The sequence below is a fragment of the Thermococcus onnurineus NA1 genome (assembly GCF_000018365.1).
GTDB classification, from domain to species: domain Archaea; phylum Methanobacteriota_B; class Thermococci; order Thermococcales; family Thermococcaceae; genus Thermococcus; species Thermococcus onnurineus.
In genome coordinates, this window is record NC_011529.1 from 553,195 (window position 1) to 609,700 (window position 56,506).

Genomic DNA, 56,506 nt, shown 5'->3' on the forward strand with positions numbered 1-56,506 from the left:
TTGCCTTTCCGTCCGGAGTGGCTGTAACGCCCCAGTGCTCCACCTTGAGGCTGACGAGATCCTTAACGCCGAGGTAATCGCAGTAAAGCCTTGCCGCAATCCAGCCGCCTCTGGCAAGACCAACTATAACGTCCGGTCTCCAGCCGTCTTCAAGAACCTTCCATGCGCCCTCCTTTGCCCACTTTTCTATATCGTCCCAAGAAGCGAGATAAGCCGGAAACTTCTTCATTGGATTTCCCTTAACGGAGCAAAGGAAAGGTTATATTTAAGCCTTACGCTCAGCGTTTTGACTGGAAGGTGGCAAAAAGAGGCAGAAAAAATCAAACACTAATCCTCTTCCATATTGTTCCTTGTGGCGTGTCCTCAAGCTGTATGCCCAGAGCCTTGAGCTCGTCTCTGATTTTATCCGCCAGAGTGAAGTTGCGCTGCTTCCTGAGCTCCGCCCTTACTGAGACAAGGAGCTCTATGAGTGCCTCCTCATCACCGGCTTTCTGCTCCTTGAAGTAGTCCTCGAAGAGACCGAAGACCTCGCTTACTATCTTGAAGAACTCCAGCGCCTTCCTGAGAACGCTTTCCTTGGGCTTTTCGACCTTCGTGAGGTAGCGGTTAACCGCGTTGGAGACCTCAAAGACGGCCTTGAGGGCCTCGGCCGTGTTGAAGTCGTCGTCCATGGCATCGTAGAACTTCTTTCTTGCTTCCCTGACGGTCTCGTAGAGCTCGAACTCCTCTTCGTCCCATCTGAATGCAACATCGGCCTTCTCCATCGCCACGCGGATGTTTTCGAGGGTGTTGTAGAGCCTCTCAAGGTTGTTCTTGGCGTGCTGGATGCCCTCCTCTGTGTAGTCGAGCGGCGAGCGGTAGTGCTTCTGGAGGACAAAGAAGCGTATGACCTCCGGGCTGTACTTCTGGAGGAGCTCCCTTATCGTCACGAAGTTACCGAGGCTCTTACTCATCTTTTCTCCGGAAACCATCACGAAGCCTGTATGGAGCCAGTACCTGACCCACTCATGGCCGGTGCACGCCTCGCTCTGGGCAATTTCGTTCTCGTGGTGCGGAAAGATGAGGTCGTTCCCGCCACCATGGATGTCAAAGCTCTCGCCGAGATACTTTGTGCTCATCGTGGAGCACTCGATGTGCCAGCCGGGCCTGCCTTCGCCCCAGGGGCTTTCCCATTTAGGTTCTCCGGGCTTGGCCTTCTTCCAGAGGGCGAAGTCTTCAGGATTCTTCTTGCCTTCGCCAGGCTCAACCCTCGCCCCCTTAACTAGCTCTTCAAGCTTTATTCCGCTCAGCTTACCATAGTCCTTGAACTTCCTGACCTCGAAGTATACCCCATCGTTCCCCTCGTAGGCGTAGCCCTTTTCCTGGAGCTTTCTCACGAAGTCTATAATGTCCTGAATGTGCTCCGTAACGCGCGGATAGATATCGGCCGGTTTGACCTTCAAAGCTTTCATATCCTCGAGGAAGTAGCGAAGGAACTTCTCAGCGAGCTCCTTAGGGTCTTCGCCGGTCTCGTTGGCGCGCCTGATAATCTTGTCGTCTATGTCAGTGAAGTTCATGACCATGAGAACGGTATAACCTCTGTGCTCGAGGTAGCGCCTGATGACGTCGAAGGCTATGTAGGTTCTGGCGTGACCGAGGTGGGTGTAATCGTAAACCGTGGGACCGCAGACGTACATCCTGACCTCCCCTTCTCTCAGGGGCCTGAACTCCTCCTTCTGCTTCGTCAAGGTGTTGTACACTCTAATGGCCATCTTTCTCACCACCGGGTGAACTTTGCCGAGGCGTTTTATTAGGTTATCGCCCGGTGGGAAAGCTTAAAAACCAACTCCCTTAATCGGGGTAGGAGCACGAAAAGGAGGTAATGCTCATGGTCAAGGTTCAGAAGGGAGACGTCATAAGGCTTCACTACACCGGTAAGGTCAAAGAAACCGGGGAGATTTTTGACACCACCTATGAGGAGGTTGCCAAAAAGGCCGGTATCTACAACGAGAAGGGCATCTACGGCCCTGTCCCGATAGCGGTCGGAGCTGGCCACGTGCTTAAGGGCCTTGACGAGCAGCTTGAGGGGTTAGAAGTCGGCAAGAAGTACGAGATAATTATCCCGCCCGAGAAAGGCTTTGGAAAGCGCGACCCCAAGCTCATCAAGACATTCACCCTCGGCCAGTTCAGGAGGCAGGGCATCTTCCCGTTCCCCGGAATGCCGGTTGAGATAGAGACCGAGAGCGGCAGGAAGCTCAAGGGCAAGGTCCTCACCGTCAGCGGCGGCAGGGTGAGGGTTGACTTCAACCACCCCTATGCCGGCAAGCACCTCGTCTATGAGGTCGAGGTCGTCGAGAAGATAGAGGACCCGATAGAGAAGGTCAAGGCCCTCATAGAGCTCCGCATGCCAATGGTCAAGCCGGAGGAGGTCATCATCGAGGTCGGTGAGAAAGACGTCAGCGTTGACTTTAGCAATGTCGAGATAGACAGAAACACCCTCGTTCTCGGCGAGATACTCCTTGAGAGCGACCTCAAGTTCATAGGCTACGAGGAAGTCAAGTTCAAGCCAAGCGTCGACGAGCTTCTCAAGCCACCGGAAAAGGAGGAGCAGACCACAGAGCTCGAGGAAGAGGTCAGCGAGCCGCTCATCGAGAAGGCCGAGGAAGAGAAGCCTGCTGAAGAGACCACCGAAACTGAGGGAGTGAAGGCCGAGGAAAGCGAGGAGAAGAAGGAAGAGACTCCCAGGGCTGAGGAGGTCAAGGAGGAGCCAGAGACTAGGAAAGAAGAGCAGGCTGAGGAGAAACCGAAGAAGAAGTCCACCAAGAAGTCCAAAACCACCAGAAAGAGGAGCACCTCAGCCAAGAAGAGGAAAACTACCAAAAAGAAGACCGAGAAGCCAGCCGAGAGTGCCGAGGAGAAGAAGGAAGAGACTGGGTGAGGCCAAAACTTTTATCTTCTTTTCCTAACTTTTCTCCATGGAACTGAAGCGGAACTCCTGGCTTCTCTATGCGCTCTCCCTTGTGTTCATTCTCCTTGTTTGGGGTAGGGGAGACAATGTTTTCGGGTGGGCGGCTTACAACGCGGCTTTTTACGTCGTTCTGCCGTTGGCCGTTGGTTACCTTCTCGGTTTTAAGCCAAGAGAACTCGGCTTTCAACTTGGAAATCGAGAGGGTTACAAGTGGTTTGCCGTTCTATTTTTGCTCTCGATCCCGATAAGCCTGTATGGGACGAGGGTTCCAGAAATGAAAAACTACTATCCAATATTCGCTTACTCCAACTGGATCGACTTTCTCCTCAAGGAGCTTGCTGTTGGTGCGATAATGTTCGCCCACGAGGCCTTCTATCGGGGGATATTGCTCTTCCCGCTGGCGAAGAAAAATGAATGGCTCGCTATACTGGCCCAGGATGTTCCCTACACCTTAGTTCACATCGGAAAGCCCGGTATCGAAATCCTCTACGCATTCTTTGCGGGAATAGTCTTTGCAAAAATGGATTTGAAGGGTAAGAGCTTCCTTCCGAGCTTTCTCCTCCACTGGTTCGGCTCGGTCCTCTTCGACGTCATGTGCATTCTCCTTTGAGCAAGCCTTTTTAAATCCGTCTCGAAGGAATGTTTATGCTCGGAGCCGAGGTGTACTCTCGCGGACGCTTCTGGGAGGTTGACTTCCTCAGGGGGATAGGCATCACTATGATGGTCCTCTCCAACTTCGTCACGGATTTACAGCTCTTCCTGAACTATTCAGGACATCCCTTCTTCTGGAAGGCTTTCGCCTATGCAACGGCATCGATATTCGTCTTCGTCTCCGGCCTCTCCTTCTGGATAAGCTACTCCCGGACGATCAAGAAGAACCCCCGTCCCTACGCCAAGTACTTCAGGAGATTCCTTAAGCTCTTCGGCCTGGGCATGCTGATAACGGTCGTCACGTACCTTTTCCTCGACGGCATGACAATTTACTTTGGGATTCTCCACTTCCTCGGCGTCGCAACGCTCTTAGCGATTCCCTTCTACCGCTTTGGGAAGCTTAATCTCTTGTGGGCGGCCTTCTTCATCTTCGGCTCCCTCTGGGTGAGAAACCTAATCGGCCCTGCGTGGCTTCTTCCCCTCGGAATAACCTTCAAAGGATTTTCTTCCCCGGACTATTTCCCGGTATTTCCCTGGTTTGGGGTTTACCTCCTCGGTCTCACAGCAGGCAGCGTCTTCTATCCGGAGGGAATGAGGAAAAAGGAGTTGAGAATCCCCGCAAACCCTCTCGTTTTAGCCCTCTGCGTGGCCGGCAGGCACACTCTCGGCATATATCTCGTCCATCAGCCCCTGCTGGTTGGTCTCCTCATGCTGATTTACGGCCCTCTTCCCGGGATTTCCCTTTAGCCTCAACCCTTGCCGTTCCGTAGCCGACGAAGAGCACCTTATCCGGGTCCAGAGCCTTCAGCACCTCTGGCCTGTGGGTGATTATGAGGGCGGTGATGCCGGCCTCCCTGATAATCTCGGCCACCTTTTTGGCCACTCTCATGGCCGTGAGCGTATCGAGATGAGCTGCAAACTCGTCCATGAGGAGGAGATTTGGCTTCTCAGCGAGGAGTGAAGCTATCTTTGCCCTTTCCTTCTGACCTGTAGAGAGCTCACCAAACTTTGCGCGGTAGAGAACTGCGTCGCTCAGTCCAGCCCTGTTGAGCACCTCCACAGCCGCGTTGAGGTCTCTAATCTTTCTGTACACATGCTCCAATATGCTCTCGGAGCCAAAGGAAGGCTCGAATTCTCCGGGTATAAGCACGGAAACCTTGACGTTCTCCGGGACGCTGATTTCTCCTTCACTCGGTCTGTACTTTTCCTCCCAGTAGCCCCTCGCCGCTCCGAGGATGAGCCTCAGCAGGGTCGTCTTTCCAGCTCCGCTCGCACCGACTACCGCTATCAGCTCTCCAGGCTTTATCTCAAAGTTAAGGTTCCTCAAAACTGGACGCTGTATAACCCTGTGCCTGACTCCAAAGGCTTTCAGCAGTTCTTGGATCTCCTCAGGTAATCCTTTAACGTCGAGCTCGCTCTCGAAGACCTTGCTGACGTTCTTAAAGACTATCGGGCCGCTCAGAGGCTCGACCTTACCGTAGCTCGGCCTCCACAGGCGACCGTCCTCTGGTACGTAGGGGTCTTTGTGAAGGAAGCGCTCGATGTATTCTTTGGCCTCTTCAGTAAGTGGATAGAAGAGGACAGGCCTTCCGCTTGCCGTCTCCCAGAGGAACTTGAAGCCGACCTTCTCGAAGAAGGGGTTGTAGCGGGCCATCTGCGCTATAGTCTCTACTATGTGTTTCCTCTTTCTCATCTCCGGGACCCTGCGCTCGGCTATCCACTCAAGGGCAGCCCTAACACCCAGCTGGCCCAAGCCATCGGAACGGTAGTCCGGATGAACCACAACACGCGCAATTCTAGCGCCAGCGGTGTTGGTTTCTTTCAAAGCTCTCCACTTAGCCTCTTCCCATAGGAGGGAACGCGCTACCTTTCTTCCGTGATTCCTTTTGAGCTCCTCGTAGAGTTCTTTCATGATCTTCTCTGGCCAGAATGCCGGATGGAACCAGTCCTCGGGAAAGACTTTCTCACGGATGTTCCTTTCAATTTCACCGTTGGGCAACCGTCTGTGCATCAGCGGAATCGGCGGATCAATTCTTACGTAGGCTAAAATCCTGGGCTCGTACTCCTCCCTCTCGACGAGTTCAAGGAGCAGGAAGCGAGAAGCTGGAGTAGAGCCTTTAATCTCGAGAATATGGCTTTCAGTGCCGCAGACTGGGCACTTCTGCTTGGTGTTTGCCTCGAAGATGTGGCCGTTCTCACAGCGCCACAATGCCACCGTTTCCTTCTGGCTGGCGTAGTGATATTGCTCCAGCTCGGCTATGGCTTCGAAGTCGCTCTCGTATTTGGCTTCTCTCGCTCTCAGCTTGTACGTGTAGAGGAGCTCCCCCGTGAGTGGGGAGAAGCGCTTGGCCTCTACCTCCTTCTCCCAGAGGGGCCAGGCCTTTATCTTGTCGCCAGAGTAGAACTTATAGAGCTCATAGTCGTCGAAGTTGAGGACTTTAACGCCGTTCTCCTCTTGTGGCTTTTCCTTTACCTTTATCTCCACTTCATCGCCCGTCAGGAACCACTGGGCAACGTTGCCCGTCATGTAGAGTCTGAACTTTCCTTCCTCAGTTTCAACCTCAAGAATCCCAAACCATCGATGCTTGAAGCGCGGGATTTCGCTCCCGACAACCCGACCCCGAAGAATCATCAGCTATCACCATCGATAATTGGAGAAATGAAATTAATAACTGTTCTCCTTCACCATTAATCCCTTCGTGGCACCACGAGCCATTCTGATCACTGCTCATCTACTGAAGGAAACTCCCTTGTAAGAAGCTTCCACTCCCGATCCTTCCAGACTTCACGGGACATTACTATGAGTATTATCGAATCGGTCACCAAGGCATAATCTTTGAGATTCAAAACCTAAAAACCTGCTGAAAGCTGTTCTTGATAGCGAGATACTCTATGCAGTCTATCAGAACGACCTCGGGTGTTTCGTTTTCTTTGATCTTAACATCCTCTGGTTCTTCGCACCTGTTGTAGAAGGAAACAGTGGTGACACTTAGGAACTATAAACTTTTACAATTGGATCGTGCTAACCTACAAATTTGCCAACTACTTACGAATGATTTTTGTCATTTCTACAGACTGGCAAATGTTGCAATGATGTTAGTACAGAAATTAAAAAATAAAAAACTACAAACTATATCACAGCTTTTTCATCAAGTTCGCCATCTCCAAAGCTGCCATCGCATACTCAAACCCTTTATTGCTCTTTATTCCAGCCCTGTTCAATCCTTGAAGCTCGTCCTCAACGGCTATGACACCGAAGATAACTGGAACACCAGTGATCAGGCCAGCTTGGGCGACCCCCTTGGATACTTCGTTGGCAACGAGATCGAAGTGCTTAGTCTCACCTCTAACAACAACACCTAAAGCCAAAATGGCATCGTATTTTCCACTCTCGGCGAGCTTTTTGGCTATAATTGGGATCTCAAAGGATCCTGGAACCTTGAAGACGTCCACTCTTTCCACACCGTGCCTCTCGAAGCAGTCTATGGCTCCGCTCAGTAGTTCATCCGTCAAGAGGTCGTTGAACCTGGCAACAACTATCGCCATGCTGAGGCCATCTCCCTTAAATTCGCCCTCAAACACCCTAACCTCCAATACCATCACCTCCGTTTGTTACTTCGGTAATTGCATAATGACGTGATTACATGATCCTGAATTAATCAAACTTCAAAAGGAAGCTTGTGGCCAAGCTTCTCGGCTTTGATCCTTAGGTAGGGTCTGTTGTGCTCGGTAACCTCACCCGGGGCGGGAATCATTTCAACTACCTCAATTCCGAGCTCCTCCAGCGCTCTTGCTTTAGTAGGGTTGTTGGTTATGAGTCTCACCTTCGAGACGCCTAATGCTCTAAGCATCTGGAAGGCCGCCTCGTAAGTCCTCTCGTCCCCCTTATGCCCCAAAGCTTCGTTGGCTTGGACTGTATCGAGTCCCTTATCCTGAAGCTCATAGGCCTTTATTTTCTCCTTTAACCCTATACCACGCCCCTCTTGATCCATGTAAAGCAGAATTCCCCCTTCTTGGGCTATCATCCGCAGGACGTTGCTCAGCTGGCTCCCACAGTCACATTTGAGCGACGCCAATGTGTCGCCGGTTAGACACTTGGAATGTATCCTCACGAGTGGCACTTCACTATAGGGTTCCTTAACTATTGCCACGTGTTCCTTGAAATCTAGCTCGTTTTCAAAGCTTATTATTCTGAACTCCCCATAGCGCGTCGGCAGTCTCGCGTTGGCATAAACACTCACCAGTTGCTTTCTCCTGACAAACTCCCTCCAGACGTCGTCCGTCGTGAGGACAGGAAGATCATGCTCCTTAGCGAACTTCAGTACGTAATCATGGTCGTGACTGTCTCCTTCTCCGTTGAGAATCTCCACTATTAGGGCATAGCGTTTGAAGCCGAGTATCTCCATCAGCTCCAATGAGCTCTCCGTGTGGCCTCTTCTCCAGTTAAGACCTACTCCCCCTAAGAGATGCAGGTGGCCGGGATAGCGGAAGTGCTCGACTTCCAGTCCCTCCGCTATCTTTCTAGCCGTTAAAGCCCTCTCCTCGGCTGTTATACCAGTGAACGTCTCCTCGTAGTCAACTGGAATCAGGAAGTTCGTCTCTCCTCCCTTGCTCGGTAGTGGAAAGAAGCCCCTTTTTAAGGCCTGTTCCAGATCTATCGTCAGACAGAGAAGACCTTTCATAGAAAGCATGAAGTTCACAACCTCTGAATTAGCTAATTCTGCTGGATAAACTAAATCAGCTTCAAACTCCCTCCTATTGTCTACAAGGACAGCGGGTTTTCCATCAATGATTGCCCTCCTGATGCTTTCCCAGTCCGGTTTCATCCTTTCACCTCCTGGATTCTCCTCACGTATCTAGCTAGAACATCTATCTCATAGTTGACTTCATCACCTGGCCTCAGCGAGCCGAGATTGGTTTTCTTCAGCGTGTAGGGTATCACCTGAACCCAGAAACGTGTAGGCTCAACCTTAGCAACCGTCAGGGAGACACCGTTAATGGCTATGCTCCCCTTCTCAGCCACTCCCCACCGCTCGGGGGGCATCTCGAAGGCCATCCATGCCGTGTTTTTGCTTTTCCTCGATGCCAGAAATCTCAGCGTGCCGTCCACGTGGCCAGTAACTATGTGTCCATTAAGCCTTTCGCCCACCTTCATAGCCCGCTCAAGGTTCACAAACTTTGCCCTAGTCAGATTGGTTCTCTTCCGAGTTTCTTCGCCGACGTCGAAGGTGGCTATCCTTCCGTCAAAGCTTATGACCGTCAGGCAGGCCCCATTTACTGCCACACTAGCTCCCGGCGTAACCTTGAAAGGGACTTCGACATGGAGCCTTCCAGCAGAGTATCTCGCCTTGCCTATGGCCTCAATAATGCCGCTGAACACCACAATCACCCGGGTAAGCTGTAACAAGGAGGCTCTCACCGAGCTTCTCGATTGATTCTATCTCTAACACCGGTGCCTCGTTGGCTTCTTTCACGCTGAGGCACTCGAAAGGCTTTATTCCCCTCCCAAAGAGCTTTGGCCCATAGAAGATGTAGAACTTGTCGGCATAGCTCAAGAACTGGCAGGCTATTCTTCCACCTTCAATCAAGACGCTGTCTATCCCCATCTCGCCGAGCTTTCTAAGAATTCTTTCAGGATCGGTTTCCTCGACAATAGTGGCGTTTACTTCTCCAAACGCTTCCGGATTTTCTGTGAAGATTATTACGTTTCCATCATTGAAGAGACGGAAACGTCTACCGCCGCTCAGCTCCTCACCGATAAGGCCGTGTCTGTCGAGGATAACCTTGTATTTTGGGGGACATTCAGGAAGGCGACAGTTGAGCTTCGGGTTGTCCCTAAGAATCGTTCCGGCTCCAACCATGATTGCCATGTGCCTTCTCCTGAGCTCCTGAACCTTTTGCCTCGCCTTATCTCCTGTTATCCACTGAGAAGAGAAGCTTTCTGTAGCAATAAAACCGTCGAGAGTTAGGGCGAGCTTTATTGAAACGAATGGTATCTTGGTAGTTATATATTTGATGAAAATCTCATTCAGCTTTTTCGCCTCTTCCTCAAGGATGCCGACATCAACTTCTATGCCTGCTCTCTGCATCTTTTCAATGCCCCTGCCCGCGACAAGTGAGTGAGGATCCTTCATTGCCACGACCACTCGTTTAAAGCCTTCAGCGATTATTCTATCGGCACATGGTGGCTGCTTTCCCCAGTGAGAGCACGGTTCGAGCGTTACATACAATGTTGCTCCCCTAGTGTCGTGTCCCCGATCCTTGGCGTCCTCGATAGCGTTAATTTCGGCATGCTTTTCCCCAAACTTCCTGTGCCATCCAACACCTATTACCTCACCATCTTTGACTATGACTGCCCCAACCATTGGATTAGGGTTTACCCAGCCCTCTCCGCGCTTTGCCAGCTCCAGCGCGAGATGCATAAACTTCTTGTCTTCGTCCATCATGTTTCAGAAAATTGTTCCATAATTTTTAAGAATTTGTTCCAAAATTGGAATAACAGAATCTTTTTATTGTCTCATTCATAGCGTTAAAGCGGTGATTTCCATGGATGACCCTTACATGTGGATGGAGGACCTCCAGGACGAGCGTGTTCTCAAGCTGGTTGAGGAAGAGAACAAACGCTTTAGGGAGTTTATTGGAGAGCTGAGCGACGAACTGTTTCCGGAGGTCTGGGAGTACTACTCGATGCCAACCCTCTACGGGGCGAAGCTAACCGAAAAGGGCATCATAGTGATGTTCAAGGAGAGGGACAGGCAGATAATTAAGTGGCTCGGCGGAAAAATTCTAGTTGACTCCAAGAGGCTTGAGGAGGAGCTTGGCGACGAGGTTCTCCTTCAGGGGTTCACAGCAGACGATGCTGGGAAACGCCTCGCCTACAGCTTTTCCATCGGAGGCGCCGACGAGGGGATAACAAGGATCATAGACCTTGAAACTGGAGAGCTCATCGACGAGATGAAGCCCTCGGTCTGGAACGTTGCTTTCCTGGAAAACGGCTACTACTTCGGCAGGTTCTACCGCCACGACGAGACACCCGATGGCGTTAAGGCTCCAGCCGTGAGGCTCTTCTGGAAGGATGAGGGCGGAGAGAAGATGGTCTTCGGCGAGGGGCTTAGCTCCGGCTACTTCATCGGGCTGAGGGAGAGCACCGACGGAAAGTGGGCGATGGTAGTTGTGACCTTTGGCTGGAACAAGGCTGAGATATACCTCGGCCCCATAGAGGAGCCCGAAAAGTGGGAGAAGGTCTACTCGGCCGAGGTTCCGGCACAGCCGATAGAAGTTGTCGATGGAAAGGTCTACATTCTCACGAAGGAAGGAAAGGGCCTCGGAAAGGTCATCGCAATCGAAGACGGCGAAATCGAGGAGGTTATCCCCGAGGATGAGTTCCCGCTGGAGTGGGCAGTAATAGTGGGCAACAGAATTCTAGCCGGCAGGCTCGTCCATGCCAGTCACAGACTTGAGGTCTACTCACTTGATGGCAAGAAGCTTGACGAGATTACCTTCGACCTGCCCGGAAGCCTCTATCCACTCGACGCCGATGGCAAGAAGGTTATCCTTCGATACGAGAGCTTCACCATCCCCTACAGGCTCTACGAGTTTGACGGGGAGCTGAAGCTTCTCGACGAGAGGAAGATTGAAGGAGACTTTCAGGTGAGCGAGGACTTTGCGATCTCAAAGGACGGAACGAGAATCCACTACTTCATTGTAAAAGGAGAGAAAGACGAGAAGAAGGCCTGGGTCTTTGGCTACGGCGGCTTCAACATTGCCTTAACTCCGAGGTTCTTCCCGCAGGTGATTCCGTTCATACGGCGCGGCGGAACCTTTGTGATGGCTAACCTTAGAGGAGGTAGTGAATACGGTGAAGAGTGGCACCGCGCCGGAATGAGAGAAAACAAGCAGAACGTCTTCGACGACTTCATAGCCGTTCTCGGTAAGCTTAAGGCCGAGGGCTACAAGGTTGCCGCCTGGGGCAGGAGCAATGGTGGACTGCTCGTCTCAGCGACGCTCGTCCAGCGGCCGGACGTCATGGACGCGGCTCTGATAGGCTACCCCGTCATCGACATGTTCCGCTTCCACAAGCTCTACATCGGCAGCGTTTGGGTTCCTGAGTACGGCAACCCCGACGATCCGAAGGACAGGGAGTTCCTGCTCAAATACTCGCCCTACCATAACGTTAAAGAGCAAAAATATCCACCAACGCTCCTCTACACTGGCTTATATGATGACAGGGTTCATCCAGCACACGCCCTCAAGTTTTTCATGAAGCTAAGAGCGGTCAGCGCGCCGGTTTATCTGCGCGTGGAAACTAAGAGCGGCCACATGGGTGCTTCGCCTGAGACGAGGGCAAGAGAATTGACTGACCTGCTGGCGTTTGTTGTTGAGACTCTCGAGGCTTAGTCCTCTCCCCTAATTTTCAATGTGTAACTCTCAACTAATACTCCAAGCAGAAGCCAGAATCTGCCAGAGCTCGAAAAGTTCTTATATTTCCGGGGACTAGAATATACCCGGGGCAGAAACATGGAGAGCGCAAGGATATCAACGGGCATTCCTGGTCTCGATGCGATGCTCAACGGTGGCCTAATCCCGGGAAGGACTTATCTAGTCAAGGGAGCTCCCGGAACTGGGAAAACAACGCTCGCGATGCACTTTGCTATGGCAGGCATTGCCAACGGGGAGAACGTTCTCTATGTGACCTTAGAGGAGCCAGCAGATAACCTCAGGGCGGACATGACCAAGATGGGATTTAACCTCCGCGATCCTAGGTTCACCCTGATAGACGCAACTCCTGCGGCTGAGAGATACGTTCTCGTGGACGACTTCTTTGAGTCCTTCGCTAAGAACATAGAGAGAATGACGGAGGCCATAAAGCAGCAGCTCCGCACGAGGCACTACACCCGAATAATTCTCGATCCCATAACCATGCTCAAGCTGACAGCAACGAAGGAGATAGAGTACAGGAGGGCTTTCCTGGCCTTCATAAAGACGATGATGAGGATGAAAACGACCGTTCTGCTGACATCGGAGCTCCAGAGAACGGACATCGAGGAGTACCTTGTGAGTGGCGTGATAGAGCTGGAGGCCTTCGAAATCGACGGAAGGCTCTCCAGGGGCATCAAGATAACCAAATTTAGAGGGAGCGGCTTCGACGGAACCATCAGACCGTATGAAATTACTGACAGAGGGATAGTGATCTACAACGATCGCGTGGTTTCTTTACCCTGATGCTTCTATCATCGCCATTATCTTTCTGTGCAGCTGCTTGATGAGTTCCCTTCTGTCTTCCATCAGAACGACGTCGCTGGAACCTATAACTTCGAGGTTGAAGGCGAATGGACTTGGCAGCTCGTTGTGCTCGATTACAACCCTAACTTTCCCATCGCGAACCCAGCTCAGGAACTGCTCCGCGCTCTCAACGTCCATTTTGTCCTCCATTATCTCGCGGTAGACCTCCTTCAGGAGCGGGAAGTCGGGGTAGTTCTCCTTGAGCACTTTGAGGAGAGCAACGGCCATCATCTGCTGCCTGCCGAGCCTCTTGCTCCTCCCGATATAGCGCCTTAAAATGAGCAGTCCACGGTTGGCCACGTGTCTAAACCTTCTCTTCAGCAGTTCGGTATTGTCAAGGGCCTTTTTGAGAGTCCCCCTCAAATCCCCAATCTCGAAGAGCGCCCGTATTTCTTCCTCGTTCAACCTCTTCTCCGGCGGGAGGAGAAGGGCAAAGCCGTTGTCGTTTATCGCTATTCCAACGTTGCAGTTCTTCCACTGGCTGACTATGTAGGCAAAGGCTCTGCTTAAGGCATCGTTTGCTCGCCTGCCGATGAGCGTATGGAAGAAATAGCGGTTCCTCTTCTCACCAAGGACCTCTTCAACGAGAACCGTGCTGTCGTCCGGAATCACCGAATAGCGCGCCTGCTCGCGGAAGTAGGATAAAATTGCTCTCGCGGCGCGCTCGTCTATGCCGTATTTCTTCGTGAGAAGCGACTTTGCGCTCTCCTTGTCTAGAAGGTTCTTAACTTCCCTCCTAAACCTCTGAACGTCCAGGGCAAGGTCAAAGCTCAGCGGAAGCATCTCTGAGAACCAGGCAGGTATGGTTGGCTTCGCACCCTCGCGCGGGATAACGTAGATCTTGTTGCCCCTGCTCTTGATGAACTCGTAGGTCCTTCCGGCGAGAACGAAGATGTCTCCTGGCATGAGCCTCTCGGCGAACTCCTCTTCAACCGTCCCGATGAGCTTTTTGTCCATAGTGTAAACCTTTATCTTTGCCTCGTCAGGAATTGTCCCGACGTTCATGTAGTAGATGGCCCTCGTCATCTTGCCGCGCCTGCCGAATTTTCCGTCCTCCAGCCATATCTTGGCATAGACCTTCTTCTCCTCGAGGCCGGCGTATTCTCCCGCCAGATACTTCAGCACGCTCATGAAGTCCTCGTAAGGCAGGTCGTGGAAGGGGTAAGCTCTTCTCACGAGCTTGTATGCCTCATCGACCTCCCAGACCTGGTTCAGTGCCATTCCGAGCAAATGCTGAACCAGAACATCGAGTGGATTCCTCGGAATTCTAACCCTGTTGAGCCTCCTGTTGCGGGCGTTGTGCGCCAAAACGGTAACCTCAACCAAATCGTCCCTGTCGAGGGCCAAAATGATACCTTTGCTCACGTCGTGCAACCTGTGACCGGCCCTTCCAATCCTTTGCAATGCTCTATTGACGCTCTTTGGCGAACCGATGAGGATAACCAAATCTATTGTACCGATGTCAATTCCTAACTCCAGACTCGTTGAGCTGTTTTTTGAGACGAAACCATTTACCACGTAGTTGCCCGTTTCCGAGTTTAGAATCCCGTAGGCTTCCTTTATGAACACGGGTTCTATTGATTCTATCCTATCAAAGAAAACGTCCCCTTCCGCGAGCTCCTTCAGTCTCTGAATCTCGGCGAGTACATCAGACATTTCTCGCTCCTTTGCCACCATCTCATAGAAGTCGAGCAACCTTACCAAGTTTCTCCTGCTGATTTCCCTCGTGCCAAGTTCGACTTTCATGGGGTTGTAGATCCCCATCTTCTGGAGCCGGTAGGAGCTTATGCCCAGGGTCTCTCGTATCTCTCTAAGCTTTTTGCCGAGGTTTGGGATAACATCTCTGTTTGAGTAACCTGTGGATAAACCCTTTATTTTTCTCAAGTTTGGACGCCAAGGTTCTATCAGCTCCCCGAACGTCCTAAGGTAATCCCCTCCAAGAACAGCAACCGTGTAGCTGGTGCCTTTCTTGGGTACGGTCCTTCCCCTAAAGAACTGCTCTTCATCGTAATCCTGACTGCGGAGTGAGGAAACTATCCCAAGCTGGAGTAGCAGGTTGCGTATTCCCTCGGCGAACTCCGGATTAAATGTGACGAAGCCCGCAGAATATATCCGCCCTCCCTTAACTTCGAGGTAGCCATCCCCATCAAAGTATCCTGAGAGAAACTGGATTTTATGCTTCATTGGAAGACGGTAGAGTATCTCTGGAAAAACTCCAAACTTCGATTTTTTGTTTTTGCCGACAAGCCCGCTGAAAAGGTGAAGCAAGACGTTAAAGGATAGCTCCAAAGCGTAGGTGCTCTCGTTCTGCCTTCTAATGTGTCCATCTATTCCGAATTCCTGCTTGGCGAGTTCTGCGTAGCGTTTGAGCATCTCCAGGTCGCCAGAGAACAGAGTTACCGTGCCCCCCTTCCACGAACCGTCAGCAAGCCAGAAACCGAGCAACCGCGCCATTCCCGGTGTGAACTTCTTGGATAGTTTATAGCTGTTCTTGTCGGAGGTTATCCTTTCCACGTCGTCTTCTTCTATGGTCATGTCAACTTCACTGAGAATCAGCTTTAATCTCTCCCAGCTGAAGGGGTACTCCCCCCGGAGTTGTTTCGATAAGTGACTCTCGCCCATGTTCCATCTTTTTGCGAAGGCCTTAATCGAGCCGAATTTGGCTTGAATATTCCTCTTTAGCTCCCTTAGGAATTCAGCCCGGAGATGCAGATAGGCAGAACCAGGAAGAACTTCAAAGATTGGCACTTCTTTCTCTGGACTCGGTAGTCTACGGAGAACTCCAACGTAATCACCCGGCTTGAGTTCTCCCGCCTCAACCCAAGTTAATCTTCCGTCTTTCACGGTGAGGAACTTGTGCCCGAGCGTTGCCTCGACTTCAAAGCCCAATCTCGTTCTGATTTTAACGCCCTTTGTGTTATATTCAATCTTGTGGGTTCCATCAAACCCCACAAAACGACTCCTTGTTTCTTCGACTCCCACAATAGCCGTTTTTTCTCCAAGTCTATCAATTCTCCTTGTTCCTTCAGCAGTGAAAATCTTAGAATGGCCAGGAACGCAGACAACAGCCTTTAGCTCACCCCTCTTTAGCTTCTCCTCGACGTCCAGACGAACCTCTCGCGAAAGGCTTGAGTGGTGAGCCTCTATCAGCCCCTCAAACTCAGGATAGCGCTTCTTCAGGTTGAAGGCCACTCTCTCAGCACCGCTCCTAGTGTTGGTGAAGATTAGCGTCGTCCTGTGTTCCCTTATCAGCTCGGCCAGGCGTTTATAGAGGGCGTCGCTCAGGGTTCCAGCGTCAGTGTAAATCAAATCCTCGACGACGCTCTCAACCCATATTCTGGTCTCTTTGGCGAAGCTGACGTCAACTATTAGGCCAGGTCTCGGTTTGCCCTCATCATCGAAGCCGAAAACGAACTTGGCGACCTCCTCGAGGGGGTGAATTGTAGCGCTCAAGCCTATCCTGACGAATTCACTCTCGGCGAGATTTGCCAGGCGTTCAATGCTCAATGCTAGGTGAGAACCGCGCTTGTTCTCAGCCAGAGCGTGAACCTCATCGATGATGAGGTACTTTACAGTTCTCAGCCTCTCGCGGAACTTCGGCGCGTTGAGCGCTATGGCGAGGCTTTCTGGAGTGGTTATGAGTATGTGGGGTGGTTTTCTCACCATCTTGCTCTTCTCGTAGCTCGAGGTGTCGCTCGTCCTTATGCCGACCCTTATCTCCGGCAGCTCGTAGCCGAGCTCTTTTGCCACTTCCTTTATCTCCGCCAATGGTCCCTCAAGATTGCGCTTTATGTCGTTGTTGAGTGCTCTCAGCGGCGAGACGTAAAGAACGTAGATTTTATCATCCAGCTTCCCCTCCTTCCCCAAAAGAATAAGCTCATTTATTGCCGCGAGAAAAGCAGAGAGAGTCTTTCCAGAACCGGTCGGCGATGAGATGAGAACATTCTCTCCCTTGTGGATCTCAATAACCGCATATCGCTGGGGCGGAGTGAAGGTGCCGAACTTCCGCTTAAACCACTCCCTAACCGGCTCGCTCAGTATCTCGAATATCTCCTCGTCCGCGTATTCTCTCTCGGCGTACCTTATCCTTTCCTCACTCATCGGCCGACCATTTGCTTTTGGATTTTTAAACTATTCGGTTGGCTTAACAAACTTTTTAAGTGCTTATGATGAACCCCAATTGGGTGAGAAGATGGAAGTGCTCAAAAAGGTTCTTGAGGAGTTCAACCGGCTCCACGGCAGCGAAGCCCAGGCCAGGCTCGTGGGAGTCAATGGCGATGAGGTCGTCATTGAGTTCGAGGGCTCGTTCTGCGCAACCTGCGGGCTCTACGACTACTTCGACGACATCAAGTGGGAAGCCCTCGACTTTGGGCTGGAGCTTGAGCCCGCCGAGGTCTTGGAGGCTGAAGAGGACGAATTCGAGCACGGACGGTACGTTGTGAAGTACAGGCTTGCAGGCAAAAGTTAAAAGCGCCCCCTCGATTCTTCCACCATGGACTTCCCCCTCTTGGCCCTTGCGGTAATCCTTGCTTGGGACGGCTACTTTTTCGTTAATTACATAATTAGCCTTTTCAGCAATTACAGAATTCGGGAATGGACGCCGAAGGTTAGCCTAATAATCCCTGCCTACAACGAGGGAGAAAGGATCTTGAGGGCCATAAAATCGGCTCTTGCTCAGGATTACCCGGATTTTGAGGTCATAGTTGTTGATGATGGAAGCGAGGATGACACATACGAGATTGCGAGCTCTATTAAGGATCCAAGGCTCAGAATTTACAGAAAAGAACACGGCGGGAAGGCGAAAGCCCTCAATTTCGGCCTTGCGAAGGCGAGCGGTGAGATAATAGCCACCACCGACGCCGACAGCGAGCTCGATAAAAATGCCCTGAAGGGGCTGGTGAGGCGCTTCCACTCTGATGAGATCCTCGGCGTGGGCGGCCAGGTACGGATTATGGGCTCTTCCTTTCTCGAGAGGGCTCAAGATATTGAGCACCTGAGGATTGCAATGTTCCGACGCGCTAAAGAGCTCGACGACCTGAGCCTCGCTCCCGGGCCCATAGCGGCCTTCAGGAGGGAAGCACTTGAGAGAATTGGCGGTTTTGTTGAGGACATAGTCGAGGACTATGCCACGACCAAAGCCATCAAAAAGCTCGGAAAGGTCGTCTACGCCCCAATGGCCAAGGTCTACACCGAGATGCCTAAGACTCTCTCCAAACTCTGGCGCCAGAGGAAGCGCTGGTTCCTCGGCGATCTGAAGAACCTCGGCGGCGGCTTCACCAAGGATTGGGCGTTCCTGCTGTTTTCCGACTTCGTGGCATTTCTTGATGTTATCCTTCCTCCTCTCCTCTTGGTTCTTGGTCGCTTTGAGCTCTTTGCATTTTGGTATGGCTTTGAGGTCATCACGATGCTCGTTCCGACGTTTGTTGAGGGTGGCTCGTTCTTTAATGCCCTGTTCTTCCCGTTTATAGTCTGGTTCTGGGCGCTGTTCTACCTCACACTCCACGTTTACGGCTATGTTAGACTACTCCTGGGCAGGCTTTGAGAGTGCCTGCTCTCATCCCCATGCGAAACCTTTTTAAATGCTCACTTATGTGCTACATAGACTATATAGACTATGTGTTAACCAATAGACTAAATAGGCGTGATTACGATGATGCTCATAACCGCTGCCCTTTTCATGGCCTGGGCAATAGGTGCGAACGACAGTGCAAAGGCAGTTGGGACCGCCGTGGGTTCGGGAGTTATTGGATTCAAGCGGGCCGTGCTGCTCATTGGAATATTTACGACTTTGGGTGCCCTCCTTGGTGGTTCGGGCGTTTCAGGAACGGTGAGCGGGTTAGCCGAAGGTATGGGAGCCCCGACGCTTGGTTTAGTACTCTTCAGCGCAGCGGTAGCAGTTACAATCGCGAGCCTCTGGGGAAAGCCCATCTCAACCACACAGTCCCTCATCGGAGCTTTAACAGGTGCCTCCCTTGCGCTTGGCCTGTCTGTCGACTGGGGAACGCTTGGAAGGATAACCCTCGCATGGGTTCTCTCCCCCATCCTGGCGGCCCTTACGGCCATAGTCGTCTATCGTCTCTACTCTCCGGTGTTGAAGAGGATAAAGTGCCTCAAAAACCTGGAGCTGACCCAGAGGTGGTTGATATTTACGGCGGCTTCTTTCTCAGCTTTCAACCTCGGTGCAAACGAACTCTCCAACGTGGCAGGTATACTAGAAAGCTTGGGCTTCGATGGGCCGTTCAAGGTCGTCCTTGCCCTCATGCTTGCCATTGGCGCACTGACCTTCAGCTATGAGGTCATGATGACGGTTGGAAGGGACCTCTCCCCTCTTGGACCGACTTCGGCTTTCTCATCGCAGTTGGGGGCTTCTTTAGCGGTCAGCGCCGCTAACCTGCTGGGCCTCCCGGTCAGCTCTGGTCAGGCAATAATAGGCGCCATAAGCGGGCTTAGTGCTTACAAGGGTGAGCATGTAAATGTCAGGGTTCTCCTTGGAATAGTCAGGGGGTGGATTCTCGGTCCTCTGGCTGCTGGTGGGCTGGCATACCTGCTCGTTGGCCTATTAGCTTAGGCTTTTAAACCGACCGCCGAAGGTTCTTGAGGTGTTGCGAGATGGTCGAGTTTAAGTTTGAGGTAAAGGCGAGAGACGCCGCTGGTAGGATTGGAAAGCTTGAAGTTAACGGGAAGAAGATAGAAACGCCTGCCATAATGCCAGTCATCAACCCGAAGCAGCTCACAGTGACGCCGAAGGAACTGAAGGAGATGGGCTTCGGCATAATAATCACCAACTCCTACATCATTTACAAGACACCCGAGCTTAGAGAGAAAGCCCTTGAGGTCGGCATTCACAGGCTCCTTGACTACGACGGCATCATCGAGGTCGATTCCGGCTCCTTCCAGCTCATGCGCTACGGCGGCGTTGACGTTACCAACAGGGAGATAGTCGAGTTCCAGGAGAGGATTGGTGTCGACATCGGGACTTTCCTTGACATCCCCACGCCCCCGGATGCTCCAAGGGAGAAGGCAGAGGAAGATCTCAGGATAACCCTCGAGCGCGCGAAGGAGGCCGAGGAGATAAAGGGGATAGCGATGAACGCGGCGGTTCAGGGCTCAACGTATCCGGACCTGAGAACATATGCCGCCAGAAAGCTCAGCGAGATGAACTTCGAGATTCATCCTATTGGCGCTGTCGTGCCGCTGATGGAGAGCTACCGCTACAGGGATTTGGTTGATGTGGTCATAGCCTCCAAGCAGGGCTTGAGGTCCGACAGACCGGTTCACCTCTTCGGCGCTGGCCACCCGATGATATTCGCTTTAGCTGTGGCGATGGGGATAGACCTCTTTGACTCGGCGAGCTATGCCCTCTACGCCAAGGACGACCGCTACCTGACGCCAGAAGGGACGAAGCACCTGAGTGAGCTCGAGTACTTCCCGTGCTCCTGTCCAGTGTGTAGCCGCTACACCCCTCGGGAGCTCCGCGAGATGCCGAAGGAAGAGCGCACGAGGCTTCTTGCTCTCCACAACCTCTGGGTAATCAGGGAGGAGCTCAACCGCGTGAAGCAGGCCATCAAGGAGGGCGAACTCTGGAGGTTAGTTGACGAGAGGGCGCGCTCACATCCGAAGCTCTACGCGGCCTACAAGCGCCTCCTCGAGTATCAAGACTACCTCGAAAAGAACGAGCCGATAACCAAGGCGAGCGCCTTCTTCAAGGTGAGCGAAGAATCCTTGAAGTGGCCGATAGTCCAGAGGGCCAAAGCGAGGGCAGAGCGCGTTAAGGCGAAGTTCCCTGAAACAATCAACCATCCGATATTCGGGGAGATTCCCAAGTATTTAAGCCTCAGCTACCCCTTTGCCCAGAGTGAGGGCGAGGAGGACTTTACGATAGAGAAGCCAGGGAAGCGTGAGGTCAGGAACTACGTTATGGCTGTAGCCGAGTACCAGTTCGGAGAGGGTACTAGGGAGGCCTTTAAGGACGCCTTTGTCGAGCTGTCGAGGAAGACGGGGATGCCAAGACAGATCAAGGCAAAGGGCAAGCACCTCGCAACCTTCAGAGCGGAGGATGGGCTTTTAACGCTCGGTATCGAAGGTGCTAAGAGGCTCCACGAAATCCTGCCGTTCCCGAGGATGCGCGTGGTGGTCGATGAGGACGCCGAACCCTTCGCGAGGAAGGGCAAGAACGTCTTCGCGAAGTTCGTGATTGATGCTGACGAGAACATAAGGCCATACGACGAGGTTCTTATCGTGAACAGAAACGATGAGCTCCTGGCAACCGGGCAGACACTGCTGAACGGAAGGGAGCTCAAGCTCTTCCAGAGCGGTCTGGCCGTGAAGGTCAGGAGAGGAGTTGAGAAGTAGCTTCGAAAATTTTATAACCTTCCCCCTTTTCTTTACTCTGGGCGGGCCCGTGGTCTAGATGGTTATGACGCCACCCTTACAAGGTGGAGGTCCGGGGTTCGAATCCCCGCGGGCCCACCATAAGAAACTTTTGCCAAACAAAAGTTTGATCAAAGATTCTGTTGAACTGAAAATTTTGAAAAAGCAGGGCTTATTGTTTAGTGAGACTTTCTTCTACACTTCTCGGAGGGTTAATTGCCCTTATCCCCGATAATTTGCCTGCTCAAAGTTTGATCATATCGCCTCTAAACTCAATAGTTCTTATATCAGTTTCTCTGCAATTCTGTGCTTGTTGCTGGTACTCTATAAGTGCCAAGATAAAATGAAACTTAACTGTTTAAAGAATAGTAAAAATAGAGGTTTTATAATTCTCTCTCTACCCACTGTGGAGGGAATTCGGGAACATGCGCTCCAATCATCCGTTTGAGATCATCAATTATCTGTTTTTCATATTCTATGAGAGTAGAAAGGTCTCCAGTTTCTATTGAATTATTAACTGCTTGTATAAATGCACTTGTTATACGTGGTCTCATATTGCGAGCCCCGACTAGGTTTTTGTGCTCCCTAAATATTTTGAACAACTCCAGAATGAATTCTAATGTTATAATTCCCATCTCTATATCAGTGCCAAGATTAGATATTTCCTTTCTTGCTGGAAGATTAAGAGATTCCGTCTGTAGTTTTGAACTGCTAATAATAAACACACCCTTTTTTGTTATTCTGACATTACCCAAGTTCATTTTCTGGAGATATCCTTCGAGATATTCCCACATCTTCCGTATCTCGTCTCGCTCTAGGCGTTTGTGCTGTTTAGAATCAATGACATAAGTATGGACTATTGGAGTATCCCTGTCCTCCACCCAGAGTATTAGTATCCCGTCAGGTTCAGCTTCATTATAGATATATCCTTTGGGAATGAAACTACCATAAAGATATTTCAATACAATGCCCAGGTGTTCTTCAACTTTTTCTCCTGATAGTGTATCTAACTGGTTGCTTAATAAACGATAAGATACCGTAGCTTCATTTTCTATGAGTTCTGAATAGTAATAGTCTAAATACTCCAAAGTTTTGATATAAATCTCGAACACAGCATCCTCTTTATTGTTCTCTAATAAGCTTTTGAGGACTTTATATAGATCTAGGTTGTCTAAAAATACATACGTCAATCGTTGATATCTGCTTTTTTTAGTACTTTTTGCTTGGTTGCTTAATGGAATCACGATAGTTATGAAAAATTGATAGCTTCCACCTTTTGGATAATCCCACCGTCTGACTCCCTGGAGAACTATGGACTTGTCCTCTGTTTTATACTCTATATTAAAGATTTTAAACTCCTCATTTATTCCAAAACTATTAGTGAATGAGAATGTTTTCCCTTTAACTTTGTGGAGCTCATTTTCTAGAAGTGTTCCAAATTTATCCGTTGATATCCGATAGGACTTTTTGGTTTTTGATATAATCTTCTGTTCTTTAAGCTTGTTGAGAACGATATCATCACTGGATAATTTTTCTAAGATCTTGTAATATCTTACCCTATTCTGCTTGTCAAGGATCATTTTATTAAAGTAGTACGAGACTGGAGCTTCGTAAGGACTATTTAATTTTATCCCACTTCTTTCCAGTATTCCAATGATTTTTTTCTTGTCACTCTCTGGAACATCATGCTCAAATGATATCTTTATTTCAAAGATGTATTTTCTTTGATTAGTCTTCTCGTCAAGGCCCTCTATTTTCGCTTTTGATCTCACGAGAGTCAAAGTGAACAAAATTGGAGATTCTTTTTGCCGATATTCTAAATGAACTTCTCTTAACTTCAAAATATCCTCAGGATTATGTAATAATTTGTCAATATTAAACCGGGTAATAGGTACATACATGTCACTCCATGCATTTATTTTCACAGTGTAGGGATATCCTGAAAGTTTTATTTTAGTCACATATATGCCTTCATTACTCAACTTCTCAAAGATCTCTGCGGGAGAGTTATTAAAAACCTCAGCTTCATTGATAATTTTTGTGATATCCTGTGCAAAGTGTTTATATGCTCTTGTAATTGTTCGCCTTGTCGCTGCGATTTCTACATTATTCATTTTTTGGCGTATTAAGATCAATGGATAGTATCGCCTTTCCTTGGAAACTAATGGCTGAATATATTTTCTTTCGACAGTTTCAAGAGGATAAAATATCAAGTTTTCATTTTCTTGCATGCCTTTGAGAATTATGGCATTTTGGCTTTTTTCTGTAATTTTCTTGAGAAATTCTTCAGGATTCTCTCCAGTAATTTTATACGTTTCTTTGGGAAGGGCTTCAAATTCTAGTTCAAATCGAATTCTCAATAAGGTAGAGATTATTTTTTCTTTATCATACATTTCTAAGGAAATATCTCCTACTTTATCCTTTCCATACACTAGTCTAGCCAGTTCAATTAACTTCTTTAGGAATGTTTTTTCATCATTTTCCTGTGTTAGGTTAACAAGATCTTCTTCGGCAATTCCTGTAACTGGTCTTCCAAGGTAATCCGTAAATAAAATGCTAACAATTTCCTCCCTCTTAAGAGTCTCAACACTCGTAGCCATATCTACCATAGATATCACCATGCTTAATTTAATTTTTAATAAATTTCGTAATTGAAGAATTTAAAATTTTTCATGAGGAGGCACTATATTTGATCTTCTCCGTATTTGATGTATCTGGCATCTCTAAGTCGCCCTCTTCTCTTCCTCCGGGAACTTCCAGTTCTTCGTTATTTTCGTCACGTTGCGGACGAGGGCCTTCTCCTGTAGGTTCTTCTCGACGAGCTTTTCGAGGAATGAAATCAGCTCGTCGTAGGTGCCGCGCTCGACCGGGAATGGCACCCTGTCTTTGCCACCCACGGCATAGGTGAACTTGAAGGGATCTGGCGGGTGCGTTACAGGGTCCTTCCACGACGGGTGGACGTCGTAGACGAGCTCCAGAACGAGCGATAGAGCCCTCAGCGTGCTCGGGCCGAGGCCCTTCAGGAGGAGAAGCTCTTCGTAGTTATTCACACTCAGCTCGCGGGCAAACTCAAGGGCTCTTCTGTTCAGCTCCAGCTTGCCTAGGCTTTCGTACTTCTGAATAAGGGTCTTCTCATCCACATCGCGGGGCTTGTAATAAACCAGCGGTCGGTAGCCCCTCGCTATGGCCTTGAGGCTCTCAAGCTCGCGCTCTATCTTCACGGGCTTTTCCTGGATGATATCGAGGAGCGTCTTCTGATATTTCCTGGCCTCGTTCGAGACAGTGTTCAGCGCAAACTCCCTCTTTAAACCTGCAATCCCCTTGTGGGGGTCGAGTGTGAAAACCTCTGCATCAAACCAGTGGAAGCGCCTCGCCATCCTCTCGGCCTCGTTCATACCCTGCTGTATCACTGCCCAGTTGCCCTCTTCGTCCAGGAAGAAGACGTGGTGGTACAGCTGATAGCCAGTCTGGAGGGCAACGGTGTCGACCTTTGCCACAAGCCTGGACGTTCTGACGTATGGAGTCGGGTCGAGGTCGTAGATCTCGGCTATGGTTTTCAGTTCCTCCGGTGTTGCCCTGCTCTTCTTGCCCTTTCCGCCAGCGGCCTTAACGCCCAGCTCCTCCCGCCAGAGGGCGTCCTTTATCATCCCAGCCGTTACCGTAGTACTCCCAGATGAGTCCCAGTCCATGCCGATGACGTTGTTGAAGGCCTGAAACCACACCGGGTCTGAGAGCCTCTCCAAGAGACCTTTAGTCCCGTACTCCTCGACGGCGAGAATCAGGACTAAGCGCGTCAGCTTCCTCATCCTCTGGGCGAGCCATGGCGGAACGTGGCCGCCGTGGAGGGGTAAATCAGCGACGTTCCTCATCAGGGTTATATCATCACTCAAGGTTTTAACCCTTGTTCCGGAAAATCCTCATGTGAGGGCCAGGTGAGATGCATAATCATCGGTTTAACCTGACAGTAAAACAAGGAAAGCCTTTTTACCCTCTACTTCGATTTTCGTCTGCAGGTTTAATACTGAAGGAGGTCGCGGTAATGGGAGTTGAAAAGGTTCCGAAGTACGACATCCCCACGATTAAGGTCGATTACGTTTTTATTGAGCTCGACAAGATGAAGCCCCACGAGCAGCTCGTCCAGAAGGAGCTCGAGGCATTCATCGAGAGCGTTACCGGCTCCGGCCTCTTCTGGAAGCCAATGCTCCTCGCGAAGGTCCCGGGCGAGGACATGTACCTCATCGTTGACGGCCACCACCGCTGGGCCGGCCTTCAGAAGCTCGGCGCCAAGCGCGCCCCGTCGGTCATCCTCGACTACTTCAGCGACGATGTGAAGGTCTACACCTGGTACCCTGCCTTCAAGGGCAGTCTTGAGGAGGTTCTCGAGAGGCTCAAGGCCGAGGGTCTTGAAGTCATCGAGGACCCAGAGGCCGAGGAGAAGGCTGAGAAGGGCGAGATAGCATTCGCCCTCGTCGGCGAAAAGAGCTTTGCCATCCCCGGCGGCCTTGATGAGCAGAAGAAGGTCAGTAAGGTTCTCGACGAGATGAGCGTTGAGGGCAAGATTGAGCTCATCTACTACGGTCTCAAGGAAGACGCCAGAGAGGACATGGCAAAGGGCGAGATTGACTACGTCTTCATCAGGAAGGCTCCGAGCAAGGAAGAGGTCATGGAGCTCGTCAAGCGCGGCGAGGTCTACTCCCCGAAGACCACCAGGCACGTCCTTCCGTTCAACCCGGACAAGATAGACGTCAAGCTCGAGGAGCTGTTCTGAAACCTTTTAACCTCTTTTTCCTACTCCCTTTGCCGATGAAGAAGGATCAACCGGCTGAGACCGCGCTTCGCGGTAAAGTGATGAACAGTCCAGGAGGCTGAGGCATGCTTAAGGGGATAATCTTCGACGTGGATGAGACCCTCGTCTACTATGAGGGCTACGATCACCGCGGATGGTACGAGAACTGGGTGATGCCCGCTTTAAGAAAGCATAGCATCGAACTGGATTATGGGACTTACAAAAAGACCGTAACAGGCGAGCTGCCGAGGAGCTACATCGAGCGCTTCGGCATCAACCACGTCGAGTTCTGGCGGATTGTTGACAAGGTAAACCTTGAATACCGCAAAAGAATGGCGGAACTCGGGCGAATAAAGCCCTTCCCTGACGTTGATGCTCTGGGAGAGCTGAGGAAGATGGGTCTGAAGCTTGCTGCAGTGAGCAACGCCTCCCAAGACTGCACCGAGTTCGTTCTGAACCTCTTCGACCTGAGGAAGTACTTCGACGTCGTCTACGGCAAGGACTACTCCAATCTCGATGGGGTTAAGCCGAATCCCTACCTCGTGGAGAAAGCCCTCAGAGCGCTCAGTCTCAAGCCAGAAGGGGCCCTGATGGTCGGCGATAGTGCTCATGATGTTCTGGCCGGTCATCGTGCGGGAATGAGGGTGGCCAACGTTACCCGTCTCGGAAAGGTTGATGGGGCGGATTACTACGTGAAGGATCTCTGGGAGTTGGTCGAACTTGTAAAGAAGCTTAGGTAATCGTTGATCTGTGTGCTGGATAACCCACTGGGCCTAATAACACTACTTTGCCTGTGAAACACACAGCCCTAGGGTTTACTGCTCTGTGCACTTTTAGTTTTTGAAGTCGTAACCGAAAACAGTTTAGAGTCTGGGTGCGGCATGCTTAAATACGGAGAAATCCATTTAATACAGAGAGTGGTGCACTATGAACGGCTTTAAATGTGAGAGGTGCGGTGCGCCTCTCGAGGTCTCTCCTGAAACGATAGTCGCTATCTGCCCCTACTGCGGCCATCCAAATCACATAAGCGGCAACCTGAAGACTGAGCACATCTACATCGTTCCTTCTCTGGACAAAAACGCCATAGCCAAAGCCTTCTGGGAGCGTGTTGGGAAAGACTTCGACTTAAAGCGCATCAAGGACGAGATAGAAATCGTGGGGATAGAAGGCCACTACGCCCCCTACTGGGAGGGTAAGGTTCACGTAGAGGGCACCGTCGAGTACATAAAGAAGGAGACAAAATGTCACACCGATTCTCAGGGGAGGACGCACTGTCGCACGGTAGAACGCCGCTATCGAGAGAGGGTGGACGAAACCCTACGCCTTCTCGGTTCTGCAAGGAGGCAGGTAAGGAGTTTTGGCGTTGATGACCTAATAACCCACTACTCCAAGACCCGACCCTCCGGAAAAAGACTTCTTGACCTTGAAGAGGACGAGTGGGGGCGGATAAAGCTTGAAATCCTGAACACCGAGATGGACGAGCACCATGCAGAACTCATGATGCACGAAGATGCAATAGACATTATTAGAGACAGATTTGCCAAAAAGTCCGACAGAATACTTCGCTTTGATGTTACTGCTGGGGAACCTGAAAACGTTAGGCTTCTCCTCCTGCCCATGTGGACTGTATATTACCGCTACGGCAACTCCATCTTCCAGACAGTCTTTGCCGGCTGGGATGGAAAGGACGTCGCGGCTACGGAGCCCATGAGCACGGTTAGGCGTGCCCAATACCTTGCGGGGGTCGGCATTGGGACCTTCATTGCAGCCTTCGGTGCCGGGGCAATTGCGGAGTCACTGGTCTTTGCAGTCCTGGCCATAGTCGGCGGCGCCGCCTTGAGCTGGTTCGCTGGAAGCAAAGTCCTTGAGGGCCAGAGAATTGAGAGGGAGAGCTCCAGCCTCCTGGGGGTGTGATGATGGAGGTTACCTGTCCTACGTGTTCCGCCACGTTTAAGGTTCCAGATACGGTCTCAGTGGCTACCTGCCCCTACTGCGGGACAACCTTTAGGGTAAAGACGAGTGAAGAGCTCATCGAGCACTTCTTCTTCCCACCCATGAAGGAGGATCCAGCCGGAAAGCTTCTCAAGTTTCTTTCGAGGCAGTACGGTGCGCCAGCAGACATAACGGGGGCGAAGGTCACGAAAAAAGAGCTACACTGGATTCCGGTTTACTTTTTCTACCTCCACGGGAAGAGCGGCTCAAAGGAAACCGTTGAAGAAGTCTGCTTCCTCGGAATTCCTGCTGGTTCTCCCCTTAAAGTCCTCCTGCATAACTATCCCTTTCCAGTCAGGGGAAAGAGGTTCTTTGAGGAGAGTGTAGTAAAGAAGGGAAAGTACTACGAGCCGGAAATGACGAAGGAGCAGGCAGAGGCCATAGCACGCTCCAACCTCGAAACTGCCCTTAAGTGGGAGGCCAAGGGGGAAGGGAGCAGGATAGGCGACCTTGAGCTTGAAGTGAAGTTCCTTGGTCTCGTCCACTATCCCGTCTGGGAGGTGCACTACGAGTACGGAGGGCAGACCTTTAGGAACTACGTTGACGGTACTGACGGGCGGGTTGTGAGGGGAGAGTACCCCCTCATGAGCGAAGCGAGGAAAAAAGCCACGATCCTGGGCTTTGGAGTTATCGGGGGCAGTATTCTCATCGGTTTAATCGCCACCGCAGCAACCGGCAATGGGATTGGACTTTTGGGTGCTTTTGTCGCCGGTGTTGCCGGTGCCGCGGGGATATTCTCCAAAGGCTCCGTCAGCAAAAGGGTGGTAAGTGAAGTCATGAGGGTGGACAAAGAGAATGCTTATTTCCGCACAGTTTAGGGGGTGTTGGAATGGGGAAAGAGACTTCGATATGGGAAAAGCTTGAGCTGGTCATACCCGGTTTTCATGGGTACAAGAAGAAGGAGCTCCTGAGGGAAGACGAGAGGCTTGTCAGGGAAAAGGTGGCCGAAATACTAGCGGGAGCGAGAAGAGAGCTCGAAAGGGCCCTTCAGAGATGTGCGATGGTGAACTGCGGCCAGCTAGTGGCGATAGATAACCTGCGCAAGAGACTGGTAATGCTTGAGGGTAAGGTCAGGCACGCTGAAGCGGGGTATGCGGGCTTTTTTGACAGGGTAAAGGTGAAGGAGCCGGAGCTTGAAAAGCTCATCCAGTATGACGCAAGGATGGTGGAGCTCGCTGAGGAGATCGCCAAGATGGCTGGGGTTATAAGGGGTGCAGTTTCTGACCCCGCAAGGCTCGGCGTGGAAGTCCTGAATCTCGATGACAAGATTAGAGAGTTTGAGGACACAGTTGAGGGCAGAAGCATGATTCTGAGAGGTGAGTGAAATGGTGCAGGTCATAGAGTGGGTCAACCCCGGTGAAGACGAGATAATCTGGCGCTACCCCAACGAGGTCATCAAGTGGGGTGCCCAGCTGATAGTCCACGAGTATGAAGTGGCAGTCTTCATGCGCGACGGCAAAATATACGACGTTCTCGGCCCTGGGAGGCACACGCTGACGACCCAAAACCTTCCGCTCCTCTACAAGCTCGTTGGCGGTTCAAACAGCCCGTTTAAGGCGACGGTAATCTTCGTCAGCATGAAGGAGTTCCAGGGACGCTATGGGGGAGAGACGCAGACAAGGGAGCTTGCTCCGATAAAGTACTACGGTGTCTACTGGTTTAAGGTGGCCGATCCCGTGCTTTTCATCACCGAGGTCGTCGGCGGTCAGAGCCTCTACGACGCTAATGATGTCACCAGATTCATCAGGGCCTACTTCAACGAGGGCATGATGAAGCACCTCTCGGCTTACTCAATCGTCGACCTTTTCCAGAACCTTGATATGGTCAGCACACAGGTCAAGGTCAAGCTCATAGAGGACTTCAGGCGGCTTGGCCTTGAGCTGGTTGACGTCAAGATTGAGGGGGTAAACACGACCGACGAGTGGCGCCAGAGGCTCTTCTGGATTATGCAGACAGGAAACGCTCAATACGTCATGCAGATGGACACCACCAAGCAAGTTGCAGCGGAGCTCGGAAAGAGCTCTGGAGCGGCTATGGGCACAGGAATGGTGCTCATCCCGCAGTTGATGCAGCCTCCCGCACAGCCGGCTCAACCCTATGCCGGAGCTGGAGTTCCGCCCGCTCAGCCGCAGCAGCCAGCTGCTCCAGCAGCACAGCAACAGGAGATATGTCCCTACTGCGGCAAGCCCCTCCCCCCAGGAGCACGCTTCTGCCCCTACTGCGGACACCAGATCCACCGCTGTCCAAATGGGCATATAGTTCCTGAGGGAGCGAAGTTCTGCCCTGTTTGTGGGGCTAAGATTGAGTGAGAGCCTATCATTTCTTTTCTAATTTTACATGCTATAGTGAAATTTATCCGTTTTCACTGGATCCAAATAAATCATCAATTTTATCGGCAATATCTGAAGTAATATTTTTCAATGCCACAGTCTCATTTTTAACGAGATTTATAAAAGACTCTGAGAATTTTTCAAGCTGCTCGCGATCACTGGTATTGGATATGAGGGAATAAACCATTGAAGGGTTGTTTCCAAATTCATCAAGGTACTTGTTTATCAAGCCTCTAAACTCCCAGTGGGTAACACTCATTGCAACTTTCAGAGCAGTGACACCTCCATACCTATATATTACGTGGAACAACCGAGTCTTCCAGAAAAGTTTGCCAACAACTTTATAGGATACTTTATACGTTAGATTCTCCTTAATGAAGACTATTTTAAGCACCACAATGAATAAGCGCATGTAAAACTCCGTATATGTATCTCTTTTTCCTAGCTCTACTTTTCTCGCAGACTCTATAAGCCCATTATAATCGTTGATAAGACCACACGCCATAATCATGTTCTCAACACTTGAAGGTTCCACTTTTCCTATGAATTCATCGATCTCCTTATCGTTCAAATAGGGAAGTTGTACTTCGTACTGTTTTAAGATGCCTTCTGCGAGGTTTTTGTACTCATGAAGAAGAACGTTCAAATTGGAAACATTATCGTGGTATCCCATAAGATCCCCGTATTCCGAGATATTGTCACATTCTGGAAGCTTAGATAGATTTCCAATTTGCATTGCCAACACTACAGTTAAATTGTCATAACCATATTTGGAGACACTCTTATTTAGACTCTCAGTGAAATTTTGGACCCATTCCCTAAGGTTTGCTTCTTCTTGAGCAGTTAGGTTCAAATGGATGGAACTATCTTCTTGGAAAACAGTATTCTCTGTATCATCTGACAGTTCCAAAGGAAAAGGATCAGAGGAGCTTTTCTTGGATGTTGTATTACAATGTTCAAATTCTGATGTTATTGGAGAAGTTAATGTTGATCTAGGAATGCTGTCTCTCTGTATACATCCTCCCATGGCAGTTGCTCCAAAAAGCAGAAGTATAATGACCACTGAGGCCCACTTTTTCATTAGATCCGTCACCAGAAGCAAAATTGGGTCGCTCAAGTATAAAAATTTTCTTTTAACATAGTCATATGTAACGAACAAGTTGGTAATACACTCATTAAAGGTTCTAGATAAATTGGGAAGAAATAGAAGTACATTCATTCAAGGCGGTATTTACTCTCAATGTATGCCCTCACCAGATCCTTCGTCGCCTTAAGCCCCTTGACGTGAGTCCTCTCCATGCCGTGGCTGGCATGAACTCCCGGCCCGATGAGTGCAACCCTGACGTCCCAGCCCGCCCTTAAGGCCGCTGAACCGTCGGAGCCGTAGTAGGGGAAGACGTCGATGACGTGGGGGATTTCATGCTTCTCGGCCAGCTCGATAAGCTTCGTCGTCATGCCGTAGTCGTAGGGGCCGCTTGAATCCTTAGCCGCTATTGAAACGGCAGTCTCTTTGCCAGCAACGCCCTCGCCAACGACGCCCATGTCCACGACTAAAAGTTCCTTCATGCTCGGCGGATAACCCGCCGAACCACCGTGGCCGACCTCCTCGTAGGGCGAGAAGAAGAACGCCACGGGGAGCTTTTCGAGGGTTTCCGCTCCAAGGTCAAGCATGAGGTCCATCATAACCGCAACGCTGGCCTTGTCGTCGAGGAAGTGGGCCTTGACGAAGCCGTTGACGTACTCAAACTTCGGATCGAAGGCTATGAAGTCCCCGGGCCTTATCCCGAGCTTCTCGGTGTCTTCCTTCTTCTCGACGAGTTCATCAAGGCGGATGTACATGTTCTCCTCTTTGCGTTCCTTCTTTCCTGCCTCCTTATTCACGTGAACACTCGGGTTCCTAAGGAGTAGCGTTCCGCGGTAGCGCTTGCCCGAGCGGGTGATTATTGTGCAGTACTCCCCTTCAAACGTCGGGAGGAGAAGGCCGCCGATTCTGGTGAAGCTCAGATGCCCGTTGGGAAGTATTCCCCTCACCATCGCCCCGAGGGTGTCAACATGGGCCGCTATCACAAGCTCCGGCTCCGAGTGATTGCCAGCTATCAGAGCCCCTTTGTTGGTGTAGTACGTCTTTACGCCGTTCTCGTTCAGGAGCTTCTCAATGTGGGCTAAAACCTCCTGAGTGTATCCTGTCGGGGAAGGTATCTCCAGAATCTCCTTGAGTATCCTAACGACTCTCTCCATATTAATCACCGCTGGAGATTCATCGCTGAGATTTAAAACCCCACTGGAGGTCCTCAGACCCCGAGTGCCCTAAGAACCATGAAGAGCCCGATAGCTGTCAATGTCAGTACAAAAGTCACGCTTATTGCCTCCTCCGCTTTGAGCTTATACTGTGCCAGAATAGCGTTGGCCGCTATTGCTGGCGGCATCGAGGCTTCGACAAGAACAGAGTAGAAGATGTCTTTACTAGCAAAGTGCAGAGTAAGGAACACGAACAGGAAGGGCACAACTATTCTGAACGTTCCAACTTCCAAGAGCTTCCTCACCTCAAAGCGGCTGAAGGTAATCCTCGATCCGAAGTAGATGAGAAGCAACGGGATGCTCCACCAGCCAATGGTTTTTATCGGTTCAAGGATGACATCAGGAACTCTCACTCCTGCTATCACAAGCCCCAGGGCGAGCAGGTTTGCCATAGTCGGGGGGAACTTAAGGGCCTTTAGAAAGCTCTTCTTCACCGAGGCTCCGCCGCTGGAGTAGTGGGCGGCTATGAAGGTAACGATTGGAAGCACTATCATAGAGTTGGTGGTGGAGTATAGTATCGCCGGCGTTATGTCGTCAAGGAAAAGGCTCGCTATGGGGAAGCCAAGGGCAGCGGTGTTCGGATAGATGGAAAGCACCATCAGCGCACCTGCCCACAGCTCGTCGCTTTTCAAGAAGAGGCGGCCGTAGAGATAGGAGAGACTCAGACTGAGACCAACGATAATGAACACGTACATAAAAACTGTCTTTATGCTGAGGAGATAGGCTAGATCCTTGCTTGCCACGTTGCCGAAGATAAAGAGGGCCAGGAGAAAGTCATTTACAAGGATTCTAAGGTAGTTGAAGGGCTTCTCATCCTTGAGGACGAGCTTAAGGACGTAGCCGATGATTATGAGCGCGAGCATCTGGACGATGTTCATGGAGACGATTTAGATTTGAGCGTTAAAACGTTTTTGGCATATTGAATCGATAAATTTTTATATACTAAACGAACTAGCTAAGTACAGAGAATTGTACTACAAAAATCTGTACCTGGTGGTAGCATGGAAGACCTGAGAACCCAGCTCGAGGAGCTGAAGAAGAGGTTGGAGGCGCTCGAGGAGAGCATCGACCCCGTAGACGAGGTCATGCTCTCCATCAAGATGCGCCTCAAAAAGAAGCTCGAGAGCCTTCCAGAGCTCGACGAGGAAAAGGCAGCAAGGACGCTGAAGGCTTTGGCAAACCCTGATAGGATTAGAATCCTCAAGATGCTCTCCGAGAGGCCAATGGGCTTCAAGGAGATAAAGGAAGCGCTGGGTGTGGAGAGCCCCACCGTTTCACACCATCTCAAGCTTCTCGTCAAAACGAGGATGGTCAGGAAAGGTGACAAGTACGAGATATCGCCCGACGGTCGTTTGTTTTTGCGTTTGCTAGAGATAATTACTGCCCTTGAGGAGGTGGAAGAATGAGTTATGTGTTTGGAACTTGGTCCTTTGAGGAGGATAGTCTGAGGTTTAAGATTGCCGATTTACTCAAAAAGCTGACGGCAGTGTTGCTCATAGTGTGGCTCTTTAAGGGGCCGCTTAAGCTTGAGGCCTACAACGAATACATAGTCTGGGGAATAATAGCTTTGATATTCGCCTTTGAGTTAATGAGCGTCGGCAAGTGGTTCGGAGTAACCGTTACAGGGCTCATCTTTGCTCTCTCCAAGGCATTCTTCTGGACGGCGCTGTTCCTGTTCTTCGGCAAGTGGCTCGGTCTGCCGGAGACATTTCAGGGTGACGAGGCCATATTAACCGCCAGTACGGCCTTTGCCTACGCGGTAGTGCTCGGTATAGCTGGCCTGCTCGTCGGGAAGACTGGTTTTGGAAAGATGAAGTCCAAGAGGTGGTTCAAGGTCGAAAAAAAGGCCTATGAATTCGGCGGAGTAGACCTTGGCGACGTTAAGGTTGACGGAACGGGAAAGGCCTACCCTGTCCTGGTGGGCAAGAAGAGGGTCGGCTGGGTCATTGATGGAGAGGTGGAGGTAGAAGCAGAGACCCCAATAGGTAAAGTGCGTAAGATTCTTCACTCGCCCGTTGTGGTCTGGACTTCTCAAAAACTCGCGGAGACAAAGGTGGAAGCCGACCCAAGCTTTGTCGAGCGCGTACAGGCCCTCCTCAACCCGGACAAGCTCTACAAGAACAAGGAGAGCGCTAAGGTCGTTGACCTCGGGATCATCAAGGTCTACGAGGGGGACGGCTTCCAGTACGTCAAGTTGCCGTTTATAGAGGTCATTGAGACCCCCCACGGCGAGCGCGTGAAGGTCGGTCCAATCCGCGTCCATGAGGGCAGCGTCGTGTCTCCTCTTGAGGACATGGTCACCATCAGGGAGCTTGGCAACGGCTTCCAGCTGACGAAGGCGGGAGACAGACTCGCTATCCAGACGGACGAGTACACCATCGAGGTCGCTGGGAACAAGGTGACCTATAGGAGCGGAAACGAGGTTTTGAAACTCTCGAAGGACTACGTCTCACTCAAGTCCGGTGAGATTTCAATAACCGTCGGCAAGAACAGGGCAAAGTTACGGATAGACGACACCATAATTTCCGCCTCTGATGGGAAGGTGCGCATAAGGGTCGGTGGCAAAAGCTACACAATAGAGAACAAAGGCGCCTGTAACCTGGTTATCCGGAAAGCGAAGGACATCATAGAGGAACAGAGTGTAGAGCTGATAGAGGGCCTTGGAATCAATAGAGCAGCACTGAACAGGCGCGTTAAGGAGCTGATAGATGAACTGATGGAGCATCTAGGGTGAGGGCTGTGACATCGCGCCCAGAAAAGGAGAGGAGCGAAGGGAACCCAAGAGAGCACCCTCTTGACTTTCATTTCTACCTTCCGGAGGGATGGCTGTGAGGTTCGAGAACGTTGAAAGGGTCTGGATAAATGTGGCTGATGCTGAAATAAATGTCGAAGAGTCGGAAGGGAGAGCCGTCGAGGTCCAGGTTAGCCCTGAAAATAGGCTAACAATCTCAAAGGATGGAAACTTGCTTAATATAACGGTTCCGCTGGGCCAGAAGTTCAAGAACCTCCTCAAGAAGGATAATGGAAGTACAAGGGTCTCGCTAAAAGTACCTAAGAGTGTCAAAGTGGAAATTGCCGTGAAGAGGGGCAAGGTTGATGCTGAAGACGTGAGAATCTCCAAACTCCTGCTCGGGGAGGGCGAAGCTGAACTCTCCCGCTGCACTGTTGAAACGATAAACGTGGCGACGGCAGTTATCAGAGGCTCTGTTAGGGTAAATGGCGACATGAACATTGTGACCGCGGCGGGAATCATAGACCTCTCTATCACTGAGCTTGAGGGGGACGTGAACTTAATGGCCGCGACAGGAAGTATAAAGCTAACTCTCCCGGGGGATGCGGACGCGAGAGTTGTTCTAAACGACGGGAAAGGTCTCATCCCTGGAAATATCATACTTAAGGGCATTAACCCTGAGGATCCCGTTCTTGGAACCGGTGAACGCAAGATAATCGTGAATGTAGCCGCTGGAAACGTGGTCATTTCAACAGAAGGTGGGGAAGATGATATATGAAAACGTCAAGAAAGTTGAGATAAAAGTCGTTAACGGTGTCATTACGATAGAAGGCTGGGATGAGAACTTCGCCGAAGTGGACTACACCGTTCACGGTGAAGTGGAGGTCATTATCGAGCAACTGGAAGACAAATTGGTCATCGAGGAGAAACCCAAGGGAATGCCCCTCAACCTACGGAACAAAAGTGGATGGGCAAAGATTGAAATCATGATTCCAAAGAGTGCAGTTATAGCTGCAAAAAATGTGAACGGGACCCCTCCGGGCTAAAGATGTGTGCTTTGGCAGTGTTGTGACTGTCAATGGAAAAATGAAGCTTGAGGACTGTGAAATCCGGGAGGAAATGAAGACCGTGGACGGTGAAGCCAATGCCACGTTGAAGATCATGGAACCGGTAACCATCTCCACCGTTAACGGGGAAATAGAGCTTACCATTGAGGAGCTTAAGGACAACTTGGCCATGAAGACCGTTAACGGTGACATAAGCCTGAAGCTCACAGACTTCTGCGATGCAAGGATAGTGACGAAAAAGGTAAACGGGGACATCGAGCTGATTGGGATCAACCCAGAAAACCCAGTGATCGGAACCGGCGAATTCGAGGTGAAGGTAACGACTGTGAACGGCGACATAAAGGCGGTGCTTGTCTGACCCCTACATCTTTTCACATTGCCTAACACGATTGCCGGTTGTCTAATTACACCGCTTGGGTGAGGGATGACTATGAAATTAGGCCCCAACAGGAATTTCTGGCTCTTCGCGGTCGGCCGCTTCATCTCGCAGCTCGGCTGGGCGGTGCAGGAAGTCGCTTTGCCGCTCTACGTGCTCGACCAGACCCACAGTGGTGGCATGATGACACTCTTCGTTTTAGCGGACATCATCCCCTCTCTTATTATAATGCCGTTCGCGGGTGTGATAGGTGATCGCTACAACAGGAAGAAGCTCATGGTGGGCTTTGACCTCGCGAGGGGAGTTCTCCTCTTCGCGGTCATAGCGTTCAACTTCCTCGGCATCTACCAGCTACTCACAATTCAGGTCGTCATGGCGGTCATGGGGACGTTCTTTGGGGCCGCCACGAGCGCGATGTTTCCGGATCTCGTTGAGCCTGAAGAGCTGGAGAAGGCAAACTCCACGGTGAGTTCGTTCTCAATAATAGCGAGGCTCGTTGGCCCGGCCTTGGGTGGCTTCATCTACGCCTTCGGCGGAATAAAGCTCGCCCTGCTCATAAACGCGGTGAGCTTCTTTGGCTCCGGACTGTTTGAAGCTCTAATACACTACGAGTGGAAGACAAGGGAGCTTGAGAGCGCCAGACAGGTCATCGAGGACATAAAGGAGGGAATAGCGTTCCTGCGCTCCAGTCACTACCTCATGGTTCTCATGTTTTTCGCCCTCTTCATGAATGCACTCGGTCAGCCCTTCGGCGCGGTTATAATGCCCTACTCCTTTAGGGAGATCCTCAAGTTTTCCAGCCAGCAGTTTGGACTGCTCGAAAGCGCCTTCATGGGCGGCATGCTCCTCGGCAACCTCCTCATAGCCGTGAAGCTGAAGAGGCCGGGTAGGCTGTTCTTCAAGGCGCTTGCATTCAACGGCGCCATGATGTTAGTCTTCATATGGGTGGTCTCGCCTTATGCAGAGCTTGCCACGACCATTGCATTCTTTACCCTCGCCGGAGTGTCCATATTATGGGGCTTTAGCAACGCGCTGATTAACGTTCCCCTCAACGCTAAGATACAGCGTGCTATTCCCACAGAACTCCGCGGTAGGGTTTTCTCCGCCCTTGCCCTGCTCATAAACCTATCCGCGCCTCTCGGCCTTGTGGTTGTGGGGGCTCTGATGGACCGCCTCCCTGTCTGGCAGATAAGCGCTGTCCTTTGGATTATGATGGGGGCCGTGATACTCTACTACTACATCGAGCACAGGGAGACCCTACTCAGGGAGCAAAAATACGGAGAGAGCTGAAGCGGAGAGAGCTACTTGACCTCTTTTATCTTTCCCTCCCTCTTTTCTATTGCCCGTGCCATTATGAATAACAGGTCGCTGAGCCTATTAAGGTAGATGAGGGCGCTGCTTCCAAAGCCGTAATCAAGAACGAGCCGTGCAACGGCCCTCTCGGCCCTCCTTGCAACTGTCCTGCACACATCGAGCTTGGCGCTGGCGATGGTGGAGCCCGGCAGGACGAAGGCGCGGAGCTGGACTTCTTCTTCATACTTATGAATAAGTTCCTCAAGCCACTTGACTTCCCCTTCCCCGACCTTTTTGTACTTGCCCTTACTGGCTATCTCAGCCATGAGCGAGTAAAGCTCGACCTGGATTTTTTCTAGTACCTCTGCCATCTCTTTGGGCACGTAGTGTTTGGCCTCGCCCAGAAAGCTGCTCAGCTCGTCTATGGTGCCGTTAGCTTCCATTATGGGTGAGTACTTCGCAATTCTGTCGCCTGTAAAGAGGCCTGTTAAACCCTTATCACCGGTTTTGGTCGTTATTGGCATGGGATCACCGAGGTGGGTATTGTGTGACCAAGTTTTATTAATTTCGGAATTTCTGAACACGGTGAGTGATAAATTGTCGGAGTAAGTTATGGAAAAACTTATTTATACATGAACGCCGTTTCTGATTAGGTGGTTCACATGAAAAGGTGGAGCTTGGTCTTAATGGCACTGTTGATTCTAAGTCTAGTACCGGCGTGGGCGATAAAGCCGGTGCAGGCAGCCACGTATGTTCCAATCCAAGAAATCCAGAGCAACACTACGGACGGTGACGCCTCTGCCTATGTCGGCCAGATTGTTACTACGAGGGGAGTCGTCACGGCAGTGACATCAAAAGGCTTTTTCATTCAGAACGGTACTGGCCCATGGAGCGGAATTTATGTCTATCTGGGAAGCAGCCCCAATGTTAATGTGGGTGACTACGTGGAAGTCACAGGCACAGTAAAAGAGTACAAAGCTACTTGGAGCGATAGTCGTGGATTTACTGAGATTGGCTATGTGACATCAATTACAAAGCTTGGAGAAGCTCCTGTACCAGATCCAGTGATCCTCCCAACGGGCGATGTTGCCCAGGAGCAGTGGGAAAGCGTTCTCGTCAAGGTTGAAAACGTTGTCGTTACCAATCCGGATCTTGGCTACGGTGAGTGGGAAATTGACGATGGGAGCGGACCGGTTAGGGTTGATGATCTGATTTATGCCTACACCCCACTGGACGGTCAGGAGCTCGAGTACGTCACCGGTGTTGTGTACTATTCCTTCGAGAACTTTAAGATCGAGCCTAGGAGTGCCGACGACATAGCGCTCCCGCCCGAGTACCAGCCCATCAAGGAGATAAGGGAGAACTGGGAGACCGGCAAGCAGGTCGTCACCAGCGGAATAGTCATAGGCACCAAGTACAACGGCTTCTTCATCCAGAACGGTACCGAGCCTAACAGCGGCATATACGTTTACGTTGGCAAGTCCTTCGCCAGGGACGTCAAGCCGGGTGACGTGGTTCAGGTCAACGGAACGACTGCCATGTGGAACGGCCTCTACGAGCTGGATGACCCATCTTACAGGGTCATTGGACACGCCGAGGTGCCTGAGCCGGTCGTCGTCAAGGCCGGAGAGATGAACGACGCCTACCAGAGCATGCGCGTCAAGCTCGAGTGGATCAGGGTCACCGACGTCAACGGTTCCGTCATAACGGTCGAAGATGACACTGGAAGCCTCGTTCTGTACGACTACTACGGCATAATGGATGTCGTCCCGGGCAAGATTCTGGAGCACGTCATCGGTATTGGGTACAAGTACGGGGTTATAGAAGTCTACCCGACCGATTATAAACTGTACATACCGCCAATTGGGATATCCAATGTCGTTAAACCGAGCTACGCCATAAAGGGCGTCCCCATGAAGTTCAAGGTCACCGTCGTTAACAACGGCAATGTGACCGACAACATAACCGTGGCACTCTATGCCAACGGCGCCTTCGTCGACAACGTCACTTATGAGATAGACGTCGGAGAAAGCGCGGTTTACGAGTTCACCTACGTGTCCGTCGAGCTGGGTGACCTCAAGATCGACATACAGGTTCACGAGAGCGGGTGGGGAATCATCGACGAGAGGATCTACGAGTACAAGGTCGTTCCCCACCCCAACGTCGTCGCCTACGGCTTCACACCTTACTACGAGAGACTCTATATCAAGGAGGAGAACAACCTCGCAGAACTCTACGAAAACTTCACCTACACCGTTAACAAACTCAAGCAGTACGGGGTTGACTTTGGAGACCTTGAACCAAAGATTCAGTGGATAAACGAGACCATGAAGGAGATACAGCGGGAGTACAGCATCTATAACAGCCTCAAGGGTCTGCTCGTCCAGCAGAATCCATACAGAGCATCCTACTACTATCCAGTTATGGTGCACATCAGAAAGGCAGCGCTCATGAGCAAAGAAGTCATGCAGGAGATAGAGTTTGTCCTGCCGCACCTCCAGGACGTTCTTGAGGAAGTTGAAGCAACATACCAGCCACCCACTCCAACGCCCGGAAACGAGACCAACATGACCCAGCCAGGTAACATAACCATCACCATCACCAAGGTGCTAATCGACGCCTCTCACGGCCAGTACTACGTTGAGGAAGTCGGCGTTAACGGGCTCGCCGAGAAGGTCAAGAGCGATCTAGGCTGGGAGGTAGAGATCAACAAGCTACCGCTCACCTACGACCTGCTTAAGGAGTACGACGTTGTGATAATCCTCAACCCGAAGGAAGACCTAACTCCAAACGAGGTGGCGGCACTTCAGGAGTACGTCGAAAACGGTGGTGGGCTCTTCATAGCTGGAGACTGGTACAAGTACTCCAACGTCGAGAGCCTCAATGCCGTGGTCGAGAAGTATGGCATCAAGTTCAACGCTGATGAGCTTATGGACGATGATGTGAACAGCGGAAGGCCGTACTATCCGTTCGTTGGAATCTACAACACCGCCCATCCGGCGATGAAGTTCGTTCCTGAGGCCTGGAAGACCTACTACAACGGCCAGACCCTTACCATCAGCGGCGAAGTTACCTGGTTGATCAAGGCATACGACACCTCATACTCCGTCGATGCCAACGGAAACGTGGTTAGGGGCAAGGGCACAAACCCGATAGTCGCGGCTGCCGTAGAAGCCGGAAACGGTAGAATAGTTGCCTATGGCTCGAGCAAGGCCATTAGTGACTCCTACTACGGCAAGTACATAGACAGCAACTGGCCGTTCGTCAAGGGCGTCCTTCTCTGGCTGGCCCACGAAATTTGATTTCTTTTCTTTCCTTCCGTTCTTTCTAGATTGTGAAGATGACAAGAAAAGAGGACTTTAAATCTCCTTCGGAGGCACCAGAATTCCGAGTTCAGTTACTATCCCCCTAACGTATTTCCAGGGCGTGATGTCAAAGAGATAGTTCCTGACGCGGTAGCCCTGTCTCGCGTAGGGTCTCTCGACTATTTCAACCTCCTCGGAGTTCAGCTCAGGATGGAGTTTAAAGCTCTCCGCCGCGACGTAGAAAGGAACGCCATTGTCATGACAGGCTAGGGCAAGGAGGTACGTGCCAGCCTTGTTGACAACCGCCCCATCACGCGTAACGTTATCGGCACCGACGAAGGCCAGGGTGGCTTTTTTGACAAAGATGCCTATCTGAGCGTCGGTGATAACCTCGAAGGGAATTTCTAAGGCCTCAAGCTCCCCGGCTAAGGCCAGCCCCTCGTAGTCCGGTGCGCTCTCCGTTAGAATTACCTTGAAGCGCTTGCCCTTCCTCTTCGCGGCCTTAAAAATCTCCAGAACAGCCGAGGAGAAGGAGTGGGTTATTATTACCTCATTCTCGTCTATCAGCTCGCTCCCGATGTTGCCGATCTCCCTTTTGGCTTCCTCGCTCAGGCGGATGAATTCCTCGGCCTTTGATATTACAAGGTCGGGGTTATCCGTGATGGGTATGAATCTGGCCAGGTTGTAGAGTGAGGCCATCGTCCTGTTCACGGCAGGAATCTCTTCTCTCATATCCTTAAGAGCTTCTCGTAGTCCATCGCCGCTTAAAAGCTCAGCGAGCTTTATATATACTTCTGCGCCTCTCTTGGCCAGGTAACTCGCGCCTCTTATGCGCTCGGCCCGCATCTCTTCGAGGATGGAGCGAATTTCCGGAGGAAGCATGGCTCACACCACAACAGCGGTTGGTTCCCCTTCGGCTGGATTTGACCCGATAGAATTGCCCGTTTATCCTTATCACTCTTTCGCTACCAGCCCTCCTCGAAGCGAATGCCTCTCTCCTCCATGAAGGCCTTGGCCTTTTCTATCTCCTCTTCGCTCTCTCCGAAGATGATTATCCCAATGTATTTGCCGAAGCCCTTTGGCGAGGAGTGTATTCTGACCTCAAAGCGCTCCAGCGTCTCGATGAGGATTGGAGCCAGCTTCGACTCATCGGTTATTTCTGCCAGAAGCTTCCTCTGGATGAACTTTCTCTCCCCAAGCCTCGGAAGAACCTCCTTTTCCAGCATCGCCTTCATCTCACGCGGCATCCCGGGAAGGACGAAAATCTTAACACCCCCGTGCTCTATGAGCGCCCCAGGTGCGGCTCCCTCGGTGTTCTCCAGGGGGACGGCCCCTTCCGGAAGGTAGGCCATCTTTTTCCTCCCCTCGTTCAGCTTGGGGTCATCGATGTAACCTTCCTTATAAAGGCGCTCATAGAATGCTTTAATTCTTTCAATGCAGGGCTCACAAAGGGTTAGATTCTTCCCGAGGGCCTCGGCAACGGCAAGCATAGTCACGTCGTCGTGGGTTGGTCCCAGACCTCCAGAGATGATGAGAACCTCTGGTTTCCTATCTAGGATCTCATGGATAACCTTCTTTATCTCCTCAACGTCATCGCCGACGGTGGTTTTTCTCCTCACCCAGTAGCCCCTCTCGGTAAGCTTCTGGGCGATAAAGGCCGAGTTGCTGTCCACAGTGTTTCCGGTGAGGAGCTCGTCTCCTATAGTCAGGATTTCGGCGAACATGTCATCACCGCGGGATATTTTGAAGCCCCCCTTATAATCCCAGCGGGGGAAGTTTTCTATCTATATGTCAAAAATTTCTTTCTCGACGTTGTTTTTCACCACGAGTGAAAACAAGGCTTAAGTATTTCACAGCCATAAAATTCTTGGTGGTATCATGAAGGTTAAGGTGGGAATTAACGGCTACGGAACCATAGGAAAGCGCGTCGCTTACGCGGTCACTAGGCAGGACGATATGAAGCTGATCGGAGTTACCAAGACAAAGCCAGATTTTGAGGCTTACCGGGCTAAAGAGCTCGGCATTCCAGTCTACGCTGCGGGTGAGGAGTTTTTGCCGAGGTTTGAGAATGCTGGCTTTGAGGTCGCCGGTACGCTCAGCGACCTGCTGGAAAAGGTCGACGTCATAGTCGACGCCACCCCTGGCGGCATGGGAGCAAAGAACAAGGCAGTTTATGAAAAGGCCGGCGTCAAGGCCATCTTCCAGGGCGGCGAGAAGGCAAGCACCGCGGAAGTTTCCTTCGTAGCCCAAGCTAACTACGAGAAGGCCCTCGGCAAGGACTACGTTAGAGTCGTCTCCTGCAACACCACCGGCCTCATAAGAACCCTCAGCGCAGTTCAGGAGTACATCGACTACGTCTACGCCGTGATGATCCGTCGTGCTGCCGACCCGAACGATATCAAGCATGGACCGATAAACGCCATAAAGCCGAGCGTTACGGTTCCGTCCCACCACGGACCGGACGTCCAGACGGTAATTCCGATAAACATCGAGACTTCAGCTTTCGTTGTGCCAACCACAATAATGCACGTTCACAGCATAATGGTCGAGCTGAAGAAGCCGCTCGAAGCAAAGGACGTCATAGACATCTTCGAGAACACCACGCGCGTTCTGCTCTTCGAGAAGGAAAAGGGCTTCGAGAGCACGGCCCAGCTCATAGAGTTTGCAAGAGACCTTCACAGGGAGTGGAACAACCTCTACGAGATAGCCGTCTGGAAGGAGAGCATAAGCGTCCGCGGAAACAGGCTCTTCTACATCCAAGCGGTCCATCAGGAGAGCGATGTAGTACCTGAGAACATCGATGCGATAAGGGCTATGTTCGAGATGGCCGACAAGTGGGAGAGCATAAGGAAGACGAACCAGAGCCTTGGGATTTTGAAGTGAATCTCTCCAATTTATCCTTTTCTAGTTCTCCATATATGAATACCTGCCCTAGGGAATAAAAAGAAAGGTTCAGACCAGTGACACCACTGAATATATGAAAACTAGGAAGAAAATCGCTCCAACAAAGTAAGCAACGCCGTGTGGAATCCTCACACACTTCGGCGGGCAGACCTTCTTCGTTTTGACGTACATCGCCACCGGCAGGATTCCCGCGTAGAGAAGGCCGCCGAATGTTCCAGCGAGCCAGAGGGCGCTGACGAAGCTCTTCAGACCGGCAAAGTATATCAGCAGGGGCGGAACCACCGTCAGGAGCCATGCACTTCTCTTGTCAAGCTTGAAGGCCTCGCGAAGGTTGTCCATCTGGGCGAAGCCTATGCCGATGTAGCTCGTGCTTATGGCCGCGAGCGGAAGGATAAGACCGAGCACCTTGCCTAAGCCACCATAGTAGTCTTCGAGAGCCGACGTGGCCAGCTGAGGGGTGTTCCCTCCTAGCGCACCAACGAAGGCAAAGACAAAGAGAGCGTAGAATGCCATCGGTACAAGATAACCTATGAGGACGGCCTTTTTGGTCTTCTCCACGCTTTCGAGCCCCTTATACATCTCGGGAACAACCATGTGACTTACGTAGGCAAAGATGGCGACACCTATCCCGGAGACCAGGGCGGAGGTATCTACCGTTGCCATGTTCTCAACGTTCACCCTCGGCAGCATCAAAGCCACTGCAACTGCCAGCGCACCAAGCAGGAGGAAGTTGAACATCAGCTCTGCCTCGCCCGATGCTTTGAGGCCCATGAGCACGATCCCGCTCATAATCATCCAGAAAAATATAGCGCAGATGGATCTGTCAATTCCAAGCAGAGAGGATAGTATGTCACCGCTTCCAGCGATGTAGGCTATGAGAGCTCCATAGCTGAGAACGGATATGCTCGCGAGCATCAGCCAGCCGCCCGCCTTCCCAAGCGTCTCTCGCGCAAGTGAAGTAAGCGTTCCTCCCCTCTGGACGGCCAGCTCAAGCACGAAAAGGGCTGTGAGGAGTGTGAGAATGCCAACGGCGACGATAATTGCTATTCCGGCAAAGCCCGCATTCTTAAGCGCGTACGGCAAGCCCAGAACACCCGCCCCGATTTGAGTCCCAATGAGTATAGCACTTGCCTCTGCCAGCGTGAGCTTTTTCATGACCATCACCGAGAGATGAAGAAAGGTTCATGAATTTAAGCGTTGCTCTGAAAAAAGGTGTTCGCCACTGGTACCTGAAAAAGAGTAGAGAACAGACTTGGACGTTAGAGTCCAAGTTTTTTAAGGACTTCTTTGCTGGAAAAACCCTTAACCAGGAGATCTTTCTCACGAGAAGTTCCACCCCGAATTATTTCGACCTCAGTCCCAAGCATCTTGGAGAAGAACCTGACTACTTCTTTATTCGCCTTTCCTTCCACTGGTGGGGCTTTGATTTTGACTTTAAGCCTACCACGCCACTCATCAACGCCTTCAATCTCGTTCTTCTTCGCCTTTGGCTGGACGTAAAGCAGGATTACAGCGCCGTCCTTGGTTTCCCTGATGAACTTCATTCCCGACCCTCCAGCCTGTACTCCCAGACCATTTTCGGTGGAAACTCACCACGCTTAAGCTTTTCGAGTATCTCCCTCGCGATGCGGTAGGCGAAGTCGAAGGTCTCCCTGTCAATCAGGCCGTAGTTGAGGGCCATCTCAAGCTCGTCCTCGTCGAGAAGAAAGGCCTCGCCACCGGGAAAGACAAAGATGTCGAGAAACAGGTCAAGCATCTCTATCGTGTTCCCTTCGCGCTTCGTGTAGGCCAGAACGTCGATGTAGAGGCCTTTGAACTTACCGTTTTCGTCATAGACCTTCAGGATGTCGTAGTTCTCACCAACGAAGGCGAAGTAGACCATCGTGTAGCCGTTCTTGATGACCTCAACGCCGTTCACCCTGAGAGGAACGAGCATACCCTCAAAGCGGGATTTGGCCACGATGACGTCCCCTAAGTCAGCCACGACATCATCATACCTCTCAAGAACCCTGTTCGGAAGGCGACGGTAGATGAGGTGGATCTTCATGAGAGACACCAGAAAGGATATTAGAAAAAAGAAGAACTCACTCCCCAAAAATCAGTTCTCTCAGCTTCTCCGGGAGCTCCTCTATCTTCACCCTGACCTGCTCCCTCGTGTCGCGGTCCCTGATCGTTACCGTGCCATCCTCGGGTGTCTGGTTGTCTATCGTGACGCAGTAGGGCGTTCCAATCTCGTCGTACCTGATGTAGCGCCTCCCTATCGTGTCCTTCTCGTCATACACCGCTATGAAGCCCGCTTTCTGGAGCTTTCTAAACACCTCGTAGGCTATACTCTTGAGCGGTTCCTTCGCAACGAGCGGAAGGACGGCAACTTCAATCGGTGCCATGTCCTTCTTGAGCCTGAGGTATGTCCTATCATCCTCTATGACGAGAGAGTTCTCGAGGAGCAGGTAGAACGGCCTGTCGATACCAAAGCTTGGCTCGAGGACATGGGGCACTATCTTCTCGCCAGTTATCTTCTCCTCGACTTCTTTGATTATGAAGTCATCCTTCTCAAGCTCGTAGCCCTCGATGGTTATCCTGCCGTCCCTCTCCAGCACATCCACCAGGTTCCTGAGCTTCTCCTCGTCCCAGCTCTGGATCAGCTCGTTTATCCTCTTGGCGTCGCCTTTGAGCTTCGGTCCGACACGCTTCATGTTGAGGCTGACAACCAGGCGTTTGACTATCTTTGGTTCGTCATAATGGATGAGGACGGTTAAATCTGCCCCGCTCATCTTCATGTGCTTGCTGAGGTCATAATCTCCACGGTATGCTATGCCGACGCACTCCACCCACCCAAAGCGCTCGCTGTGTATCTCAACATCCCATGTGTCGCTGGAGTAGTGGGCCCTCTCCTCGGGTAGCTGCTGGCGGAAGCGTATGGCACTCTCGGGAATGCCTATGTCGAGGAGAACGCGCTTGACCATAACCATGTAGTATGCGAAGAATGTGTTCATGATGTAGCCCTTCTTGACTGCCTCTTCAGCCGTCATCTCGATTTCCCCGAGGTTCTTGAGCTGGTTCTCTATCGGATAGAGCCTCAGAACCTCGTCCTTGACCTCGTCGAAGTGCGGATGTTCAGTCTCCTTCGGGTTGAAGAATATCTCCGCCTCGGCCTGCGTGAACTCCCTCAGGCGGAGCATTCCCTGTCTCGGTGAGATCTCATTACGGTAGGCCTTGCCTATCTGGAAAACGCCGAAGGGAAGTTTGTTCCTTGCGAAAGCGTTTAGGCGCCTGAAGTTCACGAAAATGCCCTGGGCCGTTTCAGGCCTCAGATAACCCTTCTGGTCGCCGTAGGGACCGATTTTAGTCTCGAACATGAGGTTGAAGTACCAGACATCGGAAAGCTCACCGCCGCACTCGGGGCATTTTATGTCGTGCTCCCTTATGAGCCGGGTCAAATGGTCGGCACTCATACCCTCGGTGTCTATGCCGAGGGCCTCCTCAACGAGGTGGTCGGCCCTGAACCTGGCGCCGCACTTCCTACACTCAACAAGCGGGTCAACGAACTTGTCAACGTGGCCGCTCGCTATGAAGACCTTTTCGGGGGTTATGTCCGGGGTTTCAAGCTCGAAGAAACCCTCCCTCTGGAAGGCTTCCCTTATCTTCTGCTCTATTTTGCGCTTTATTGTAGCCCCCAGAGGACCGTAATCGTAAAAACCTCTCGTACCACCGTAGATTTCAAAGCTACCCCAGGCAAAGCCTCTCCTCCTCATGAGGTCCTGAAGAATCTCGTACTTATCCGCCATACTCACCACCTGAAACTCAAGTAAGGGATTTTCATAAAAACCTTTTGGGCGTTCGTTCGTCTAATCGTCAAGATAGGCAGAGGGAAAGAGTTATAAACCGATTGCCTCGTTATGGCTATGAGCTTTGATTATTTGGGAGGTGCGTGAAAATGGCGGAAAGACCACTCGACGTTATCCACAGGTCCCTCGATAAGGACGTGCTCGTCATCCTGAAGAAGGGGTTCGAGTTCAGAGGCAAGCTCATCGGTTACGACATTCACCTGAACATCGTCCTCGCCGGTGCCGAGATGATCCAGGACGGCGAGGTCGTTAAGAAGTACGGTAAAATTGTTATCAGGGGAGACAACGTCCTGGCAATTTCCCCGGTTGATGTTGGTGTTGAGTGAGCTTGAGTTTAGCGGGGTGATACCATGGGAAGCGGAACCGCGCCGAAGGGCAGGAGAAACCATACTCCCACTCACATCAAGTGCCGCAGATGCGGTAAGAGGTCATACAACATAAAGAAAGGCTACTGCGCCTCGTGCGGCTTCGGCAGGAGCAGGCGCATGAGGAAGTACAGCTGGTCCCACAAGTGGAAGAAGAAGAGGAACCTCCTCTGAACTTTTTTCTCTTTCCTTTAGTTCGGTCTCTTCTCAGTGCGTATAACAAATCATACTATAGACCACAATCCTTTTAAGTTCCTATATTAGTTTTACCGTTTAGAGGGACGTCTTAATGATGTTGAATGAGGATCAGCGAAGGCTATGGAAGCTTGCCTGGCCGGCCATCATGGGCAACATATCCCAGACCCTCCTCAACTTAGTTGACATGATGATGGTCGGCCAGCTCGGGGCGCTTGCCCTGGCCGCAGTTGGCCTCGGTGGACAGGTCAGCTGGTTCATGATGCCGATTATGGCAGCGGTTGCGACAGGAACTCTTGCCCTTGTAGCGCGTTTCGTTGGGGCAAGGAACGCAGAGAACGCGACTTTAGCTCTGGAGCAGAGTATTTACCTGTCTTTTCTCCTTGGAATCCCCGTGATGCTCTTCGGCTGGTTCTTCGGCGATGACATACTCAGGATAATGGGCGCGAGCGATAATGTCGTTGAGCTCGGCTACGAGTACATAAAGGTGCTCTTTGCCTTCTACCCCATAAGGTTCGCGGGATTCACGGCATTTTCGGCTCTGAGGGGTGCTGGCGACACAAAAACGCCTATGAAGCTTGGAATACTCATGAACATTGTCAACGCGATCCTCGATTACCTGCTCATCTTCGGAGAGTTCGGTTTTCCAAAGCTCGGTCCGGTCGGAGCGGCGTGGGCTTCCGGAATCGGCATAACGACGTCTTTCCTCATCGGGCTCTACCTCCTCTGGAGCGGAAAACTGGTGCTCCGGTTCAGGCCTAGCTGGTCGTTCCATGTAGAAATGGCAAGGAGAATCCTCCGCATAGGCATCCCCACGATGGTGGAGCGTGGCCTATTCAGCTTCTACAACTTCCTCTACATGAGCATAGTGACGCGCTTTGGAACCATCGCTTTGGCCGCACACCAGGTCGGCCTTAGGGTGGAGAGCATAGCCTACATGCCAGCCTTTGGCTTCAACGTGGCCACGGCCGCTTTAGTTGGCCAGAGTCTCGGTGAAGGAAAACCAGATAAAGCTGAAAAGACCGTCTACGAGGCAATTAAGATGGTCAGCCTCTTCATGACGACGATGGCGGTAATCCTCATAGTCTTCCCGCGCTATCTGGTTATGCCCTTCATAAGCACGAGCGACCCGAACTACGAGGAAGTCCTCCGCCTCGCGGCAATATATCTAATAATCGTCGGTATAAGCGAGATACCCCTTGGCTGGCTCTTCGTCCTCGGAGGTGCCCTGAGGGGAGCGGGAGACACCAGGAGTCCTATGTACATAACCGCGGTGAGCAAGCTGCTCTTCAGGATAGTCCCAGCCTATCTGCTCGGTTTTGGCTTCACAATAGGTTCGTTCCACTTTGAAGGCCTCGGCGTTATAGCGGCGTGGATAGCCATGAGCCTTGAGACCTTCACAACAGCGGCACTCTTCTGGTTGGTGTTCAAGCGTGGAAAGTGGAAGTACGTGAAGGTGTGATTGCCTGAGAAAATCCAAAGAGAAGGAAGTTTAAAGTGCCGAAACGTGGAACACTGCCTCCATCAGCCTTCCGAAGAGGTAGCTCAGGAACGCTGCACCGAGACCCGTTGCAACCATCTCGGCGACCTTCTTCCTTATCGAGATTCCTGATAGGAGCGATATGATGGTTGCCACTATCGCCAGGGCAGAACCGGCCAAGAGTATTGAGAACGGCAGAGCCGTTAGGGAGCTTGAAGCGAGGAAGTACGGCGTGACCGGGAATGCAACGCCTAACAGATAGGATATTCCAGTGTAGAGCGCCGCCCTTATCTCGTTTTCCTCTGCCTCTGGAATGAGAAGCTTCATGATGGCTTCGCTGTTGTTAGCGAGTTCCTTGGCAACTTCTTTGGCAACTTCCTCGGGCATGCCGCCTTCGGTGAGTTTATCAATGAGCTCTTCCATGGCCTTCTCAGGAGAAACCCGGAAGAGAACCTCCATCCTGTCCCGAATTGCCTCCTTAATCTGCCTCTGGGAACGGACCGAGACAAAGGTTCCTATCGCCATCGAGAGTGCCCCAGCAACGCCGACGATGAGACCACTTATTCCGACGAGCTGGGGATTGTTGGGGTAGACCGCGGAGAGACCTGTTACAGCACCAAGGATCTCAACGAGACCATCGTTCATGCCAAGAACTAAGTCGCGCGTGTTTTCGACGTGGAAGCGCTGCTTGCTCTCATAGAAGAACTTCTCGTGCTCCAGCTCGTCGAGAATGACCTCTTTTATTTGCTCCATCTCTTCGGGAGTAAAGCGGTCAGCGTAAGTCGTGAGGTACCTGAAGTACTTCTGAATTGCACTGTTCTCGCCCATCTCAAGGAGGGAAGCGACCGAGCCAGGACCGAGTATCTTCCGGAGCAGCTTGACGCTCCAGATGGTGAGCCTCTTAACGCTTGGCTTCGGGACTTCTCCGCCGTGCTGTGTTATGAAATCATACCAGAACTTAGCGTGCTTTGATTCTATGTTCGAGAGCCTGAGAAACTCCTTCCTTATTTCGTCGTCCTTCTCTATCTTTGCCAGCTGGGCGTAGAGAACCGAGTCTGCATACTCGTCCTTGTAGAACTCCTTCGCGAGTTTAAGCATCTCGTCCATTTGCCCACCTCCGTAAGAAATCCGAAGAAAAGTTAAAATGCCTATCGGAAGGTTGAGGAATTCCGATCGTTCTTCAATATGAAATCACTGAAGTTCCCTCAGCGCCTCAAGCACCTCTTCAAATGGTGCGTCCGTTTTAAGGGCCGTCGGCGAGAAGTGCGTCCTCGTTGCCTTATAGCCCTTCTCGTAGAGTATCTCGATGACTCCAGCGAGCTTCCTGACCTCAAGCCCGTGCCTCCTCGCTACCGCGTGGGTGTCGTAGAAAAATGGGACTTCAAGCTCGTCTTTTAAGAGTCCCAAGAATTTCTGTGTTTTTTTACTTCCGAGTGGATGTTCAGCACTCAGCCTATGAAGCTCCTCGACGAACTCCTGGTTCTTCAGCGGGCCAAGCCACAGCGGCCCATGGGCGGTGGCTTTCGATGGGAGGAAGGTGTTTTCAAACTCGAACTTTCCGCTCTCGTCTTGGTAAAGGTAGCCAAGCTGCTTCATGCTTTTATCTGCCGTCTTTGCTCCGTTCCTCAGCTGGAGGAAGGCCCTGAAGTAGTGGTCACGGTAGTAGGCCAGAAGAACCTCAACGCCGAGGTCGTATTTGGCAGCGTACCTGACGAGGGTCCCAATGAGGATCCTAAGGCCTGCCTCATGGCAGAGCTCGCCCCTTATGGGCTCTGCAAGGTATTTGCGCAGGCAAGCGTTCCTGTAGGCTCCGCAGAGGACTCCAGTGTCGGTCGCAGTGATAGCCAAAACGCCGCGCCTTTTTACGGCTCTAAGAGCCGAATCAAGGAACTCCATCGGCGAGCCGAATGGGTCCAAGTCAACGAAGTCGAAGTATCTAAACTGCTCGTTCATCAGCCTGTTAGCGTCGGCGTTGGTTACAACCAACGTTTTTTCTCCCTCGAGAACGGCCATCTTCCCTTCGATTTCGAGCTCTCCGGAGAAGTTCAGTTTCACGTTATCGACTATAAGCCTGAACGCATTGGGATTTATGTCGTTGAGCCATATCTCCCCAGCAGGGGTTTCGAGGGCGTAGCGGATGCCTCTTATCCCTGTCGCAGAGAGCGCATCAAGAACGCGCCTGGAGCCGAGAGCCTTCAGAGCAAGAACGCTTATGTCTCTGTTCAGAGCCATAAGGGGATTGTAGAAGACTGGCGCATCGTAAATCCTCTCGGCCTTTGGAACCAAAATCCTCGCGAGACCTTCCCTCACTTCCTTTAGCTCCATCATCTCACCAGAGAAAGAAAAGGTTGGGGGGTTTAAAGGATTTCGACGTAGTCGCCGAGGGCCTGTCCGGGAAGGCCTGGCTTGAAGTAGGCCTTGACCTCACCGCGGTTGCCGTGAGGTTTGAGAATCTTTCCAACCATCTTCTTTCCGGTCGGCGTCCTCCAGACGACCTTCCTGCCGATGAGCCTGGCAGCCTGCTCCCTTCCGTCAACGCCGAGCGGCTTGAGAATCATGTGGTGGTTGTCCTGGTGTTCGTGGGTACCGGCGTAGGCAAGGACGATGGCCTTTCCACGTGGCATCGCCCTCACCTCCACCGAAGGGGGTTCACTGGAGGGAACTTTTAAGCTTTATCCTTCAAACCCGGCGAGCCCATCATCTATATCAAGTATCTCCCTAATGTCCTTGATTTTGACGAAGTTCTGCCTCTCGAAGAGCAGAGCCACGTCGCTCTTGTAGGGAGAGGCCTTCTGGACGAGGAGTGTGTTATCATCGAGGATGTAGGTGAACCTTCCCGGGCTGTCATCAACCCACACGAATGGCTCATCAGGATAGAGCGCCCTGAGGGTCTCGAACTTCTGGAGCATGTCCTTCGTACCCTTAAATGTTATAACCTCATCGAACTCGTCGTACCAGTTCGTCTTCTTCATGAAGATGACCTTTCCGCCTGGATAAGTGTGCTCGCCAGAGAAGCTTATAACGCGCCTTCCGCGCTTTCTCAGCGTTCTGATTACCTCCTTCGCGAAGGGGAAGTCCTTAATGTACTTCGGCATCAGCTTGTAGTACTCGTGTATCGTTCCCTGGGCCACCAGCTCGTGGATGACGCCAAGGTACTGGTAGGTCAGCTTGCCCTTGATGAAAAGGAAAAGTGCCTTGTAGTACTCGTCATAGAGGTCGCTCTCTATCACGGCGGGAATGGTTTTCTCTATAGCTATCGTGAGAGCCTTCTCAACGGCACCCGTGCTGTCAACGAGCGTCCCATCGAAGTCAAAGAGGTAAACTACCATGATTGAGGGTATCACCTACGGAGTTATAACGCTTTCTTCCCGAAAGGATTTTATTAATGAAGCCCATCATCACGTCTGGTGGTTGTGATGAGAATCGAGAGACTCCAGGAGTACATCTCAGAGAAGGGTCTTGACGCCGCTCTAATAACGAGAAGGGAGAACCTCTTCTACTTTACCGGAAGCTCACCCGTCCTTGGTGGCTATCTCGTTGTTACCCCAGACGAGAGCGTGTTTCTCGTTCCAGAGCTCGAGTATGAGGAGGCGAAGGAGACTTCAAAGGTCCCCGTTGAAAAGTTCAAGGCTGGAAAGGGGCTGTACGAGAGGCTGAAAAGCTTCAAACTAAGAAAGCTCGGCATTGAAGGCAGAACGAGCTTTTCAATGGTTCAGGCCCTCAGGGAAAAGGCCGGTGTTGAGGACTTCGACGTTCTCGATGAGGTCATCAAGGAGCTCAGAATCATTAAGACAAAGGAAGAGATAGAGGTCATTGAAGCTGCCTGCAAGATAGCCGATATGGCCATGATGGCGGCGCTGGAAGAGATAAGTGAGGGCAAGCGTGAAAGGGAAATAGCCGCGGAGATGGAGTACGTCATGAAGATGAACGGCGCGGAAAAGCCAGCCTTCGACACTATAATAGCCAGCGGCTGGCGCTCTGCTCTGCCCCACGGCGTTGCCAGCGACAAAAGGATAGAGCGCGGCGAGCTGGTCGTTATCGACGAGGGCGCCCTTTACAGACACTACCATTCCGATATGACCAGAACCATTGTTGTTGGCTCCCCGAACGAGAAGCAGAAGGAGATCTACGAAATAGTCCTTGAGGCCCAGAAGAAGGGTGTGGAGGCAGCAAGGCCTGGAATAACGGCCAAAGAGCTTGACACCATTGTCAGGAATATCATAGCCGAGTACGGCTACGGCGACAACTTCATCCACTCCACCGGCCACGGCGTAGGCCTTGAAATCCACGAGTGGCCTCGTGTGAGCCAGCAGGACGACACAGAGCTCAAGCCGGGCATGGTAATAACTATCGAGCCCGGTATATACATTCCCAAGTTCGGTGGAGTTCGCATAGAGGACACCGTTCTCATAACCGAGAACGGCGCAAAGAGGCTTACCAAGACTGAGAGGGAGCTCATCTGACTCCTTCCCCATTTCTCTCACAACTTTTTAAAGCCCGATACCTATTTTTTCAGGGGGTGAGAAGGTGCAGATAATCCACGAGGATCCCAAGGAGGGCAAGGTGAAGGTCAAGGCAGAGACTCTCGATGATCTCTGGCACCTCTACCACATCATCGACGAGGGAGACGTCGTTTACGCCAAAACGCTCAGAAAGCAGAGCCAGAGGAGCGACTCCCTGAGAGCGGAGAAGGTCGAGGTTATCCCAGTCTTCCTTGGAGTTAGGGCGGAGAAGATAAACTTCCACAAGTTCGCCAACCAGGTACGCGTTACCGGGCCGATAGTCTACGCGAGCAGGGAGGACGTTCCCCTCGGGAAGTACCACACCATAGCCATCGAGGAGGGCACGGTAGTCACAATCCAGAAGCCACGCTGGAAGGAGCATCACATCGAGCGCTTGAGGGAAGCGGTCAGCGCCTCCAAGCGCGCCAGGGTCATGATAGTCGTTATCGATGATGGCGAGGCCGACATGGCGCTGGTGAGGGAATATGGCGTGGAAATACTCACGAGCATAAGGCACAACCTCGGCGGAAAGCGTTACAACACGGACAGGGAAGCCGAGGAGAAGAGGTTCTTCCACGATGTGGCAAAGACCATGGAGGAGATAATGAACCGTGAGAAGGTCGAGAAGGCCATAGTTGCCGGCCCTGGTTTCGTCAAGGAAGACTTCTACAAGTTCCTCCGAGAGAACTATCCAGAGCTGGTCAAGAAGGTCGTCATCGAGGACACGAGCGTGACCGGCAGAACGGGCATCTACGAGGTTATCAAACGTGGAACCGTCGATAGGGTCTACCACGAGAACCGCGTTGCGAAAGAAGTCCAGCTCATTGAAAAGGTGCTCGAGAACATAGCGAAGAACAACGGCCTAGTTGCCTATGGCCTCAGGGAAGTCGAGGAAGCAGCGAACTACGGCGCGGTTGAGACGCTCCTGGTTCTCGACGAACTGCTCAAGGGGGAGATGAGAGAGAAGATCGAGGAACTAATGGACGCTGTTAGATACTCTCGCGGTGAGGTCGTCATCGTCAGCTCAGAGCATGAAGGAGGGGAGAAGCTGAAAGCCCTTGGAGGCCTGGCGGCTCTGCTGAGGTTTAGAGTGAAATGAGCTCTACCCCTCTCCGTACAGCTCTGTGTAGGGGTCCCTTTCAAAAGTCGGGAAGGTCTTTTCTTTCCCTCCTTTCACAAGAACCCGTTCTTTTTCCTCCGTGAACTCCCCGAGCTCAAATGCCATAATTCCATTTTTATTTAATTCTGTAATTAAAGCATCAGCTTTCTCTGGCGGCGTTATGGCTATCAGCGTTCCCGTTGAGGAAACGCTCCACGGCTCAAGGCCGTAGAACTCAAGCACCTTCCTTACCAGAGGGTCGAGGTAGAGCCTATCCGCATAGACCCTGAACCCAACCCCCGAATTCTCAGCTATCTCGTGGAGCGCTGTTAGGCCGCCTTCGGTGGCATCGTGCATGCCCCTGACGAACGGCCTCGCAATCAGGGCGTCAGGAAGGGCAGTCTCAAATGTGAAAAGCCTCTTAAGCCTCTCGATCTCCTTGAATGTTAGAAACTTCCTTAGCTCCTCCTCCCGAAAATACGCGGCAGAAACGGCAAACTCGAGGCCGATCTTGGCGGTAACGATTATTTTATCGCCCGGCTCCGCCAGCGGGAGCTTTAGTTCGTCTTTTCTCACCAGACCCATCGCGGTGGTCGTTGAAGTGGGCTCTGCTATAGTTGGGTAAGCCCCAGTGTGGCCACCAATTATGGAGCTTCCATACTTGCGGCACTCGGTGTTTAGGCTT

At 51.4% G+C, this 56,506-nt stretch carries 54 protein-coding genes and 1 tRNA gene (2 of these 55 running past the window's edge); 29 read left to right on the top strand and 26 right to left on the bottom strand.

Going from position 1 to position 56,506, the window contains the following annotated elements; all coding sequences use genetic code 11:
• Both TON_RS03105 and cysS read right to left on the bottom strand, forming a co-directional pair.
• A protein-coding gene (locus TON_RS03105) for a phosphoribosyltransferase (RefSeq protein ID WP_012571560.1) crosses the window boundary here: on the bottom strand, positions 1-229 show its start. It extends 419 nt beyond the left edge of the window; the window shows 229 of its 648 coding nt (coding positions 1-229); its start codon is at positions 227-229; the stop codon falls past the left edge of the window.
• Positions 230-320: 91 nt separating this feature from the next.
• Positions 321-1,751 (bottom strand): cysteine--tRNA ligase, encoded by a 1,431-nt coding sequence (cysS, locus tag TON_RS03110; RefSeq protein ID WP_012571561.1) that lies wholly within the window; start codon positions 1,749-1,751, stop codon positions 321-323.
• 116 nt (positions 1,752-1,867) lie between these two features.
• Between cysS and TON_RS03115 the strand changes: the two genes are divergently transcribed.
• From TON_RS03115 to TON_RS03125, 3 genes are read left to right on the top strand one after another with little or no spacing between them, the layout of a single operon-like run.
• Positions 1,868-2,917 carry an FKBP-type peptidyl-prolyl cis-trans isomerase gene (locus TON_RS03115; RefSeq protein WP_012571562.1) on the top strand — a complete coding sequence of 350 codons (1,050 nt, stop codon included), beginning with the start codon at positions 1,868-1,870 and terminating at the stop codon, positions 2,915-2,917.
• Between the two features lie 37 nt (positions 2,918-2,954).
• Positions 2,955-3,557, top strand: a complete 603-nt coding sequence (gene mrtA / locus TON_RS03120; RefSeq protein WP_012571563.1) for a CPBP family archaeomyxosortase MrtA — start codon at positions 2,955-2,957, stop codon at positions 3,555-3,557.
• A gap of 35 nt (positions 3,558-3,592) precedes the next feature.
• Positions 3,593-4,345 (top strand): heparan-alpha-glucosaminide N-acetyltransferase, encoded by a 753-nt coding sequence (locus TON_RS03125; RefSeq protein WP_012571564.1) that lies wholly within the window; start codon positions 3,593-3,595, stop codon positions 4,343-4,345.
• On the opposite strand, the gene TON_RS03130 is transcribed toward TON_RS03125, so the two are convergent.
• The 6 genes from TON_RS03130 to ribD all read right to left on the bottom strand — a co-directional run bounded on the left by TON_RS03130 (position 4,305) and on the right by ribD (position 10,044).
• Positions 4,305-6,230, bottom strand: coding sequence for an ATP-binding cassette domain-containing protein (locus tag TON_RS03130; RefSeq protein WP_012571565.1), 1,926 nt, complete (start codon positions 6,228-6,230; stop codon positions 4,305-4,307). The genes TON_RS03125 and TON_RS03130 overlap by 41 nt on opposite strands.
• A gap of 89 nt (positions 6,231-6,319) precedes the next feature.
• Positions 6,320-6,421, bottom strand: coding sequence for a DUF835 domain-containing protein (locus TON_RS10560; protein ID WP_238516346.1), 102 nt, complete (start codon positions 6,419-6,421; stop codon positions 6,320-6,322).
• A 312-nt stretch (positions 6,422-6,733) separates the two neighbouring features.
• Positions 6,734-7,192 carry a 6,7-dimethyl-8-ribityllumazine synthase gene (gene ribH, locus TON_RS03135; protein WP_012571566.1) on the bottom strand — a complete coding sequence of 153 codons (459 nt, stop codon included), beginning with the start codon at positions 7,190-7,192 and terminating at the stop codon, positions 6,734-6,736.
• A gap of 65 nt (positions 7,193-7,257) precedes the next feature.
• Positions 7,258-8,424, bottom strand: coding sequence for a bifunctional 3,4-dihydroxy-2-butanone-4-phosphate synthase/GTP cyclohydrolase II (locus TON_RS03140; protein ID WP_012571567.1), 1,167 nt, complete (start codon positions 8,422-8,424; stop codon positions 7,258-7,260).
• Entirely contained in the window at positions 8,421-8,978 is a 558-nt protein-coding gene (locus TON_RS03145) for a riboflavin synthase (protein WP_012571568.1), read from the bottom strand. Before TON_RS03145 ends, TON_RS03140 begins: the two co-directional genes overlap by 4 nt.
• Entirely contained in the window at positions 8,959-10,044 is a 1,086-nt protein-coding gene (gene ribD, locus TON_RS03150; RefSeq protein WP_012571569.1) for a bifunctional diaminohydroxyphosphoribosylaminopyrimidine deaminase/5-amino-6-(5-phosphoribosylamino)uracil reductase RibD, read from the bottom strand. Before ribD ends, TON_RS03145 begins: the two co-directional genes overlap by 20 nt.
• A gap of 100 nt (positions 10,045-10,144) precedes the next feature.
• Between ribD and TON_RS03155 the strand changes: the two genes are divergently transcribed.
• A complete protein-coding gene (locus TON_RS03155; protein ID WP_012571570.1) occupies positions 10,145-11,995 on the top strand; it encodes a prolyl oligopeptidase family serine peptidase in 1,851 nt (616 codons plus the stop codon).
• A gap of 120 nt (positions 11,996-12,115) precedes the next feature.
• On the top strand, positions 12,116-12,820 hold the full coding sequence (locus TON_RS03160; protein ID WP_012571571.1) for an RAD55 family ATPase: 705 nt from the start codon (positions 12,116-12,118) through the stop codon (positions 12,818-12,820).
• Here the strand turns inward: TON_RS03160 and TON_RS03165 are convergent.
• Positions 12,812-16,981: a DEAD/DEAH box helicase gene (locus tag TON_RS03165; RefSeq protein WP_012571572.1), complete on the bottom strand. Its 4,170-nt coding sequence runs from the start codon at positions 16,979-16,981 to the stop codon at positions 12,812-12,814. The two genes, TON_RS03160 and TON_RS03165, sit on opposite strands and share 9 nt — an antisense overlap.
• A gap of 91 nt (positions 16,982-17,072) precedes the next feature.
• On the opposite strand from TON_RS03165, the gene TON_RS03170 reads away from it, so the two are divergent.
• The 5 genes from TON_RS03170 (at position 17,073) to TON_RS03190 (ending at position 21,352) form a co-directional block, all read left to right on the top strand.
• Positions 17,073-17,348 carry a hypothetical protein gene (locus TON_RS03170; protein WP_012571573.1) on the top strand — a complete coding sequence of 92 codons (276 nt, stop codon included), beginning with the start codon at positions 17,073-17,075 and terminating at the stop codon, positions 17,346-17,348.
• 24 nt (positions 17,349-17,372) lie between these two features.
• On the top strand, positions 17,373-18,422 hold the full coding sequence (locus TON_RS03175; RefSeq protein WP_012571574.1) for a glycosyltransferase family 2 protein: 1,050 nt from the start codon (positions 17,373-17,375) through the stop codon (positions 18,420-18,422).
• A gap of 108 nt (positions 18,423-18,530) precedes the next feature.
• The gene (locus tag TON_RS03180; RefSeq protein WP_012571575.1) at positions 18,531-19,448 is read left to right on the top strand and encodes an inorganic phosphate transporter; all 918 of its coding nucleotides are present in this window, start codon (positions 18,531-18,533) and stop codon (positions 19,446-19,448) included.
• A gap of 41 nt (positions 19,449-19,489) precedes the next feature.
• Positions 19,490-21,232 (top strand): tRNA guanosine(15) transglycosylase TgtA, encoded by a 1,743-nt coding sequence (gene tgtA, locus TON_RS03185; protein WP_012571576.1) that lies wholly within the window; start codon positions 19,490-19,492, stop codon positions 21,230-21,232.
• Between the two features lie 43 nt (positions 21,233-21,275).
• Positions 21,276-21,352: transfer RNA gene (locus tag TON_RS03190), tRNA-Val, on the top strand.
• Between the two features lie 281 nt (positions 21,353-21,633).
• Here the strand turns inward: TON_RS03190 and TON_RS03195 are convergent.
• Entirely contained in the window at positions 21,634-23,859 is a 2,226-nt protein-coding gene (locus TON_RS03195) for a hypothetical protein (protein WP_012571577.1), read from the bottom strand.
• A 114-nt stretch (positions 23,860-23,973) separates the two neighbouring features.
• Entirely contained in the window at positions 23,974-25,119 is a 1,146-nt protein-coding gene (locus TON_RS03200) for a DUF763 domain-containing protein (protein WP_012571578.1), read from the bottom strand.
• A 170-nt stretch (positions 25,120-25,289) separates the two neighbouring features.
• Here TON_RS03200 and serK point away from each other — a divergent pair, with 170 nt between their 5' ends.
• From serK to TON_RS03230, 6 genes are all read left to right on the top strand, one after another.
• Complete coding sequence (gene serK / locus TON_RS03205; RefSeq protein WP_012571579.1) at positions 25,290-26,018, top strand: L-serine kinase SerK; 729 nt, start codon at positions 25,290-25,292, stop codon at positions 26,016-26,018.
• Between the two features lie 104 nt (positions 26,019-26,122).
• Positions 26,123-26,776: an HAD family hydrolase gene (locus tag TON_RS03210; protein ID WP_012571580.1), complete on the top strand. Its 654-nt coding sequence runs from the start codon at positions 26,123-26,125 to the stop codon at positions 26,774-26,776.
• Between the two features lie 187 nt (positions 26,777-26,963).
• Positions 26,964-27,950: a membrane protein gene (locus TON_RS03215; RefSeq protein WP_012571581.1), complete on the top strand. Its 987-nt coding sequence runs from the start codon at positions 26,964-26,966 to the stop codon at positions 27,948-27,950.
• A 2-nt stretch (positions 27,951-27,952) separates the two neighbouring features.
• Complete coding sequence (locus tag TON_RS03220) at positions 27,953-28,846, top strand: zinc ribbon domain-containing protein (RefSeq protein ID WP_012571582.1); 894 nt, start codon at positions 27,953-27,955, stop codon at positions 28,844-28,846.
• An 11-nt stretch (positions 28,847-28,857) separates the two neighbouring features.
• Complete coding sequence (locus TON_RS03225) at positions 28,858-29,352, top strand: hypothetical protein (RefSeq protein WP_012571583.1); 495 nt, start codon at positions 28,858-28,860, stop codon at positions 29,350-29,352.
• Between the two features lies 1 nt (position 29,353).
• Positions 29,354-30,337 (top strand): SPFH domain-containing protein, encoded by a 984-nt coding sequence (locus TON_RS03230; RefSeq protein ID WP_012571584.1) that lies wholly within the window; start codon positions 29,354-29,356, stop codon positions 30,335-30,337.
• A gap of 43 nt (positions 30,338-30,380) precedes the next feature.
• Here the strand turns inward: TON_RS03230 and TON_RS10095 are convergent, their stop codons facing one another.
• The 3 genes from TON_RS10095 to TON_RS03245 form a co-directional block, all read right to left on the bottom strand.
• Complete coding sequence (locus TON_RS10095; RefSeq protein ID WP_148202363.1) at positions 30,381-31,451, bottom strand: hypothetical protein; 1,071 nt, start codon at positions 31,449-31,451, stop codon at positions 30,381-30,383.
• Between the two features lie 122 nt (positions 31,452-31,573).
• On the bottom strand, positions 31,574-32,596 hold the full coding sequence (locus tag TON_RS03240) for a M42 family metallopeptidase (RefSeq protein ID WP_012571586.1): 1,023 nt from the start codon (positions 32,594-32,596) through the stop codon (positions 31,574-31,576).
• A gap of 53 nt (positions 32,597-32,649) precedes the next feature.
• Positions 32,650-33,534: an AEC family transporter gene (locus TON_RS03245; protein ID WP_012571587.1), complete on the bottom strand. Its 885-nt coding sequence runs from the start codon at positions 33,532-33,534 to the stop codon at positions 32,650-32,652.
• Between the two features lie 123 nt (positions 33,535-33,657).
• On the opposite strand from TON_RS03245, the gene TON_RS03250 reads away from it, so the two are divergent.
• From TON_RS03250 to TON_RS03270, 6 genes are all read left to right on the top strand, one after another.
• A complete protein-coding gene (locus TON_RS03250) occupies positions 33,658-34,062 on the top strand; it encodes an ArsR/SmtB family transcription factor (RefSeq protein ID WP_012571588.1) in 405 nt (134 codons plus the stop codon).
• Positions 34,059-35,390 carry a hypothetical protein gene (locus tag TON_RS03255; protein WP_012571589.1) on the top strand — a complete coding sequence of 444 codons (1,332 nt, stop codon included), beginning with the start codon at positions 34,059-34,061 and terminating at the stop codon, positions 35,388-35,390. Before TON_RS03250 ends, TON_RS03255 begins: the two co-directional genes overlap by 4 nt.
• A gap of 94 nt (positions 35,391-35,484) precedes the next feature.
• Positions 35,485-36,165 (top strand): DUF4097 family beta strand repeat-containing protein, encoded by a 681-nt coding sequence (locus TON_RS03260; RefSeq protein ID WP_012571590.1) that lies wholly within the window; start codon positions 35,485-35,487, stop codon positions 36,163-36,165.
• Positions 36,155-36,433 (top strand): hypothetical protein, encoded by a 279-nt coding sequence (locus tag TON_RS10565; RefSeq protein WP_012571591.1) that lies wholly within the window; start codon positions 36,155-36,157, stop codon positions 36,431-36,433. The genes TON_RS03260 and TON_RS10565 overlap by 11 nt, the downstream gene beginning before the upstream one ends.
• A gap of 73 nt (positions 36,434-36,506) precedes the next feature.
• Complete coding sequence (locus TON_RS10570) at positions 36,507-36,812, top strand: DUF4097 family beta strand repeat-containing protein (protein ID WP_012571592.1); 306 nt, start codon at positions 36,507-36,509, stop codon at positions 36,810-36,812.
• Positions 36,813-36,884: 72 nt separating this feature from the next.
• Positions 36,885-38,120 carry an MFS transporter gene (locus TON_RS03270; protein ID WP_012571593.1) on the top strand — a complete coding sequence of 412 codons (1,236 nt, stop codon included), beginning with the start codon at positions 36,885-36,887 and terminating at the stop codon, positions 38,118-38,120.
• 11 nt (positions 38,121-38,131) lie between these two features.
• On the opposite strand, the gene TON_RS03275 is transcribed toward TON_RS03270, so the two are convergent.
• A complete protein-coding gene (locus tag TON_RS03275; RefSeq protein ID WP_012571594.1) occupies positions 38,132-38,647 on the bottom strand; it encodes a cob(I)yrinic acid a,c-diamide adenosyltransferase in 516 nt (171 codons plus the stop codon).
• 138 nt (positions 38,648-38,785) lie between these two features.
• Between TON_RS03275 and TON_RS03280 the strand changes: the two genes are divergently transcribed.
• Entirely contained in the window at positions 38,786-41,425 is a 2,640-nt protein-coding gene (locus tag TON_RS03280) for a DUF4350 domain-containing protein (RefSeq protein ID WP_012571595.1), read from the top strand.
• 57 nt (positions 41,426-41,482) lie between these two features.
• Here TON_RS03280 and TON_RS03285 read toward each other — a convergent pair whose 3' ends face one another.
• Both TON_RS03285 and TON_RS03290 read right to left on the bottom strand, forming a co-directional pair.
• Positions 41,483-42,310, bottom strand: coding sequence for a translation initiation factor eIF-2B alpha/beta/delta subunit family protein (locus tag TON_RS03285; protein WP_012571596.1), 828 nt, complete (start codon positions 42,308-42,310; stop codon positions 41,483-41,485).
• An 83-nt stretch (positions 42,311-42,393) separates the two neighbouring features.
• Entirely contained in the window at positions 42,394-43,152 is a 759-nt protein-coding gene (locus TON_RS03290) for a molybdopterin-binding protein (protein WP_012571597.1), read from the bottom strand.
• A 154-nt stretch (positions 43,153-43,306) separates the two neighbouring features.
• On the opposite strand from TON_RS03290, the gene TON_RS03295 reads away from it, so the two are divergent.
• Positions 43,307-44,311, top strand: coding sequence for a phosphorylating glyceraldehyde-3-phosphate dehydrogenase (locus tag TON_RS03295; RefSeq protein WP_012571598.1), 1,005 nt, complete (start codon positions 43,307-43,309; stop codon positions 44,309-44,311).
• Between the two features lie 69 nt (positions 44,312-44,380).
• On the opposite strand, the gene TON_RS03300 is transcribed toward TON_RS03295, so the two are convergent.
• From TON_RS03300 to glyS, 4 genes are all read right to left on the bottom strand, one after another.
• Positions 44,381-45,493: an aromatic amino acid transport family protein gene (locus tag TON_RS03300; RefSeq protein WP_238516416.1), complete on the bottom strand. Its 1,113-nt coding sequence runs from the start codon at positions 45,491-45,493 to the stop codon at positions 44,381-44,383.
• Between the two features lie 98 nt (positions 45,494-45,591).
• Positions 45,592-45,876: a DUF167 domain-containing protein gene (locus TON_RS03305; protein ID WP_012571600.1), complete on the bottom strand. Its 285-nt coding sequence runs from the start codon at positions 45,874-45,876 to the stop codon at positions 45,592-45,594.
• Entirely contained in the window at positions 45,873-46,379 is a 507-nt protein-coding gene (locus TON_RS03310) for a DUF402 domain-containing protein (RefSeq protein ID WP_012571601.1), read from the bottom strand. Before TON_RS03310 ends, TON_RS03305 begins: the two co-directional genes overlap by 4 nt.
• A 37-nt stretch (positions 46,380-46,416) precedes the next feature.
• The gene (glyS, locus tag TON_RS03315; protein WP_012571602.1) at positions 46,417-48,120 is read right to left on the bottom strand and encodes a glycine--tRNA ligase; all 1,704 of its coding nucleotides are present in this window, start codon (positions 48,118-48,120) and stop codon (positions 46,417-46,419) included.
• Positions 48,121-48,269: 149 nt separating this feature from the next.
• On the opposite strand from glyS, the gene TON_RS03320 reads away from it, so the two are divergent.
• The 3 genes from TON_RS03320 to TON_RS03330 all read left to right on the top strand — a co-directional run bounded on the left by TON_RS03320 (position 48,270) and on the right by TON_RS03330 (position 50,202).
• Positions 48,270-48,506, top strand: coding sequence for an LSm family protein (locus TON_RS03320; RefSeq protein WP_012571603.1), 237 nt, complete (start codon positions 48,270-48,272; stop codon positions 48,504-48,506).
• A 24-nt stretch (positions 48,507-48,530) separates the two neighbouring features.
• Entirely contained in the window at positions 48,531-48,719 is a 189-nt protein-coding gene (locus TON_RS03325) for a 50S ribosomal protein L37e (protein ID WP_012571604.1), read from the top strand.
• A 115-nt stretch (positions 48,720-48,834) separates the two neighbouring features.
• Positions 48,835-50,202 (top strand): MATE family efflux transporter, encoded by a 1,368-nt coding sequence (locus tag TON_RS03330; RefSeq protein ID WP_012571605.1) that lies wholly within the window; start codon positions 48,835-48,837, stop codon positions 50,200-50,202.
• A 30-nt stretch (positions 50,203-50,232) separates the two neighbouring features.
• Here TON_RS03330 and TON_RS03335 read toward each other — a convergent pair whose 3' ends face one another.
• The 4 genes from TON_RS03335 to TON_RS03350 all read right to left on the bottom strand — a co-directional run bounded on the left by TON_RS03335 (position 50,233) and on the right by TON_RS03350 (position 53,549).
• Complete coding sequence (locus tag TON_RS03335; RefSeq protein ID WP_012571606.1) at positions 50,233-51,327, bottom strand: VIT1/CCC1 transporter family protein; 1,095 nt, start codon at positions 51,325-51,327, stop codon at positions 50,233-50,235.
• Between the two features lie 84 nt (positions 51,328-51,411).
• Positions 51,412-52,545 carry a tRNA (guanine(10)-N(2))-dimethyltransferase gene (locus TON_RS03340; protein WP_012571607.1) on the bottom strand — a complete coding sequence of 378 codons (1,134 nt, stop codon included), beginning with the start codon at positions 52,543-52,545 and terminating at the stop codon, positions 51,412-51,414.
• A gap of 32 nt (positions 52,546-52,577) precedes the next feature.
• The gene (locus TON_RS03345; protein ID WP_012571608.1) at positions 52,578-52,844 is read right to left on the bottom strand and encodes a 50S ribosomal protein L35ae; all 267 of its coding nucleotides are present in this window, start codon (positions 52,842-52,844) and stop codon (positions 52,578-52,580) included.
• A 48-nt stretch (positions 52,845-52,892) separates the two neighbouring features.
• Positions 52,893-53,549, bottom strand: a complete 657-nt coding sequence (locus TON_RS03350; RefSeq protein WP_012571609.1) for an HAD family hydrolase — start codon at positions 53,547-53,549, stop codon at positions 52,893-52,895.
• An 87-nt stretch (positions 53,550-53,636) separates the two neighbouring features.
• Between TON_RS03350 and pepQ the strand changes: the two genes are divergently transcribed.
• Together pepQ and TON_RS03360 are read left to right on the top strand one after the other, a co-directional pair.
• On the top strand, positions 53,637-54,683 hold the full coding sequence (pepQ, locus tag TON_RS03355; RefSeq protein ID WP_012571610.1) for a Xaa-Pro dipeptidase PepQ: 1,047 nt from the start codon (positions 53,637-53,639) through the stop codon (positions 54,681-54,683).
• Positions 54,684-54,747: 64 nt separating this feature from the next.
• A complete protein-coding gene (locus tag TON_RS03360; protein WP_012571611.1) occupies positions 54,748-55,821 on the top strand; it encodes an mRNA surveillance protein pelota in 1,074 nt (357 codons plus the stop codon).
• A gap of 3 nt (positions 55,822-55,824) precedes the next feature.
• On the opposite strand, the gene TON_RS03365 is transcribed toward TON_RS03360, so the two are convergent.
• Positions 55,825-56,506, bottom strand: the 3' portion of a protein-coding gene (locus tag TON_RS03365) for an AIR synthase family protein (protein ID WP_012571612.1). Its footprint extends 317 nt past the window's final position; the window shows 682 of its 999 coding nt (coding positions 318-999); its start codon lies beyond the right edge, outside the window — the gene reads right to left on this strand; its stop codon occupies positions 55,825-55,827.

Excerpts from the sequence above, each read along its gene's own strand:
- cysS (WP_012571561.1), bottom strand. The coding sequence starts at position 1,751 with ATGGCCATTAGAGTGTACAACACCTTGACGAAGCAGAAGGAGGAGTTC.
- TON_RS03115 (WP_012571562.1), top strand. The coding sequence starts at position 1,868 with ATGGTCAAGGTTCAGAAGGGAGACGTCATAAGGCTTCACTACACCGGT.
- mrtA (WP_012571563.1), top strand. The coding sequence starts at position 2,955 with ATGGAACTGAAGCGGAACTCCTGGCTTCTCTATGCGCTCTCCCTTGTG.
- TON_RS03125 (WP_012571564.1), top strand. The coding sequence starts at position 3,593 with ATGCTCGGAGCCGAGGTGTACTCTCGCGGACGCTTCTGGGAGGTTGAC.
- TON_RS03130 (WP_012571565.1), bottom strand. The coding sequence starts at position 6,230 with ATGATTCTTCGGGGTCGGGTTGTCGGGAGCGAAATCCCGCGCTTCAAG.
- TON_RS03140 (WP_012571567.1), bottom strand. The coding sequence starts at position 8,424 with ATGAAACCGGACTGGGAAAGCATCAGGAGGGCAATCATTGATGGAAAA.
- ribD (WP_012571569.1), bottom strand. The coding sequence starts at position 10,044 with ATGATGGACGAAGACAAGAAGTTTATGCATCTCGCGCTGGAGCTGGCA.
- TON_RS03155 (WP_012571570.1), top strand. The coding sequence starts at position 10,145 with ATGGATGACCCTTACATGTGGATGGAGGACCTCCAGGACGAGCGTGTT.
- TON_RS03160 (WP_012571571.1), top strand. The coding sequence starts at position 12,116 with ATGGAGAGCGCAAGGATATCAACGGGCATTCCTGGTCTCGATGCGATG.
- TON_RS03165 (WP_012571572.1), bottom strand. The coding sequence starts at position 16,981 with ATGAGTGAGGAAAGGATAAGGTACGCCGAGAGAGAATACGCGGACGAG.
- TON_RS03170 (WP_012571573.1), top strand. The coding sequence starts at position 17,073 with ATGGAAGTGCTCAAAAAGGTTCTTGAGGAGTTCAACCGGCTCCACGGC.
- TON_RS03175 (WP_012571574.1), top strand. The coding sequence starts at position 17,373 with ATGGACTTCCCCCTCTTGGCCCTTGCGGTAATCCTTGCTTGGGACGGC.
- TON_RS03180 (WP_012571575.1), top strand. The coding sequence starts at position 18,531 with ATGATGCTCATAACCGCTGCCCTTTTCATGGCCTGGGCAATAGGTGCG.
- tgtA (WP_012571576.1), top strand. The coding sequence starts at position 19,490 with ATGGTCGAGTTTAAGTTTGAGGTAAAGGCGAGAGACGCCGCTGGTAGG.
- TON_RS03195 (WP_012571577.1), bottom strand. The coding sequence starts at position 23,859 with ATGGTAGATATGGCTACGAGTGTTGAGACTCTTAAGAGGGAGGAAATT.
- TON_RS03200 (WP_012571578.1), bottom strand. The coding sequence starts at position 25,119 with ATGAGGAACGTCGCTGATTTACCCCTCCACGGCGGCCACGTTCCGCCA.
- serK (WP_012571579.1), top strand. The coding sequence starts at position 25,290 with ATGGGAGTTGAAAAGGTTCCGAAGTACGACATCCCCACGATTAAGGTC.
- TON_RS03210 (WP_012571580.1), top strand. The coding sequence starts at position 26,123 with ATGCTTAAGGGGATAATCTTCGACGTGGATGAGACCCTCGTCTACTAT.
- TON_RS03215 (WP_012571581.1), top strand. The coding sequence starts at position 26,964 with ATGAACGGCTTTAAATGTGAGAGGTGCGGTGCGCCTCTCGAGGTCTCT.
- TON_RS03220 (WP_012571582.1), top strand. The coding sequence starts at position 27,953 with ATGGAGGTTACCTGTCCTACGTGTTCCGCCACGTTTAAGGTTCCAGAT.
- TON_RS03225 (WP_012571583.1), top strand. The coding sequence starts at position 28,858 with ATGGGGAAAGAGACTTCGATATGGGAAAAGCTTGAGCTGGTCATACCC.
- TON_RS03230 (WP_012571584.1), top strand. The coding sequence starts at position 29,354 with ATGGTGCAGGTCATAGAGTGGGTCAACCCCGGTGAAGACGAGATAATC.
- TON_RS03240 (WP_012571586.1), bottom strand. The coding sequence starts at position 32,596 with ATGGAGAGAGTCGTTAGGATACTCAAGGAGATTCTGGAGATACCTTCC.
- TON_RS03245 (WP_012571587.1), bottom strand. The coding sequence starts at position 33,534 with ATGAACATCGTCCAGATGCTCGCGCTCATAATCATCGGCTACGTCCTT.
- TON_RS03250 (WP_012571588.1), top strand. The coding sequence starts at position 33,658 with ATGGAAGACCTGAGAACCCAGCTCGAGGAGCTGAAGAAGAGGTTGGAG.
- TON_RS03255 (WP_012571589.1), top strand. The coding sequence starts at position 34,059 with ATGAGTTATGTGTTTGGAACTTGGTCCTTTGAGGAGGATAGTCTGAGG.
- TON_RS10565 (WP_012571591.1), top strand. The coding sequence starts at position 36,155 with ATGATATATGAAAACGTCAAGAAAGTTGAGATAAAAGTCGTTAACGGT.
- TON_RS10570 (WP_012571592.1), top strand. The coding sequence starts at position 36,507 with ATGAAGACCGTGGACGGTGAAGCCAATGCCACGTTGAAGATCATGGAA.
- TON_RS03270 (WP_012571593.1), top strand. The coding sequence starts at position 36,885 with ATGAAATTAGGCCCCAACAGGAATTTCTGGCTCTTCGCGGTCGGCCGC.
- TON_RS03275 (WP_012571594.1), bottom strand. The coding sequence starts at position 38,647 with ATGCCAATAACGACCAAAACCGGTGATAAGGGTTTAACAGGCCTCTTT.
- TON_RS03280 (WP_012571595.1), top strand. The coding sequence starts at position 38,786 with ATGAAAAGGTGGAGCTTGGTCTTAATGGCACTGTTGATTCTAAGTCTA.
- TON_RS03285 (WP_012571596.1), bottom strand. The coding sequence starts at position 42,310 with ATGCTTCCTCCGGAAATTCGCTCCATCCTCGAAGAGATGCGGGCCGAG.
- TON_RS03290 (WP_012571597.1), bottom strand. The coding sequence starts at position 43,152 with ATGTTCGCCGAAATCCTGACTATAGGAGACGAGCTCCTCACCGGAAAC.
- TON_RS03295 (WP_012571598.1), top strand. The coding sequence starts at position 43,307 with ATGAAGGTTAAGGTGGGAATTAACGGCTACGGAACCATAGGAAAGCGC.
- TON_RS03300 (WP_238516416.1), bottom strand. The coding sequence starts at position 45,493 with ATGGTCATGAAAAAGCTCACGCTGGCAGAGGCAAGTGCTATACTCATT.
- TON_RS03305 (WP_012571600.1), bottom strand. The coding sequence starts at position 45,876 with ATGAAGTTCATCAGGGAAACCAAGGACGGCGCTGTAATCCTGCTTTAC.
- TON_RS03310 (WP_012571601.1), bottom strand. The coding sequence starts at position 46,379 with ATGAAGATCCACCTCATCTACCGTCGCCTTCCGAACAGGGTTCTTGAG.
- glyS (WP_012571602.1), bottom strand. The coding sequence starts at position 48,120 with ATGGCGGATAAGTACGAGATTCTTCAGGACCTCATGAGGAGGAGAGGC.
- TON_RS03320 (WP_012571603.1), top strand. The coding sequence starts at position 48,270 with ATGGCGGAAAGACCACTCGACGTTATCCACAGGTCCCTCGATAAGGAC.
- TON_RS03325 (WP_012571604.1), top strand. The coding sequence starts at position 48,531 with ATGGGAAGCGGAACCGCGCCGAAGGGCAGGAGAAACCATACTCCCACT.
- TON_RS03330 (WP_012571605.1), top strand. The coding sequence starts at position 48,835 with ATGATGTTGAATGAGGATCAGCGAAGGCTATGGAAGCTTGCCTGGCCG.
- TON_RS03335 (WP_012571606.1), bottom strand. The coding sequence starts at position 51,327 with ATGGACGAGATGCTTAAACTCGCGAAGGAGTTCTACAAGGACGAGTAT.
- TON_RS03340 (WP_012571607.1), bottom strand. The coding sequence starts at position 52,545 with ATGGAGCTAAAGGAAGTGAGGGAAGGTCTCGCGAGGATTTTGGTTCCA.
- TON_RS03345 (WP_012571608.1), bottom strand. The coding sequence starts at position 52,844 with ATGCCACGTGGAAAGGCCATCGTCCTTGCCTACGCCGGTACCCACGAA.
- TON_RS03350 (WP_012571609.1), bottom strand. The coding sequence starts at position 53,549 with ATGGTAGTTTACCTCTTTGACTTCGATGGGACGCTCGTTGACAGCACG.
- pepQ (WP_012571610.1), top strand. The coding sequence starts at position 53,637 with ATGAGAATCGAGAGACTCCAGGAGTACATCTCAGAGAAGGGTCTTGAC.